Raw genomic sequence first — 54,957 nt, 5'->3', positions numbered from 1 at the left:
GAGGTCCGCGTGGCGGTGACCCGCAACGGCGGCAATATGGCCGACCCGGGCTCGGTGTCATACCTGTTCTCCCGCAAGGGCGTCGTGACCCTGGAGAAGAACGGCCTGTCCGAGGACGACGTCCTGATGGCCGTGCTCGACGCCGGCGCCGAAGAGGTCAACGACCTGGGCGAGGAGTTCGAGATCATCTCCGAGCCGGGCGACCTGGTGGCGGTCCGCACCGCCCTGCAGGGCGCGGGCATCGACTACAACTCGGCCGAATCCGGCTTCCAGCCCTCGGTGTCGGTCCCCGCCGACGCCGACCTGGCCAAGAAGGTGTTCAAACTCGTCGACGCCCTCGAGGACTGCGACGACGTGCAGAACGTGTACACCAATATCGACGTCTCGGACGAGGTGCTGGCGCAACTCGACGTCGAGTAGGGCGACAGTCGACGACCCCCGGCAGCCGTACTGCCGGGGGTCGTCGCTGTTCAGGGTGAATCTGCGTTGTTTCGTCAGGGTCGTGCCACGGTCTGGGTGGCCAGGCGGGGGAGCAGCAGGCCCAGGAGGACCATGCCGACGCCGAGGGCGAAGTGCAGCCAGTCGTCGGCGGTGTTGAGGGGGACGAAGTTGGCGTCGGAGGTTTTGTCGATCACCAGGCCGTAGATCCAGAGGGCCAGGTAGATCACGCCGCCGCCGATCAGGAAGCCGCGTGACATCGAGATGGTGCGCGCCGCCAGTACGCCCGCGACGCCGAAGAGCAGGTGGACGATATTGTGCAGGATCGACACCTGGAAGACGCCGAGCAGTTCGGCCCCGGACTCGTGGCCCGCGAACTTCATGGTGTCGAAGTCGGTGGTGACGCCCGGAATGAAGCCGAGCACGCCTACCAACAGGAATACCGCGCCGACGGCGGCGGAGGCGAGCTGTACCGGAGTCCATCGTCTGGTGCTGGTGTTGTAGGTCGCCATATCCTCATCGCCTTTCTACGATCCGGCACCCGGAACACCGCAGATCGCGCTGCCCGAAATGCCGGGCCTGTCGGCGACTTACCCTGGGGTGCGGACGACAAACAGCGGCGTGACGCGTCGGTACGTCGTTCACTCGCGCACGACAATGGGCGGGCGTGCCGTCGTGGTTGACTGGAAGGCACGGAACGGGCGGGGAGGAGATGGGATGGCGACCGACCCATATGCCGGGCTTCCGGCGGAGTTCGTGCGAGCGATGCGGGAATCCGAGGAAGCGGAAGCCTCGCCCGCACCTCAGGCGTCGACGACAGCGTCGGCCGAACCGCCGACGACCGAGCCCACCGAGACCACCATGAGTTACGAGGACTGGGAGGCCGAACGCATGCGCGGCAGCATCATCGATCCTCCATGGTGGTAGATCGCGTGCTGTCGTACGATCGGGCCTTGGAATCCGACTGAAGTCCGTGTGCTGCGAGGGGGGATGACCAATGTTGGTGCAGGCCGATATCGATCAGCTGAGGACCTTGGCCACAACGCTGGCGGGGGTGAAGGTCGCGATCGACGGCATCGATGTCCGATCGTTCGCGGAGTCCGTCGGTGCGGCGTTGCCGGGTACGGCGCTCGGTGACACCGCCGACCTGGCGACCGAGAACATCGAACGCGCCTGGTATCGGGTGGCCGAGCGGATCGGGCGGATCGGTTCCGCGATCGACCAGGCCACCGGTGTGTACAACGCCGCCGAGACGGTGTCCGAGGGCGAGTTCGTGGAGCTGATGGCCGGATTCGACTTCCAGGCGGCGGACAACGGCTGATGGCCCAGGAATGGAACCTGACCCGGGCGAACGTCACCGCATGGCGTACCAGCGCGCTGTCGGACCTGGCGGCGACGATCGAGGCGGCGGCGAAGACGTACGGCGAGTTGTCGGGATCGATGCCGACACACTTCGCGAACCTGAACGGCAGTTGGGCGGGTAACGCACATGATGCCGCCTACAACCGAGTCGGCGAGGAGCACCGGGAAAGCCTGAAGGTCGGTGATGAGGTCGACGACGTCGTCACCGCACTGCGGGCCGCCGACACCCGATTGCACAATGAACGCGAGAATCTGCTGAACAAGGTCGCCGACGCCGAAGACCCGGCGGGCGCGGTCGCGGGGGAAACCTATACGGTCAATGATTCCTGGCTGGTCGGAGCGACCAAGCCCGAGGGCGTGACCGATGAGCAGGCCAAGCAGATCCGCGACAACTGCAAGTTCCATCAGGACGCCATACGCACGGCGCTGCTGTCGCTGCGCGATGCCGCCATGGAGGAAGCGCAGAAGATCGTCGCCGCGTCCGGGGAGGCGCGTGATCGCGGCATCTACTTCGGTGACGGAATCAATTCCCCGCTGCCCGAAGGCGGATTGGTCAATGATTCCGAGCTGGGGTACGAGACCGGCCGGGAGGACGGTATCGCCATCGCGGACGGCACCGCGACCGATGCCCAGATGCAGCGCATCGCGGCGCGGCTCGCCGAGACGGGCCTGACCCCGGACCAGCTCGAAGCGCTCGCCAACGGTCAGGAAGTCACCGTCCCGTTGTCGTCCATGGCATATCTGACCGAGTTCTACGCCAGCGCCGGGCGTGACGGGTTGCTCGAGTTCGCAACGCAATTGGAGAGCAACGGCTCTCCGCAGGCGATACAGCTGCGCGAGAACCTCGCCAACGGTCTGATGACGCTGTCGAACGACAAGGTCGTCGTGCGCGACGGTGTGCGGCCCTCGGGAGTGGTGCGCGGTGGATACGATCGGCTGCCCCCTGAGATTCGTGAGCTGGTCGGCACCCGGCCGGGCCTGGACACACCGGACGGCAATACCCGCGAGGTGCCCGACGACTACCGGACCGGCGGGCTGTTCGGCAACAACAGCGGCGCGAGCCCGGACTATCAACGCGACCTGGGGCGGTTCGCCAGCCTGGTCAATGCGGCCGGGGAGGGCTACGAACCCGGGCAGCGGTTCGGCATGGAGCTGACCCGCCAGGGCGCGCACCTGGCAGGTCTGGCCGACGCCTGGTCCGGCGGTGGCAGCTACGACGGGGCCGGAGAGCAGACGATCCAGAACTTCGTCGGTGCCGGAACCCGCAGCGACGAAGCCAATTACGCGCTGCTCACCGGCAACGGCCCGGAGGAGTTGTTCGGCAAGGACACCCCCGGGCAGGCATACGACGGCTACCACCGCGACGATGTGATCGTGCCGCTGCTCCAGCACGAATGGCGTGACGACGGCGCGGCGCTGTCGGAGATGTTCACCTGGACCAACGAAGACGCGCGCATCACCGACCCCGGCAACCCGGCGCAGGTCGAACGCGCGGAGCGGGCCGGTGAGGCGGCGTACGGCCTGGCACAGCTGCTCTCCACCACCGAGTCGGGAGCGAACGGCACGAACCTGTACGAGAACTGGCTCGATATGCCCGGCCACGACGGGCAGTCGCTCGGGGAGGTGAACCCGGTCGCGACCAAGGCATTGGCCGCCGCGCTCGCCCCGTACACCCTCGATCTGGTCGACGCCAATGACGATCTGAAGAACACCGCCGGATTCGGCCCGCTCGGCGGGCCGGTCGAGGCGGCCCGGGTGTTCAGCATTCTGAATACCGACTCGGAGGCTGCCGCCATCATCAATAGCGCCGCCCTGGCCGAAGCCGAACGTATCGACGGCATCTACGCCGACCGCTACGCCAATGGCGAGGAAGAACACCTGCTCGGCACCCAATCCGGTGATCTGCGCTGGGCGGTGCACGCCGGTATCGACGCCGAGATCGCCGACCGGCAACTCAATGCCCAGGACGCCGACACCGCTAAACAGCAGAAGTACGCCGCCGCCTACACCGCAGGACAGATCATGCTCGGCGGATTCGGTCCCGCATACGCGGGAGCGGCGGCGGTTACGGAATTCTTCAAGAACGATATCGTCTCGGTGGATGGAAAATTCGTGAATCCGTTCCCGGAGCTCGAGATTAAGAGTGCTGATGGTGCGGAATTCAAGAACCACAATCCAAACGAGATCGGCGATGCCAATAACCGCATGTACGCGATGATGCAGGGGCTTGTCAACGGTGGGCACATCGACGTCGCGACGGTGCCGGAGGTATTCCGTAATGCTGACGGCACGCTCAAACCCTACGTGCAACTCAGCGCGGAAGCAGCAGACGATGACAAATACAGAATCGCCATTAACAAGGGGTACAACGACTTGCCGGCGATTTTGAAGAGTGGTGGGCTGGGGGATAAAACTGACTACACCGACGCGGTCACCGATTCAGGGAATATCAATGATCGTGAGGTGCTGTACCGAGGCAATAGTGACAGCAAAGTGGCCCTTGAGAGTGTTCTGAAGAACGACAGCGCGAATTCCGCAGGGTACAACCAATGGAGGCACCGGAATTGATGAGCGGTAGGTACTCCCGCGTGGTATCCGTGGTGTTCACCGGGTTGCTGGCGGCCGCGTGCACCGGGAGCGGACCCGACGCGCCGATCGAACCCGGCCCATCGGTGTATACGCCGCCTGCGGCAGTGCGGAACGCTACGGTGATCTGGTCCGCCGAATCCGGCATCGACCTATTCGACACATTTCCGACCCTCACTCGCGCCGCTATGGAAGCACTCGAAGTAGCAGAGCGAGTGGCGGGGCCGGAGCTGTCATATCCAGGTTTCGACGAGGCTGTGACGGACGAACGGCAGCGGGACCTCCACTTCCGGATTGTAACGGGTCGCGGTAGGCCGATCTTCGGGACGCTGTATCGGCATATCCTCGAGATAGTTCCGACGGACACGGGATTCACCGCCTACGTCTGCGCGGCATTCAAGGATTACGCGATCAAGGTTGACGGTGGGTACAATTCTTCCCGTAGCCGTACCGGTAGTCTGCGGGCTATCGCACTGATCAGCAATGACCCGGATTATCGTCCGCCGACTCCGGACCCGTCGAAGCCTGCCGTGACGACGGCTGTGGCCCCTCCGTCGCCTCCGCCAGGCCCTCCGGTGTGGCAGGCTCCGGAGGAGAACCTGTTTCGGGGGTGGACGGTAGATCTGAATCCGCCCGGTGAGTTACCCGATGAGCGGTGTGCTCCCTGGATGGCGACCATTGATCCCGACGCGCCCGCCGAACACACGCCGGTGCGGTCCGACGAACCGCCGGAAACGTTGCCCGCCTACCCCGGTTGGTCCCGATATCGGCATTGATCCGCTAGCGCGCGCGATCGAAGTCCCCGGCTCGGACCGAATCAGTGAAGGCGTCCCAGGCCGGTCCGTTGAACAGCAGCACGGGACTCGCGGTGCCCAGCGTGGAATCTCGCACGCCGACCATGCCGCGCGGCAGATGCGCGGCCTCGACGCATTCACCGCCGGATGTGCTGTGGCTGGACTTGAACCACTTCGCCTGTGCTGGATCGATCTTCACCCTGCGTGCTCCTTCGCTATCGACAGGATCAGCTGTCTGGTCGCATCCTCGTCCACTGCGGCTCGGCCGATCTCGGCGAACGCGTCGCGGTAGCGCCTCACTTCGGCCTCGCGTTCCAGGTAGAGGTCTCCCGCGTATTCTTCCACGAATACCACTGGCGGTCCCGTCAATCCGGACGCTGAGAGCTTCGGGAACTCCAGCAGCACAAAAGATCCCACGCAGGAGCCGAGGTGCCGTGGGGCGCTGAATGGGACTGCACGGACCGAAATGTTCGGCAGTTGCGAGACTTCCCAAAGCCTGCGCAGTTGATCCGCCATCACCTCTGGTCCGCCGATCTGGTCGCGGAGGACGGCTTCCCACAGTATGGCGTCGACCGCGAAGCTGCTCTCGTCGAGCCGATTCTGTCTTCTCATGGCTATCTCGATGCGCTTCTCGACCTGTTCGGACGGCATATCGGGGTGCTCCGTCCATTCGATCGAACGGCGGTATCCGGCGGTTTGGAGGAGACCCGGAATGACGGCTGTCTTCCAGATGCTCAGCTTTCGTGCCGATTCTTCCAAGCTCATGTAGTGGTCGAAGCCGACGCGCATTTCATCGACGTACGCCCGCCACCAGCCACCACCGGACTTGCGGGTGGTCCGAACCTCGTAGGCCAGCTCCAACAGCGTCGTCCGTTCGGTCGCGGTTGCCTCGTACGCGTCGCACAAGGCGTTCATGTACAGATCCGACACCTTCGTCGGTAGTCCGTCCTCCATACGCCCGATGGTCTGGGGCGACACTCCGATCACCCGCCCGGCGGCGGACTGGTTCATGCCGTGGGTCTCGCGCAGGCGCTTGAGTTCGCGCCCCAGCGCGCGGCGGGCGAGTGTGGATCCGGTCAGCATCTCGTTTGCCTCGCTATCGGATGAACCCAATTCTGGAAAGCTCTGCCGTGGAAGCGTGCTGGGTGGAAATGCCGCGCTTTGTCGGCCGAAACGCGTGTCGGGGGGTGCCGAGTCCCCGTACTTCGGAGTGTACTGACGGCATTCCCCGAGGTCAGGGGATTCTCAACCGCCATAACGCATTCGAGAGTTCGAGGAGGTGGCCGACCATGCAGGAACTTCCCCCGGTGGCGCACAGCGCGGTGCCGGAGTCCACGCTCACGCCGTCGCGTGCGCATCGAATCATGCAGGACCACAGAGCATGTCCGATATCGGTGTGTCCGGCGAAGGCGCAGGCGAAGCGGCTGCTGATCGAAGCGGGCAAGCTGGTGCCCGCCGACGCCCCGCATATGGGCGGGTGAGCGGACATGGGTGACAATCCGATCTTTCACCGGGTTCCGGATCATCCGATCCTGAATCTGGAGGTGGCGCGACGGGCGTTGCTGCGACACCGGGACTGCGGGGAGGATTGCGCCGCGCGGCGCTACTTCCTCGAACTGGTGCCGGTGCTGAGTCGTGGACACCGCCCGGAGGACGGCGACTCCGGCGATTCGAGGTGGGCGCGATGATCGGCGCGATCGCATATCTGCTGCTCGGCGCGGCAATGGGCGTTCTGGTCGGTTGGCGACTGGCCACCGCACATCGGCCGGTGCATGCCGCCGGACGCGGAGCCGGGCGCACCGTCGAGGAGATCCGCGCCCGGCTCGACCGGGAGGCGCGCGGACGGTCGCCGCATCGGTCGCGGCCCATGATCCTGGCCGCATAGCAGTGGGGTCACGCCGCGTATGCGATGGAGAGAATCACGGTGTAGTGGTCGAGATGTCCCTCGCCGCGTAAAGGTATGAGAATCTCCGCCGCGAGTAGATGGTGGCGGAACCCTGTCGCGTAGGAGTGTGGGTGTCTCCGTCGCATGGGGGAGGAAGCGCTCCGTGGCGTAGTGGTGTGGGGCTCGCCCCCGGCGTAGTGGTGCGGGAACTGTGGCGGCCAGCGGTGCGGGAATTCCGGCCGCGTAGCGGTGCGGCCGCGTGAAAGAATCGGCGGCATGGTCGATCTGCTGATCGTGCGCGGCGACATCACCGAGCAGGAAGTGGACGCCGTGGTGAACGCGGCCAATTCCTCGCTGCTGGGTGGGGGCGGGGTCGACGGGGCCATCCATCGCAAGGGCGGGCCGGAGATTCTGGCCGAGTGCCGGGCGTTGCGGGCGGCGAAGTACGGGCGGGGGCTGCCGCAGGGGCGGGCGGTGGCGACGACGGCGGGAAAGTTGCCCGCGCGGTGGGTGATTCACACCGTGGGGCCGGTGTGGTCGGCGAGTGAGGATCGGTCGGCGGTGCTGGCGTCCTGCTATCGCGAATCGCTGCGGGTCGCGGATGAGCTGGGCGCGGAGTCGGTGGCCTTTCCAGCGGTGTCGACCGGGATATTCCGGTGGCCCATGGACGACGGCGCGCGCATCGCGGTGGAGACCGTGCGCACGGCCGGAACGTCCGTGCGGGAAGTGCGGTTCGTGCTGTTCAGCGAGGATGCCTACCGGGTGTTCGAGGCGGCGCTGAGCGGCGCGACCTGAATTGCCGCAGCGGTGACGGGCGCGCGCGCCCGAGTTCCGCAACGCGCCCGCCGGGGCGGGTCCCTGAACAGCGGCCCCTGAACAGCAGCCCCTGAACAACAGAGTGCCCGGCGAATGCGCCTGCGGCCCGTGTCGGTCCGCGGTCGGCCCGCGCCGGTCCGTTAGACTCTCGAACAGTTGTTCGTGTGCGGTGAGCGGATGGGGGTGGCGCGTATTCTCGGGCTGGCCGCGCGGCGGCTGTACAGGACAGGCTGGACCGGCAACGGAAGGCGGTATCCGGGTGATCGCGTCGGTACGCGGTGAGGTGCTCGAGATCGGGCTCGACCATGTGGTGCTGGAGGCCGCGGGGGTCGGGTACCGGCTCAATGCCACGCCCGCCACGCTGGCCACGCTCACCCGTGGGGAGGAGGCGCGGCTCTACACGGCCATGATCGTGCGCGAGGACTCCATGACGCTGTTCGGCTTCGCCGATACCGAGGCGCGCGAACTGTTCGGCCTGTTGCAGACCGTGTCCGGCGTGGGTCCGAAACTCGCCATGGCGGTGCTGGCCGTGCTGGAACCCGAGGCGCTGCGCAAGGCCCTGGCCGAATCCAATGTCGCCGCGCTCACCCGGGTGCCCGGTATCGGCAAGCGTGGGGCCGAGCGCATGGTGGTGGAACTGCGTGACAAGGTGAATCTCGTTCCGGTGCAATCGGGTCCGCCCGGATCAGGTCCCGCGCCGGCGGTCACGCCGGTGCGCGAGCAGGTCGTCGAGGCACTCGTCGGGCTGGGTTTCGGCGTCAAACAGGCCGAACCCGCCGTGGACGCCATTCTGGCCGAGCAGCCCGATCTCGGCACCTCGCAGACGCTGCGCGCGGCGCTGAGCGTGCTGGGCAAGAACCGATAGGACGCCCGAATGTTCGACGACTCCGACGAATTCGACGACAGCGACTCCCCGGTCAGCGCGAGCTATCAGCAGACCGACGGTGAGGTCGAGGCCAGCCTGCGCCCGCAGTCCCTGGATGACTTCATCGGTCAGCCCCGGGTGCGCGAACAGCTGGCGCTGGTGCTGCGCGGCGCGAAAGGGCGCGGTGGTACCCCCGATCACGTATTGCTCTCCGGCCCACCGGGTCTGGGTAAGACCTCGATGGCGATGATCATCGCCGGGGAATTGGGTTCGGCACTGCGCATCACCTCCGGCCCGGCCCTGGAACGCGCGGGCGACCTGGCGGCCATGCTCAGCAATCTCGGCGAGGGCGATGTGCTGTTCATCGACGAGATCCACCGCATCGCCCGACCGGCCGAGGAGATGCTCTACCTCGCCATGGAGGACTTCCGGGTCGACGTGGTGGTCGGCAAAGGTCCGGGGGCGACGTCGATTCCGTTGGATATCGCCCCGTTCACCCTGGTCGGCGCGACCACGCGATCGGGTGCGCTCACCGGCCCGCTGCGCGACCGCTTCGGCTTCACCGGGCATATGGATTTCTACGAACCCGAAGAGCTGCAACGGATTCTGCTGCGCTCGGCGCAGATCCTCGGTGTGCGCATCGACACGGATGCCGCCGCCGAGATCGCGGGCCGCTCCCGGGGCACGCCCCGGATCGCCAACCGGCTGCTGCGCCGGGTCCGCGACTACGCCGAGGTCAAGGCCGACGGCCTGGTCACCCGCGAGATCGCCCATGCCGCCCTCGCGGTCTACGACGTGGACGTGCTCGGCCTGGACCGCCTCGACCGGGCGGTACTCGGCGCGCTGGTCCGCAGCTTCAACGGCGGGCCGGTCGGCGTCTCCACGCTCGCGGTCGCGGTGGGGGAGGAGGCCGCCACCGTGGAGGAGGTCTGCGAACCCTTCCTGGTGCGTGCCGGACTGGTGGCCCGCACCCCGCGCGGCCGCGTCGCCACCGCCGCGGCCTGGGAGCATCTCGGGTTGGTGCCGCCGCCCGATCTGGTCTTCGGTTCCATCGAGGTGCGCGCCCGCGAAGATCAGCCGACCCTGGACCTCTTCGACTAGTTCGCCACATGGTCGCGCGGACGACCAGCAGGTATGTCGTGGGGACTGTTCAGCCGTGGCGACACCTCATGCGATACTGCGGAGCGACCGGGGCGCTTAGGATGGGCGGTGAGTCCGACTGTGATGGGGGGCGCCGATCTTGAAGGACGGGAAGGTGATTCCCTACCTAGCCGCGCTGGCGGGGCTAGTGGGTGCCACCGCTGTCCTCTGGCCGTTGCGCGATCTGATCCGTGACAATCCGGGGACATCGGCACTCGTCTATGTGCTCGTCGTCCTGTTGGTCGCGCTGCGATGGGGGCGAACTCCCGCACTGGCGACCTCGGTCGCCGCGGTCCTCGTCTGGAATTCGGTATTTCTCTCACCGGATCTGGGGTGGTTCGAGGCCCCGACATATCTCGACGACTGGATTCTGTTGGCGGTCTTCGTCATTACGGCCGGTACGGTCGGTTCGCTCGCGGCCACCACCAAGCGGCGCGCCGAACAGACCGAGGCCGTGCGGGCCCAGGTGGAGCGGCTCTACATCGAATTGCGGCAGGAGAGCGGCGAACGGCGTCAGGCGGAGGAGGCGCTGCGGTCGAGTGAGTCGAGATTGCGCGGTCTGTTCGAATCCGCTCCCGACAGTGTCGTTGTCCTGGACGCCGCGGGCCGCATCGTCCAGGCCAACTCGCGCACCGAGCTCATGTTCGGCTATCCGACCGGGGAGCTGGTGGGCCGTTCGGTGGAATCACTGATCGCCGAGGGGCTGCGTGAGCGGCACCGCGCGCACCGGGACAACTTCACCGATCCCCCCGACGGCCGCTCACCCGACGCCGAGTTCCGCGCCCGCCGCCGGGACGGCTCCGAGTTCCCCATCGACGTCGTGCTGAACTCGATGGGAGCCGGTGCCGATGCCCTGACCATCGAGGTGTTCCGGGATATCACCGACCGCAAGCACTCCGACGATCGAATCAGGGCCGCACTCGAGGAGAAGGCGACTCTGCTCGACGAGATCCACCACCGCGTCAAGAACAATCTCCAGATCATCACCAGCCTGCTCAGCCTGCAAACCCGCCGCCTGACCGATCGCCGGGTGCGCGACGCGTTCACGGCGAGCCAGGACCGCATCCGCTCGATGTCGCTCATTCACGAAAAGCTGTACCAGTCCGAGGGTTCGGCGCAGATCGACGCCGGGGACTACATTCACACCCTGACCGGCAACCTCATTCGCTCCTACGGTCTCGACCAGCAGCGGATCCAGCTCCGAGCGAAGGTCGAGAACGTCCGGCTGGGCGTCGACATCGCGGTACCGTGCGGACTGCTGGTCAGCGAATTGGTCACCAACGCCCTCAAGCACGCCTTTCCCGGCGATCGCGCCGGAGAGATCCTGGTCGAGCTCTGCCCGCTCGACGGTGGCGTCCTGCGCCTGCTGGTCAGCGACGACGGCGCGGGCATGCCGCCCGAACTGGACTTTCGCACCACCAAATCCCTTGGGCTGCGCCTGGTTACGGCATTGGCGGCGCAATTGAACGGCGTCGTCCGACGTCTGGACGCCACCGGCACGGCGATCGAGGTCAGATTCGCCGTCGACCGCTGACCCCGACGCGTCTCACCGAACCCACGCCTTCAACGGTTCGGTCTCGAGGTGAACATCCACCGGGGGCGGCACATGTACCGATGCGCCGAAGGGGACGGACAGTACTCGCTCGTATCGCTCGCCATTCGGTTCGCTGTAGACGACCAGTTCACATGTCGCCCGGTCGATCAGCAGGTACACCGGGATACCGGTGTCGGCGTACGCCTTCGGCTTCTCCCGGCGATCGCGGCGTTCGGTGTCCTGGTCTCCGGACGTGACTTCGACTGCCATCAGCACCGGTTCGGGGTCTGCCCACTCGCCCTGGCCTACGAACGCATCGGCGGCGGCCAGGACGCCATCCGGTCGGGCACGGCCCTTGCGGTATCGATCGACCCGTAGACCCTGCTCGGGAGTGAGGAACAACTCGGGGCGAAGTGACACGAAGAGACGGATGAGCCATTGGATGATTCGACCGTGGTCCCCGTCCGGCATCGCCTTGGCCCCCAATTGCCCGTCTATGAATTCGAGTCGTACGCCTTCCGCGATGCGGTCCGCCGCCTCGGCGAGTTTCTCGAACTCCTCGGTCGTCATGATCGACTCGTGCACGGCGGTCATGTCCTAACGGTACGAGGTTGCCTGGTGGTGGGGGCACGGATGGCATCAGATTATCGCGAGTTCGGCGTGTTGGTCGGACGGCGCGTCGGGAGTGTGGCACCCCGACCTCCGGCGCTCGAACGAAGCGCGGGTGCTGCGATCGCGGGTCTGATTGATCGCACCACCAGCGGGTATCCGGTCGGCGAACACAGGAGGTACCCACCATGCTCGCCATCGCCGCCGCCGTGGCCTTCGGTCTCGCGCTCGTCTTCGATCTGGTCGACGCCACCCTCGGGGACACCGTCACCTCGGGCACGCTCGTCATCGTCGGGCTCCTGCTCGTCGCCCTGCACCTCGCCGGATACGGCAACGGCAGCCGTTCGGGTCTGGGCGGTCGGTCCTGGAGCTGGCGTCGGGTGCGCCGCTGACCGGAGCCGCCACGGCCGGGGCCGAGTCGGCGAGGAAGCCGGCATGGCCGAGGCTGTCCGGCAGCGCTTCTCGCTGTAGACCGCGAACGCCCGAATAGCCTTGTCCACCAAGGGCTTCGGGTCAGCGCTGTCGGTCGAGCCGGCGGACGACCAGGTCCAGGAAGGCATCCACCTCCTCGCGGTGGTAGGCGGGGTAGCCGTGGGCGACGGTGTGGAACTCGGTGTGGCGCACCTCGTCCGCGGTGAGTCGACTGGGGCCGTCGTGGGCCAGGGTGGCCGCGAGGCGGTCCAGGAACGCGCCCACCTCCGCGGCCGCGTAGCCGGGCAGGCCGTACGGGGGAGCGGAGAACTGGATGCGCAGCACGTCGTCGTGGGTGAGGGCCTGCGCGTCGTTCGCGGTGGGCACCCGGCGGCGGCCCCGGCGGAGGTATTCCAGCTCGATGCACACGTGGTCGAGGAAGTCGTCGACCTGTTCCTGATCGTAGCCGCGGTGCCCGAATGGCGGTGCGCCGAACTGGACCTGGCGGATATCGGCGGCCGTGAGGTGGTCGCGGCCGAGGATGGTATCGGCTATGCGCGCGCAGAAGGCATCCACCTCGGCCGGGTTGTAGCCGTGGTGGCGGGCTTTGCCGAATCGCTTGCGGCGGACTTCCTCGGGAGTCACGCGGGTCATTGTGCACGGCGGGCCGGAGCCGGTCGCGAGCGAGGTCCGGTCAGGTGGGATGGCCTGCCTCGCAGCGTGATTCCGCACGGTGGTGATCGGATCTATCGGTCTTTCGGGGCGGCGCGGTTCATTCCGGACGGCTAGGTCTTTTCGGACGGCTAGGTCTTTTCGGACGGCTCAGTCTTTTCGGACGCCGTCGATGAGCAGGCGGCGGATCGCCTGGGTCATCTCCGACATATCGGTCTCCTCGCCGTCACGGGTATCGCGCAGCCCGTGCAGGATGGCGGCCAGGATCATGCCGGTCACGGCGCGTGCGGTATTGCGGGTGTCCAGATCCTCGCGCAGATAGCCCAGCTCCACGCCGTGCTCCAGGTATCCGGCGGTGAGCATGTCGGCGGTGTCGAGCAACCCGTAGAGCCGCATGGTCAGTTCGGAGTCGATACCGGTGGCCTGGAACAGCAGCAGCTGCGCCACCCGGCGATCCTCCAGGAAGATGCGGTTCAGAGCCGCGCCGATGCGCTCGGTCTGCTCCCGGTACTCCTGCAGGCTGGTGGGCGCGTCCGGGGCGTTCTCGGTGCCCAGCGCCTCCACGATGCGGGTGGCCAGATCGTCGATGACGTGATCGATGATGTCGCGCTTGTTGGCGAAGTAGCGGTAGAAGGTGCCGTGGCCGATGCCCAGCTCGGTGGCGATATCGGCGATGCCGGTGGCGTGATAGCCCCGCTCGGCGAAACAGGCGAACGCGGTGTCGATGATCTCCTGCCGGAGCTCGGCCTTGCGGCGTTCGATTCTCGAGGATGGCTTCGTCACGCCCCCGATGATACGGTGTTCACAAACGGAATGAGATGTCATTCCGTGATACGTGAATCATTTTCAATGGGAGGTTCGGCGTGGCACCTCAGTACGACGCCATCGTGGTCGGCGCGGGATTCGGCGGAATGGGCGCGGGCATCGAATTGGATCGGCTCGGGCTGAGCGACTTCGTGATCCTGGAGCGCGAGAACGACCTCGGCGGCACCTGGCACGTCAACCGCTACCCGGGGCTGGCCGTGGATATCGCCTCGGTGACCTACTCGTATTCCTTCGAACCCAATCCGCACTGGTCGCGGCTGTTCGCGCCGGGCGCGGAACTGAAGAAGTACGCCGAGCACGTCGCCGACAAGTACGACCTGCGCCGCCGCATGCGCTTCGACACCGTGGTCGGGGGCGCGCGCTGGGACGGCGAACAGCAGCACTGGGTGGTGTCGATCGAGAACGGCGAAACCCTCACCGCGCGTTACCTGCTCGCCGCCACCGGATTCCTGTCCCAGCCCTACACCCCGCCGTTCCCCGGCATCGACGGCTTCGCGGGCAAGATCATCCACACCACGGCGTGGGAGGACGACTACGACCTCACCGGCCGCAGGGCCGCCATCATCGGCACCGGTGCGACCGCCGTGCAGCTCATTCCCGAACTGGCCAAACGGGTTTCGGCACTCACCGTCTTCCAGCGCACCCCGATCTGGGTGGTGCCCAAGGTCGACGCCCCCATTCCCGCGCCGGTACGGCAGCTGTTCGAGCGCTTCCCGGTGACCCAGCAGGGTGCGCGCCTGGTGAACACCACCATGCTGGAAGCGCTCATGGTGGTCGGGGTGCTGCACTTCAAGCAGGCCAAGCCGCTGAACAAGGCCGCCGCCGCCCTCGCCAAGGCGCATCTGCGAGCGCAGGTGCGCGACAAGGAAACCCGCGCGAAGCTGACCCCCGACTACGACTTCGGCTGCAAGCGGCCCACCTTCTCCAACCACTACTTCAAGACCTTCAACGAACCGCATGTGCGCCTGGAGACCAACTCCATCGACCACATCGAACCCGACGGCATCGTCACCGCGGACGGGCACAAGACCGAGATCGACACCCTGGTGCTGGCCACCGGATTCAATCTGTGGGATGTGAACTTCCCGGCCATCGAGATCATCGGCCGCGACGGGGTGAACCTCGGAAAGTATTGGCGCGACAACCGCTTCCAGGCTTACGAGGGCATCTCGATCCCGAAGTTCCCCAACTTCATCTCGCTCAACAGCCCGTACTCCTACAGCGGCCTGTCGTACTTCACCACCATCGAGGCGCAGATGAAGCATATGGGTCGCCTGTTCGGTGAGATGTTCCGCCGCGGCGCCCAGGTCTTCGAGGTCACCGAGGCGGCCAACGCCGCCTTCCTGGAGTCCGTCACCGACAAGCTGGGCTCCTCGGTGTTCTACGGCGGCCGGTGTTCGACCGCCCGCAGCTACTACTTCAACCAGCACGGCGAAGCGGCGCTGCTGCGCCCCAACAGCACGTTGACCACGCACCGCCACGCGGTGAGCTTCCCGCTGGACGACTACACCTATGAGCGGATCCCCGCCTAGCGCGGGGTGGGGGGATCGGGGCAGCGGAGCCCCCGAACCCCCGGCGGGGTGGGTTCGGGGGCATCCGGACCCGGACTTCGAGGGCCAGGCCCAGCGCACCTCCGGGTGCGGGCACGGCGGCGGTCGGGGCACAGCCGCTCGCCGGGCGAAGCCCGCGGAGGCCCGCGCGGTCGGCGGGTCGGCGCCGGCCGCGCGGCGCGCGCCGCCGGAAAAGGTGGTGCCGATGTGGCAGTGGCTCCGACAGCTGGCAGACTGTGGGGGATACGCACCCATCCGACCATGACTAGGGGCTGACTTCGAGAATGGACCTTCTGCTTCCGCTGCTGTTGGTTGCCTTGCTCGTCCCGATGTTCCTCGGCGTTCGTCGCCAGAAGCGTGAGATGGCCAAGGTCACCGAGATGCAGGACTCCCTGAAGGTCGGCGATCGGGTCACCACCACTTCGGGTCTGTACGGCACCGTCGTCGATCTGGACGACCTCACCGTCGATCTGGAGATCGCCGAGGACGTCGTCACGACCTGGCTACGGCAGTCGATTCGCGAGGTTCGCGCGGACGAGGTGGAGACCACCGAATCCACCGAGCTCACCGAGGCCGCGACCGCGACCGTCGAGGAGACCCCGGCGCAGACCGCCGAGCGCATCGAGTCGACGCCGTCCGACGAGACCACCCGCCTGACCAAGGACTGATCGCCCCGAGCCCCGCTGCCCGCCCGTCAGGGGTGGGCAGCGGGGCCGAGGTGTGTCCGCCCACCCCCGCAACTCTTCCCGCCTAGGAGATACGAACCGTGCCACCTTCCCAGGGATCGGCGCATCCATGGCGCCTGCTCGGCGTCTGGGCCGCGCTGGTGGCCGTGATCTACCTGCTGATCTTCTTCACCGGAGACAAGGCCGCCACCCCGAAACTGGGTATCGACCTGCAGGGTGGTACCCGGGTCACGCTGACCCCGCGCACCCCCGACGGCGGCAAGCCCAGCCAGGACAGCCTGCGCCAGGCACAGAGCATCATCGAGCAGCGCGTCAACGGTCTCGGTGTCTCCGGGTCCGAGGTCGTCATCGACGGTGACAATCTGGTCATCACGGTGCCGGGTGACAGCGGCTCCCAGGCGAAGACCCTCGCCACCACCGCCAAGCTGTATGTGCGCCCGGTGGTCGGCCAGCCGATTCCGGCGCAGCAGCCGGGCCAGCAGCCGCCGGGCGAGCAGGCCCCGCCGCAGGACACGCCCGCACCGGGTGAGACCCCGGCGACCGACGCTCCCGCCGACACCCCGGTGTCCCCGGACGCGCCCGTGACCACCGACGCTCCCGCGCCGGACGGCGCGGAGGCGCCCGCCCCGCAGAACCGGGTGTTCCCGGCGCAGGCCCCGACCGACGAGCCGACGCCGACGGAGGAGCCCGCGCCGACGCAGGAACCCGCGCCGACCACCGAGCCCGCCCCCACGCCGGAGCCGAGCGGCACCCCGCAGGACGTGCAGCAGGAGATCGCCGCCGCGAAGGCCCTGCGGCAGAGCACCGATCCGCAGACCCAGCAGCTGGCCATGCTGTCCATGGATTGCGGCAAGCCGGATCCGCTGGCCGGTAACGACGATCCGAACCTGCCGCTGGTCACGTGCAGCACCGACGGTCAGCTCGTCTACACGCTCGGCCCGAGCCGCCTGGACGGCCAGGAGATCAAGGACGCCTCCGCGGTGCTGGATCCGCAGCAGTCCCGCTGGGTGGTCAACGTCGACTTCAAGTCCGGCGGCTCCGACACCTGGGGCAAGCTGACCAACGAGTTCTACCAGCAGCAGCTGGCCTTCACCCTCGATACGCAGGTCGTGAGCGCCCCGGTGGTGCAGGCCGCCAACCAGTTCGGCGGCAACACCCAGATCTCCGGCAACTTCACCGGCGAGTCCGCCAAGGAGCTGGCCAACCAGCTGAAGTACGGTTCGCTGCCGCTGTCGTTCACCACCTCCGAGGCCGAATCCGTCTCGGCCACGCTGGGCCTGTACTCGCTCAAGGCAAGTCTGATCGCGGGTGCGATCGGCATGGTGCTGGTGCTGCTGTACTGCCTGCTCGTCTATCGACTGCTCGGTCTGCTGGCGGGGTTCTCGCTGCTCATGGCCGGTGCGGCCGTCTACGGCCTGATCGTGCTGCTGGGCCGGTGGATCGGCTTCACCCTCGATCTGGCCGGTATCGCCGGTCTGATCATCGGCATCGGTCTGACCGCCGACTCCTTCGTGGTGTTCTTCGAACGCATCAAGGACGAGATGCGCGAGGGCCGCACCTTCCGCTCGGCGGTGCCGCGCGGCTGGCAGCGCGCCCAGCGCACCAACCTCTCCGGTAAGACGGTCAGCCTCATCGCCTCCGTCGTGCTGTACATCCTGGCCGCCGGTCAGGTGAAGGGCTTCGCGTTCACCCTCGGTGTCACCACCGTGCTGGACGTGATCGTGCTGTACCTGGTGACCGCGCCGCTGATGATGATGGCGTCCAGGTCACCGTTCTGGGCCAAGCCCTCGGTCAACGGTCTCGGCGTGGTGTCGCAGATCGCCCGTGAGCGCAAGGCCGCCGCTGCCGCCGTCGCGGCCAGGGAGGCGTGAGGATGAGCAACTCGGTGATGGACTCCGACATCGACTACGTGGAACCGACCGACGCGCCGCGTCACGGATTCTTCGAACGGCTCTACACCGGCACCGGCGGATTCGAGATCGTCGGCCGCCGGAAGTTCTTCTACGCGCTGAGCGCTGCCTTCGTGCTCATCTCGCTGCTGAGCATCGCGGTGCGCGGCTTCACCCTCGGCATCGACTTCGCCGGTGGTTCGCGCATCCAGCTGCCCGCCGAGGGGACCAGCGTGGAGCAGGTGGAGCAGGTGTACCGCGACACCCTCGGCCACGATCCGGTGGTCGTGCAGCAGGTGGGCTCCGGGGCGACCTCCACCATCCAGCTGCGGTCCGACACGCTGGACGCCGCCGACTCCGCGCGGCTGCAGAACGCGCTGTTCGAGGCGTTCCAGCCGAAGGACACCTCGGGCAATCCCAGTCCGGCGGCCATCAGCATCGCCGAGATCAGTGAGACCTGGGGTGGTCAGGTCACCCGGCAGGCGGTGATCGCGCTGCTGGTGTTCGTGGCCCTGACCATGATCTATATCGCGATCCGCTTCGAACGCGATATGTCCGTCGCGGCCATCACCTCACTGTTCTTCAACCTCATCGTGACCGCGGGCATCTACTCGCTGGTCGGTTTCGAGGTGACCCCGGCGGCGGTGATCGGTCTGCTCACCATTCTGGGCTTCGTGCTCTACGACAATGTCGTCGTCTTCGACAAGGTCGAGGAGAACACCCGCGGCGTTCTGCATCTGACCCGGCGCACCTATGCCGAACAGGCCAACCTGGCGGCCAACCAGACGCTGATGCGCTCGATCTCCACCACCGTCATCGGCATTCTGCCGATCATCGGCCTGCTGGTGATCGCGGTGTGGATGCTCGGCGTCGGCACCCTCAAGGATCTCGCGCTGGTGCAGCTGGTCGGCATGATCGTCGGCACCTACTCGTCGATCTTCTTCGCGGTGCCGCTGCTGGTGAGCATCAAGGAACGCTTCGGGCCGGTGGCCGCGCACACCAGGAAGGTGCTCGCCAAGCGCTCCGGCGCGACGACCACCCGGGTGGGTTCCGCCGCCGCCCAGCGCGCGGGAGTGGCGAGCCGCCCCGTCGCCGCGCGCGAAGCATCGGCCCCGCGCTCGCGGACGTCGGAGGGACCGCGCCCCGGCGCCCGGCCGAGCGGAAAACGACACAAGCGACGGCACTGAGCGCAGGGGGTAACAGGAGTGGGACGGCGCGAAACCCGAGCGGCGGAACACGAGAGGGACAAGGGCGCGCACCGGCTTCCCAGACCGGTGCCCCCCCGGGCGGATACCGCCGCCCGCGCGACCGAGTCCGAAACGCACGCTGAGGAATCCGCCCCGCGCGGCACCGCTGGTGGGGCACCGGAACATGCGGAGTGTGCGGCCGATACCGCCGTGTGCGGCACTGCTGCCTGGGTGGTGCCTCCCGCGCCAGATAACGCCACTAGTGCAGCTGAGCCTGGCGCGACCGAGTCTGGTGCGTGTGCGTCCGGGTCTGGTGCGCGGGCGTCCGGGTCTGGTGCGTGCGCGTCCGGGTCTGGTGCGCGGGCAACCGAGATCGGCGCGTGGGCAACCGAGCCGGGCGCGCGGGCATCCGAGTCCGCAGCGTGCGAGACGGAATCCGCCGGGCGCACCGCGGCCGGAGGCGTGGAACAGGCGGTGCACCCGACCGACACCGGGGCAGCTCTGACCGGCGGGCGCGCGTGGCGGGTCGGACGTCCGGCGCGGGCGCGTCGGTCGGTGCGCGGTGCGGCCGTGGTGGCCGCGGGTGCGGTGGCGGCCGGGGCGCTGGTGGGCTGCGCCGGGAAGAATCAGGTGCCGTCCATCGGCTACGGCGTCGACGCGGTGGTGGCCTCCTACAACGGTGGCACCACCCTCGGGGCCAACAGCGGTACGGCGGCGGTGTTCTCGCGCGTGCTGACCGGCTTCTTCTACACCGGTCCGGACGGGCAGCCGGTCGCCGACACCGATACCGGCACCGCCAAGGAGGTGCCGGGGGAGACGCAGACCATCCAGTACCGGCTCAATCCGGATGGTGTCTGGTCCGACGGCACCCCGACGTCCTGCGACGATCTGGTGCTGGCCTGGTCGGCGCGGGGCGGCCGCTTCACGAAACCCGGTCCGGGCGGGCCGGTTCCGCTCTTCGACGCCGCCAGCACGCTCGGCTACTCCGATATCGAGCGGGTGGAATGCCAGCCCGGCTCCAAGGACGCCACCGTGACCTTCCGGCCGGGCCGCACCTACGCCGACTGGAAGACGCTGTTCAGCGCCGGTGAACTCATGCCCGCCCACGTGGCGGCGCAGGCGGCGAACGTGCCGAACGCGGCCACCGCGCTGCTCTCCGGGGACACCGCGGCGGCCGAGCGGATCGCCGAGTTCTGGAATACCGGCTGGACCCTCACCGCCGGGAAGATCGACGCCACCCTGCTCCCGTCGTCGGGACCGTATCGGATCGAATCGTTCACCGCCGACGACGGCCTGGTGCTGGTGAAGAACGAGAAGTGGTGGGGCAATGCCGCCAAGACGCCGCGGATCGTGGTGTGGCCCAAGAACTTCGACCTGAAGTCCAAGGTCGCCGACAAGGAGGTCGGCGTACTCGACATCGGTGCCGGCTCGCTGGGTGACGCGGACCTGAGCGGCTTCACGGTGGGGAACATGCCCAGTCGCGGCGCCGAACAGCTGGTGCTGTCGACCGGCGGCGTCCTCACCTCGCCGGAGGCGCGGCGCGCGCTGGCGCTGTGCACCCCGCGTCAGGAGCTCTACAACCAGCTCGGCCATCCGGATTTCGAGGTGGATTCGGGGCTGGGTGCCGGACCGCTGGATTCGCGCACCCTGCAACAGGATTCGCTGTACTACTCGGCGGTGACCGGCGCGGCGGACCGGTACGAGAATCCCGATGTCGCCGCGGCGAAGAAGGCCCTGGGCGCGGCGAACCTCCAGAATCCGACCATTCGCGTCGGTTACTCGGCGCCCGACGAGCGGCGCGCGCGGACCATCCAGCTCATCGCCGAGTCGTGCAAGGCCGCCGGCATCACGGTGGTGGACGCCTCGACGCCGGACTTCACGGCGGCCCGGCTACGCGAGGGCGCGGTGGACGCCGTACTGGCCGGGACCGCGGCCGCACCGGGCCCGGCCGGGTCGCTGCCGGGCGTGGCCGCCGTCGCGGCGCTGCACAGCGGCCAGGGCCTCGATTTCGGCGGTTTCGTCAACCCCCGCTACGATGCCATCGCGGATCAGCTTGCGGCGGAGCGAAACTCGACGGTAGTGCTGAATCTGTTGACCGAGCAGGAGAACCTGCTGTGGAACGAGATGCCGTCGATCCCGCTGTTCGCCACACCGCGCACCATCGCCTTCGGTGACGGTATGGAGAACGGAATCGCCAACCCCACCCGGGCCGGTGCGGGCTGGAACATGGACCGCTGGGTACTGAAGCGGTGAGGCTGCGGCGTGGTGACGAGGAGTGGGTGTAGATGAGCAAGCACGAACTGGTGGAGACGCCCGAGCGGGTCGGTGAGCGGGCTGCGCGGGCCGAGGCGGCGGTGCAGCGGCTGACCCGCTGGCACGACGACTTCCCGACCCCGGGTGTGCGGTTCGCGGATCTGACGCCGGTATTCGCCGATGCCGAGGGCTACCGGGCGGTCCTGGACTGTCTGGCCGCGTGCGCGCCGGACGCCGATCTGGTGGCGGGCGTGGACGCGCGTGGCTTCCTGCTGGGTGCGGGTGTGGCGGCGCTGCTGGGTACCGGCGTGATCGCGGTGCGCAAGGCGGGCAAGCTGCCGCCGCCGGTGTTCTCCCGCGAGTACTCGCTCGAATACGGTTCCGCCGCCCTCGAGATTCCCGCCGACGGCGTGGAACTGCGGGGGCGCAAGGTGCTGCTGCTCGATGACGTGCTGGCCACCGGTGGCACGCTCGCGGCCGCCGCGGACATCTTCACCGAGGCCGGGGCGCAGGTCGTCGCCGCCGCGGTGGTCCTCGAACTGGGCTTCCTCGGCGGGCGGGATCGTCAGGGCGACTATCCGCTGACCTCCGTGGTCAAGCTCTGACGGTCGGAATCGGCGTCACCTGGTGCCGGAGACCAGCCGGGCCAGGATGCCGGTGACGACGAGCCAGAAGACGGCGGCCAGTCCGTAGTCCAGCACGATGTCGAGATTGGCGTTCCCGGTCTCGAACAGCCCCGGGAAGAACAGCGCCAGCGGTTCGGCCAGGTTCTCGATGAATCGATAGAACGGATTGGTCTCGTCGGCATCGAACACCCGCAGCAGGATGTAGATGCCCTCGATCAGTGCGAAGACCGCACCGACCGTACTGATGATCCGAGCGGCGGTGCTCTCGCGGTAGTACGTGTACGGCATACGTTCGAAATTCCCCGCTCGCGCCGGTCGAAACAGCCCCTGACGGGCATCGAGACCGAAACGTTCTGATCAGTCCGCCGAGCTGGGCGCGATGATCCACACCTCCCAGCCGTAGCGGTCGACGCCGACGGCCGCCGGTGCCGCCGCCAAGGCGAGGGTGGCCACCACGGTGACCAGGACGGTGACCCGGCGGGCGCGCGGCGACAGGTGTACCGGGCGCCGGGGCGGGGGATGGTCGTGCGCACGCCCGCTCATGGCCGGACCCTCGATGCGGTCCGGCGGGCGCGGATCCGGCGGCGTACGTCGGGCACCCGCACCAGATACGACGGCCGAACAGCACCGCCACGAGCACGGCCGGACCGATTCCGAGGAAGGCGACGTGCACGGCCGCGCACAGCACCACGCCGTGCGTGAGCCGGTGCAGCATCGTCCACTGGCGGCCGAGTAGGCGTTGCGACCACCGCTGGGAGGTGAGCGCCAGCGGAATGGTGAGTATCGCGGCGGCGGTGCCGGCGGCCAGGAACGCGCTGCCCGCCACCCCGTCCAGGATGCTTCCGGAGGTGGCGGCCACGACCAGTTCGAGGAGTGCGAAACCGCAGGTCCACAGCCCCAGATCGCGGCGAAGGGGGACGTGCCAGCGCCAGCCGGTCACGGTGGCCACCGGCGTCACCGCCATGGTGGCGGTGAGGGCGAACAGCGCGGACGATCCGACGATATCGGGGGCCTCGGCGGCCAGCGCCGCACGCCACCGCCCGGGATCGGTGAGCACCTGCTGCGCCGCCCGCCAGGCCCGTTGCCTGCGATATTGGTGGCGGGCGACCTGGTCCTCGATCCGGCTCGGCACCGCTGCCGCCGGGGAGATCGGGAGGTGGTGCTGACCGCGCGGCAGTTCGCATTGCTGGAATGCCTCATGCGGCGGGCGGGAGAGGTGGTGTCGAAAACCGAGATCCTGGACCAGGTGTGGGACAGCAACTACCGCGGCGACGACAATATCGTGGAGGTGTACGCCCGCCGCCTGCGTCGCAAGGTGGATCTTCCGTTCGGGCGCAGCGCGATCGAAACCCTCCGCCGGGTGGGGTACCGGTGCCATCCGTACGGCGGTTGAGGTTGCCGCGCCCGAGCATACGGGCCAGGATCACCGCAATCGCCTGTGCGGCCATCGCGCTCGTGCTGATCACCGCTCTGACGGCGGCGCTGTTCGCGGTGGGGCAGCTGCTGGACGGCCACGTGCGCGCCCGTGCGGCCGGGATGGCCGACCTGCTCGCCGGGGCGCGGTCGTCCGAGATGCGGGAGCGGATCGCGGCCGGTGCGGCGAACTCGAGCTTGCCCGCGCGCATCCCGGTGCCACCGATTGGTCGCGCGTCACCGCCGAGCTGCTCGCGGACAACCGGCGCATGGAGCGCATCGTGCGGGATCTCCTGCTGCTGGCCGGAATCGAGGCGGTGCGCGAACCCGGCACGGCGGTGGATCTGGACGAGGTGGTGGCGAACGAGATGGCACGTGCGCGCGCACTCGCGCCCGGAGTCGAGTGGTCGGCGGTGTTGCTGCCGGTCGAAATCGAGGGCAGGCCTGGGGAACTGAGTCGCCTGGCGGCGAATCTGCTGGAGAAGGCCGTGCGCTACGCGGTGGAGCGGGTCACCGTGGAGCTCACCGTGCGCGGCGATGCGGCGCGGTTGGTCGTCGCCGACGACGGCCCCGGTATCGCGCCGTCGGATCGGGAGCGGGTGTTCGAGAGCTTCACCCGGGTCGACGGCGCGCGCCGCCGATCACACGGCGGGGCCGGTCTGGGCCTGGCCATCGTCCGGGAGATCGCCGCGGCGCACGGCGGGGTCGTCGCAGTCGATGACGGGCCGAACGGTGGTACCCGCTTCACGGTCGAGTTGCCGGGTGTTGTCGATGCCGGGCAGTTCAGAGCCGGGCCACCAGCCGGGCCAGGAAACTGGTGACGACCAGCCAGAAGATGGCGGCCAGGCCATAGTTCAACACCACGTCGAGCTTGGCGCTGTCGGTGCGGAAGAGACCGGGGAAGAACAACGCCAGGGGGTCCGCCCAGGACTTGACGAAGGTGTAGAGCTTGTTGGCCGGATCGGCCTCGAGGACGAACAGCAGGATGTAGACGGCCTCGACGACCGCGAAGAGTGTTCCGACGCCGCCGATGATGCGGGCGGTGCCCTCATTGGTGCGATATGAAGCGGCCATAGCGCAGGGTATTCCCGCCACGCCGAGCCGCAGAACCGGCCGCGCGCGTGTCGCTATCGATTCGCCGCCACGTCGTGAGCTGGGTCTCGAAATAATCCCTTGCGCGGTCGGATCGGTCTGGATAGCTTGGGAGCGTCTCATTGCCGCACGATCGGAGTTGTGCACGTTGATCTTCTGAGGTAGCGCCCCGGTGGCCCGCACTCGCGCGCCGCGTTCGCTGTCGCCTACCTCCAGGAGTGTGCATGTCCAGTACGTTTGTCGTTTCCATTTCCGATCTCGCCTTCACCTGGCCCGACGGCACACCCGTCTTCGACGGTCTCGACGCGGGCCTCGGACCGGGGCACATCGGTCTGGTCGGGAGCAACGGTGCGGGTAAATCCACGCTGTTGCGCCTGATAACCGGTGAGTTGCTCCCGCAGCGTGGCTCGATCACCACACCCGAGCACCTGGGGTATCTGCGGCAGGATCTCGGACTGTCCGCCGGACAGCGCGTCGACGCGGTGCTCGGTATCGCCCCGGTGCGGAAAGCGCTGCACCGCATCGAATCCGGTACGGGCACCGAGGCCGACTTCGAGCTGATCGGCACCCGCTGGGATGTCGAGGAGCAGGCCGTTGCCCTGTTGGGCAAGCTCGGATTGCCTTATGTCGCCGGGGATGTCACACAGTTGGACCGGCGTCTCGACACCCTCTCCGGCGGAGAGACCGTCCTGCTCGGCCTGATCGCCGAACTGCTGCGCGAACCCGAGGTGCTGGTGCTCGACGAGCCCACCAACAACCTGGACCGGGTGGCCCGGCAACGGCTCTACGAGGTGATCGGGCAGTTCTCGGGCACGGTGCTCACGGTCAGCCACGACCGCGAACTGCTGGAGCGCGTGGACGGCATCGCCGAACTGCGTCAGGGCGAGATCCGCTGCTTCGGCGGAAATTTCAGCGAGTACGAGCGCATCGTGGCGGCCGAGCAGGCGGCGGCCCGGGCGGCCGTCCGCGACGCCCGCGGCGATGTGCGCAAGCAGGCGCGGGAACTGGTCGAGGCGCGGATCAAACTCGACCGCCGCCTGCGCTACGGCCAGAAGATGTGGGATACCAAGCGGGAACCCAAAGTCGTGATGGCCGAACGCAAACGCCAGGCCCAGGTGTCGGCGGGCAAGTTGCGCAACAACCACATCGGCAAGCTCGAGGAGGCCAAGGATCAGCTCACCCAGGCGCAGGAACTGCTGCGCGACGACCGGGAGATTCGTGTCGATCTGCCCGCCACCCTGCTCTACCCCGGACAGGATGTCATCGACCTGGAGGAGGTGACCCTCGCCAACGGCCCGGTGGTGACCCTGAAGGTCTCCGGACCGGAGCGGATCGCCCTCACCGGCCGCAACGGCTCCGGCAAAACCACGCTCCTGCACCGCATCCGGGACGAATCGCCGAAGGTGCCCTGGCGCATGCTGCCGCAGCGCCTCGATATCTTCGACGAGTCGAAGACGGTGTTCGAGAATGTGGCCGCCGCCGCGCCGCACGCGTCCGCGGAACGGATTCGAGCCCAACTGGCCCGCTTCCTGTTCCGGGGCACGGACGCCGATGTGGCCGCCGAGGCACTGTCGGGTGGGGAGCGGCTGCGGGCGGCGCTGGCCATGCTGCTGCTGGCCGAACCCGCGCCGAAGCTGCTGCTGCTCGACGAGCCCACCAACAACCTGGACCTGCCCAGCCTGCGGCATCTCACCGAGGCCCTCGCCGCGTTCCAGGGTGCGCTCATCGTGGTCAGCCACGATCCGCGCTTTCTCGACGAGATCGGGGTCACCCGCCGCATGGAGCTGTCGGCACACGGATTGGCCGAAATCCCGTCCGAGTAGCGAGGTTTGGCCGGGTGCTGCGGCTCCGAGGAGAGGGGCGGCGTCGGGTGCGGAGCAATCCGTACGCAACGCCGCCCCGAACACGGTAGAAAGGGGGGGTGATCACGTCGGTATGGGCACGTCCGGACGGGCGGTAGTCACCGTCGGCGACCCCGAGACGAAACCCGGACTAAAGTTGGTGGTCCGGGTGGTTGCACGGTCCGATATGGTGTTCCGATCGCGGCCGGGAGAGGTGGTGTGGCATGACTCAGCATTTGGAACAGGCGAATGCCGGGCAATCGAACAATGACGCATCGGCCACCCCGCCCACCCCTAATTCCATGCCCCAGCGCCAGGGCGATCCGACATCACAGCGGCAGGGCGATCCGGCGGCTCAGCGGCAGGGCGATCCGGCCGCTCAGCGCCAGGCCGGTGCGACGGCACAGCGCCCGGGCGTCCCCGTGGCGCAACGCCAGGGCGGCGCGCCCGCCGCGGTGCCGACCTCCGCCTCCCGGCGCGTGCGCGCCCGCCTGGCCCGCCGCATGACCGGCCAGCGCGGAATCGCCGCCGTCAAGCCGGTGCTCGAACCCCTCGCGACCGTCCATCGCGAGCTGTATCCGAAGGCCAACCTGCAGCTGTTGCAGCGGGCCTTCGACGTGGCCGACGAGAAGCACGCGCATCAGTTCCGCAAATCCGGCGATCCGTACATCACCCATCCGCTGGCGGTGGCCAATATCCTGGCCGAGCTGGGCATGGACACCACCACGCTGGTGGCCGCGCTGTTGCACGACACCGTCGAGGACACCGGCTACTCGCTCGACGAGCTGACCGGTGAATTCGGTCAGGAGGTCGCGCACCTGGTCGACGGCGTCACCAAGCTGGACAAGGTGAACCTGGGCGCGGCCGCCGAGGCCGAGACCATTCGCAAGATGATCATCGCTATGGCCCGCGACCCGCGCGTGCTGGTGATCAAGGTGGCCGACCGGCTGCACAATATGCGCACCATGCGGTTCCTGCCGCCGGAGAAGCAGGCCAAGAAGGCCCGCGAAACCCTCGAGGTGATCGCGCCGCTGGCGCACCGGCTCGGTATGGCGACCGTCAAATGGGAGCTGGAGGATCTCGCCTTCGCGATCCTGCACCCCAAGAAGTACGACGAGATCGTGCGCCTGGTCGCCGACCGCGCGCCCTCCCGCGACACCTACCTGGCCAAGGTGCGCGCCGAGATCGTCAACACCCTCGCCGCCAGCCGGATCAATGCCATCGTCGAGGGCCGCCCCAAGCACTACTGGTCGATCTACCAGAAGATGATCGTCAAGGGTAAGGACTTCGACGACATCCACGACCTGGTCGGCATCCGCATCCTCTGCGACGAGGTGCGCGACTGCTATGCCGCGGTGGGCGTGGTGCACTCGCTGTGGCAGCCCATGGCGGGCCGGTTCAAGGACTACATCGCCCAGCCGCGCTACGGCGTCTACCAGTCGCTGCACACCACCGTGGTGGGTCCGGACGGCAAACCCCTGGAGGTGCAGATCCGCACCCAGGACATGCACCGGACCGCCGAGTTCGGCATCGCCGCGCACTGGCGGTACAAGGAGACCAAGGGCAAGCACTCCAACGATTCGACCGAGGTCGACGACATGGCGTGGATGCGGCAGCTGCTGGACTGGCAGCGGGAGGCCGCCGACCCGGCCGAGTTCCTGGAGTCGCTGCGCTTCGATCTGAAATCGCCCGAGATCTTCGTGTTCACCCCCAAGGGCGATGTGATCACGCTGCCGCAGAAATCCACCCCGGTGGATTTCGCCTACGCCGTGCACACCGAGGTCGGCCACCGCTGTATCGGCGCGCGCGTGAACGGCCGCCTGGTCGCGCTGGAACGGCAGCTGGAGAACGGCGAGGTCGTCGAGATCTTCACCTCCAAGGCGCAGAACGCCGGACCCAGCCGCGACTGGCAGAACTTCGTGGTCTCCCCGCGCGCCAAGGCCAAGATCCGGCAGTGGTTCGCCAAGGAGCGCCGCGAGGAGGCCCTCGAAGCGGGCAAGGAGGCCATCAGCAAGGAGGTCCGCCGCTCGGGCCTGCCGTTGCAGCGCCTGATGAGCGCCGACGCCATGTCGGCGCTGGCCCACGAACTGCACTACGCCGATATCTCGGCGCTGTACGCCGCGGTCGGCGAGAGCCAGGTGTCGGCGCACCACGTGGTGCAGCGGCTCATGGCGCAGCTCGGCGGCGTCGGCGATGTGGAGAACGAACTCGCCGAACGGTCCACGCCCTCAACGGTTCCCGCGCGCCAGCGCGGCACCGGCGATGCGGGCGTGGAAATTCCGGGCGCGTCCGGCACGGTGGCCAAGCTGGCCAAATGCTGCACGCCGGTGCCGGGCGACGAGATCATGGGCTTCGTGACCCGCGGCGGCGCGGTCTCGGTGCACCGCACCGACTGCACCAACGCCGACTCGCTGCGCAGTGAGCCAGAACGCATCATCGAGGTGAAGTGGGCCCCGTCCCCGTCCTCGGTCTTCCTGGTCGCGATTCAGATCGAGGCCCTGGACCGCACCCGCCTGCTCTCCGACGTCACCAAGGTGCTCGCCGACGAGAAGGTCAATATCCTCTCCGCCTCGGTCATGACCTCCGGCGACCGGGTGGCCATCTCCAAGTTCACCTTCGAGATGGGCGACCCGAAGCACCTGGGCCACCTGCTCAATGTGGTCCGCAATGTGGAGGGCGTCTACGACGTCTACCGCGTCACCTCCGCGGCCTGACCTCCCCGTCCGATCCGGGGACGACGCCAGCTAGGCTGGCTCGTCCCCGGAACGAGGAGAGTTCATGACGACGTTCGAGAATGTCACCGTCACCAAGAAGGCCAATGTCTACTTCGACGGCAAGTGCCTCAGCCACGATATCGAGCTGGCCGACGGCACCCGCAAATCCGTGGGGACGATTCTCCCGGCCACGCTGACATTCGACACCGGCGCGCCCGAGGTCATGGAACTGCTCGACGGTGAGTGCCGGATCACCCTCGCCGGGGCGAGCGAGGCCGTCACCTACCGGGGCGGGCAGTCCTTCGACGTGCCCGCGAACAGCTCTTTCCAGATCGAGGTGCTCTCGCCGGTGCACTACGTCTGCCACTACGGCTGAGTGTCCGTGCCGCGCGGCCACTGCGGGACGGGACACAGTATCCGTCCCGGGTGGCCGCGATGAGCTATAGTGCTGGAGTCGAGTACTGATCTTGTGCTCATTCCGTCGTGGATGTCTTTCTTTCGTGCACCGCTGCGGTCACCCCAGATGCTCGAAAGGCACCCCCAATACCCATGACGACTCGTTCATCGAGCCCTGCCACCACCTTCGCCGCTCTCGGCCTGCGCACCGACCTGATCGACGCGCTGTCCGCGAACGGGATCACCGCGCCCTTCCCGATTCAGGCGGCCACGCTGCCCGACACCCTGGTGGGTCGCGACGTGCTGGCGCGCGGCAAGACCGGCAGCGGCAAAACCCTCGCCTTCTCCATTCCGATGGTGCACCGGCTCGCCGGCGTGGCTGTCACGCCCGCCCGTCCGGCCGGGCTGATCCTGGCCCCCACACGTGAGCTGGCGACCCAGATCGCCGCCACCCTCGAACCCATGGCCACCGCGTGCGGACTGCGGGTGACGACCATCTTCGGTGGCGTCCCGCAGAATCGGCAGGCGCGCGCGCTGAAGACCGCGCAGATCGTGGTGGCCTGCCCCGGCCGCCTCGAGGACCTCATGAAGCAGGGCCTGGTCTCGCTGGACGCGGTGCGCATCACCGTGCTCGACGAGGCCGACCATATGGCCGATCTCGGCTTCCTACCCGGCGTGACCCGTATTCTCGCGGCCACTCCGGATACCGGCCAGCGGCTGCTGTTCTCCGCCACCCTGGACAACGGCGTGAACAAACTGGTCAAACGCTTCCTGCGAAACCCGCTGTCGCACAGCGTGGATGAAGCGCATTCGCCGGTTCCGGCCATGACCCACCACATCTTCGAGGTCACCGACGCCGGCGCCAAACGCGATCTGGTGCAGGTGCTGGCCTCCGGCACCGGCCGCCGCATCCTGTTCATGCGCACCAAACACCACGCCCGCCGCCTGGCCAAACAGCTGACGGCCGTTGGCATTCCCGCCACCGACCTGCACGGCAACCTCTCCCAGGCGGTGCGCGACCGCAACCTCGCCGCCTTCGCCGCGGGTACCGCGCGCGTACTGGTCGCCACCGATATCGCCGCCCGCGGTGTGCACGTGGACGACGTGGAACTGGTCGTCCACGTGGACCCGCCCGCCGAACACAAGGCGTACCTGCACCGTTCCGGTCGCACCGCCCGCGCGGGCAGCTCCGGCGATGTGGTGACCGTGGTCCTGCCCGAGCAGCGCCGGGACGTCGCCGCCCTGCTTCGCAAGGCGGCCATCACCGCCACCCCGCAACGGGTGACCGGGAATTCGGCCGAGGTGACCACCCTGGTCGGCCCCATCGCCCCGCTGGTGACCGCCCGCCCCGAGCCCGCCGCGACATCGCCGGAACGCGATCGGCGTCCCGCCGCCCGCAAGGCCGCGGCGTCCGATGCCCGCCGTGCCCACTCCGGTCGCACCCGCGGCACGGGCGAATCCTCCGGCCGCGGCCGCCACACCGGTACCGGAACCGCCACCCGCACGGCCGATTCGCGCGGCAGTGGCCCCCAGGCTCCGGCCCGTCCACCGCGCACGCGTCACGCCGACCGGTCGGCTACGCGCGCTGCCGAGTCGGCCCGTACCGGCTCGGAGACACCGGCTCGCGGTGGCCGACCGCGTCATGCCGACCGGGCCACCGCCGATTCGAGCGGTACTCGGTCGCAAGCTCCGAGGCGCGCCGTCCGGCCGCAGGGGTCGCCACACGCCGACCGCGCCGCTGAGCCGGGTCGTACGCGGTCACAGTCTGCGGCCCGCCCGCAGCGTGCGCGCACCGGTGGCCAGGCCGCCGCCCGCCAAACCGGCCGCCGCTGATTCGAGAGGCGCTCGCTGGCTCGGGCCGCCCGCAGCGCGCGCGCCATGCCGACCGGTCCGCCACGCGTGCTGTCGAAGTCGTTCCGCGCTCGCTCGGAAGCCTTGGCTCGTGCGGACCGCTCGCAGCGCATGCGCTGCGCGGGGTCAGCGTAGAGCCCAGCAGACCGGGCACCGCTGACTCGAGCGGCAGGTCGCCCGCAGGCACCAGTGTGTGCAGCGGACGTGCCGTCACTCGCGTAGCCGAGTACAGGCACCGGCCGCGGATTGCGGGGCGCACGGGCAGGGGAAGGTCGACGTCCTCCCCCGTGCTGAAGGGCGGGATTCGGACCAGCGCTGTGGCGCGCCCTCGGTGCGTTCGTGGTTCATCGGGCCGTGCGTTCGGCGTGCGCCATACGGCCGAACGGCGTATCCATGACCGGCGCGGCGGAACCCACCGCCCCTCCACAACCGTGTGAGCTGTCCGCCCGCGCTGCGGCCAAGACGTGCTGCGCGCTGCATGCGGGTGAGCATCGACCGGCCGCATCGTGCACCGGAGGTCGGTTCGCGGTTCGCCGGACCGGCCGCCGGTGCACGGATCGCTTCGCCGTCCGAGGACGGTGGCCGGGCGGCGCACGGCCGGCTGTCGCCGATCCGGTTGGCCGGTCCGGAGTGGGCCGTCAGTACAGAATGCCCTGGGGCTGAACGCCGTTCGGGCAGGCGAAGGCGCCGACCGCGCCCGCGCCGTGCGGGGGGATGAGGCCTGATACGGCGTATTGGGGGCCGTTCGGGCATACCTCGGTGCCGGTGACGGTCTGCGGTTGGTCGGTGGTGTTGTAGCAGAACGCTCCGGCGCAGTAGACGCCGGCGGGGATGCCCGCGTTGGCGGTCGCGGTGGACAGTGCTACCGCCGACACGGTGGCCGCGGCGGCGAGCAGGCCGTATCCGAGTCGTTTCATGACCCGGACCGCTGCTGCATCTCGGCCTCGGTGGCGGGGCGGGAGACCGATACCTGGGTCGGCATCTGGATGGGGCCGTGCAGGGTGATGCGCATCCAGCCGTCGGGCATCGACCCCGCGATGGCGGCGTCGGAACTGATCGTATTGCCGACCTCGTTCTTTCCGGCCGGAGACCAGCCCGGGAGGGCGACCTGAGCGAGGGCGGGGCCCAGGTTCATGGACGCGACGGCGGCGGCTTCGCCCTGGTTCAGGGTCACCGATGCCGCGCCGGGCTGCGGATCCACCGTCAGTGCCGAGGCCGTTCCGCCGCCGATGGCGGTCGCGATGCCCGCCGTGCCGAGTAGGACGAGTACTGCGGATTTCTTGTGCATTCGAACTCCCCTGTGCGAGTCGATGAGATCGCCGCCCCGAACGAGCGGTAGCTAGATATTTGCTGACGCTCGTTGTTCGGGCTAGATGTTGCCCCCGTTTCATGAGCCTTCTCACAGGCGTTAGCGGCGCCGCATTTGATGGTATGTGCGTACCAAATACGTGGTACGTTGATACCATCAACGAGGATGAAGGGGTGGTCATGGCCAAGATCGGGCGATTCGCCAATGACGCGGCACGGGCGGAGTATCTGGCGATGTACGAGGCGGCGGAGGGGTTGTGGCCGCTGCCGGTGACGCAGGCCGAAATCGCGACGTCATTCGGTTCGACGCATGTGCGGTGGTCGGGGGAGGGGGACGGGATTCCGATCGTGCTGCTGCACGGTGTCGGATCCAACGGCCTGGCCTGGCATTACGTCATCGAGGATCTGGCTCGCGATCGGGTGGTCTACGCGCTGGACACCATCGGCACCGCGGGTCGGAGCGTGCAGAGGGCACCACTGACCCGGGAAGCTGACTTCGCGGTGTGGGTGAACGAGGTGCTGGCGGGGCTGGGGCTGGAACGCGTGCACCTGGTGGGCTATTCGCACGGAGCCTGGCACGCGAGTCTGGTGGCGCTGCACGACGCGGGGCGGCTGGCCAGCGTGACGCTCGTCGAGCCGGGTGGGATGTTCACCAAGCCGCCGTGGCGGGTGCTGCTGAAGATGATCCGCTTCGGAATGGGCGGACGCTCGGACGCGAATATGCGAAAGATGATGGCGTGGCTCAGCCCCGGGGTCGAGGTGACCGAGCAGGAGTTCGCGGTCGCCAAGGCGGCGCTGCGCTACCGGATGGGAATCGGGTGGGCGCGGGTGCTGAAAGACGCCGATTTGCGGGCGATCACGGTGCCGACCCTGGTCGTCTTCGGCGGCGACTCCCTGGTCACCGATGCCGAGGTGGCCAGCCGCAGGATCGTCGAGAACATTCCGAACGGTGAGACCCAGGTGTATCCCGGCCGGGGACACGGGGTGTTCTACGAGATTCCGCAGCGGGTCGCGGCGCGGATACTCGCCTTCGCCGCCCGCCATGAAGCGTCGAACAGCGCTGTCCCGGAATAGTTCTCCGTCGCGCGGTGCGCTCGTCGGACGCGGGGCGCGCTCGTGGCTAACCGCAACGGCGGCTCACTTCGACGGCAGCTCACTTCAACGGCAGCTCACTTCAACGGCAGCGCGCCCTCCATGCCGCCCACATCGGTGACCTTCCAGTCGGCATTGCGGTCGACGGTGACGTTGTAGGTCACCGTCGTCTGCGCCCCGTCGGGGTTCTGGGCATTGGTGGAGCTGACATTGACGAAGACGTTGACCTTGTAGATGCCACCGGATTCCGACACCACCTTGGCCGTGATGGGCATGGCGGTGGAGGTCCACCGCAGCGGCGCGATGATCTCCTGCAGGGCCGGGGCGCTGGCGTCGAACTTGTTGGCCAGCGCGGGTGCCGTGTTGTGCTTGAGCCGCACCACCCAGGCATCGAAGTCGGCGAAGTTCACCGTGGACGCCCCCACGGCGTAGTCGGTGGCCACCTGTTCGGCGCGGTCGGTGGCGGCGGCGACCGCGTCGCGCTCGGCGATGTCGTTGCGCGCCACCAGGAGCAGCACCCCGAACGCGGCGGCCACCACCGTGACCACCGCGACCGCCGCGGCCCAGCGCAGCGTGGTCAGCGGAATGGCCACCGTGCGCGGAACCGGTCGCGCCCCGGCGGATTCACGTCGGCGTCGCGGGGTGGTGCGCTTGGTCAGATCGACGGTCATGACGGACTCCTGTCGGTCAGTTGACGGTGATTCGCAGGCGCAGCGTGCCGTCGGGTGTGGTGGCGTGCAGCGCCTGGGCGATGAGGCTGCCGAGATCGAGTTGGCTCACCAGCGGCGGAACCAGCGCCAGCACCGGTTCCAGCAGCGGGATCAGCGGTGCCAGTTCGGGTCCCATCCGGTCGACGCGGACGGTGAGCTCCCGCAGGAAGGGAGCGAGACCGATGGTGTCGGGAGTGTGCACCAGGAAGGATTCGGGCAGATTGCCCGCGCGGATGACGCGGGCGATGGAGTCGGCCACATCGATGACCCGGGGCCCGAATTCGGCCCACGGCTCCGATGCCTGGATGAGCGCCGGACCCGACCATGCCATATCGCTCGCATTGGCCTGCAGCGCGATGAGCAACTGCCGGATCACGTCGGTGCGGGCCAGCAGCGTCGCCGCCAGCAGATCGGTGGCCCGGGACAGCTGCGGAATCACCGCCTCGGTGTTCTCGGTCGCCGCGGTGAGGGTCTCGACAATGGAGGCGAGCGCCGTCGGATCCAGCTGCCGCAGCAGTTCGGTGGTGGTGCGGGCGATATCCGGAATCGACACCGGCGCACTGATCTTCGTCGCCCGCACCACCTGTCCGTCGCTCAGGTACGGCCCCTCGGCCGAGGGCGGGTCGAACAGCAGATAGGACTCCCCGAGTCCGGACAGCCCCTCGATCCGCACGGCGCTGGCGGTGGGAATCGGGTAGTCCGCGTCGACGCGGAAGCGCACCTCAACCGCCCCCGGCACATGCTCGACCGCGGTGATCCGGCCGACCTCCACCCCCGACAGCAGCACCTTCGAACGCGGCAGCAGCCCACCGGATTCCGGCACGTACATGGTGGCGTGCACCTGCTCGGAGAACCAGGTCACCCGCACCACGCCGAACGCCAGGTAGGCGCTGCCCACCACCAGGATGGTGAGGATACTGGCCAGTGAGAGCGGGGTTTTCGCCTTCATCGAACCATTCCGATCATGCGCAGCGCCCGGACGATCCCGTCGATCCGTTCCTCGGCGGGCAGGGTCGCGCCCTCCACCCGTACCCCGGTGACATTCACCTTCGGTCCGCGCTCCACGAAGGGAATGATCTTCTCGCGCAGCAGCGCCACCAGGCGGTTCAGATTGGACGGTGCGCTGAGGTCGAGCGGATTGCCGCCCAGCAGCAGCGGCACGAAAGCCTTGGCGGCGGCATCTCCCGCGCGCAGCAGCGGCGCGGTCCACTGCAACGACTGCCCGATCACCCCGAGCGAGCTGAGGATGCCGAGGGTGTACACCAGCGACCGCACATCCGCGGGCAGCTCCCGGGAGCCCCGTTCGCTCAGCAGCGTCCCGAGTTCGCGCGGATTGGCCAGCACCGCTTCGAGATTGCGTTCGAAGCCGTCCAGGAACCGGTCGACGGCATCCAGATTGTCGGCGATATCGCGCACGTCGGTGCCCAGCCGGTCGGCGATGCGCGCCGTCTCCTCGGGCGCGGCGGGCAGCACCGCATTGGCCTGGTCGATGATGTCCTGAATCCGCTGCGGCGCACCGCCGCCCACGAAGGCGGACAGTGCCGCGAGCAGATCCTCCACCTGCAGGGCGGGTTGGGTCCGCTCCAGCGGGATGGTGCCGCCGGGCGGAATGGTCGCGCCGGTCTCCCCGGATGGCGTGGTCAGTCCGATGTACACATCACCGAGCAGCGTGTTCTGTCGCAGCTGCGCGGTGGTGCGCACCGGTAGCCGTACCGCACTGGAGATCTCGACCACGGCGTCGATCCGCCCCGGTCCCGCCCCCGACGGATCGACGACGGCGACCGACCGCAGACTGCCGACCTTCGCGCCATTGGCTATCACCTTGGCCTGGGCGGGCAGATTCAGCGCGTTGGCGAATTCGATGTGGATCTCGTAGGTCGGCCCGGCCACGGACGCGCCGGGCACGGGCACGGCGGCCGGGTCGACACCGCACGCGCCCGACAGGCCGGCGACCGCCGCGCAGGCCATGGCGGCGACCGCGCGTCGCCGACGGGGAGGTGGTGTGTTCACCGCGCACCTGCCAATCCGAGGACGAGTGGCACCAGGTCCGCCGTCGCCATGCCGTGCTCGGCGTCGCGGCAGCGTCCGGGTGCGACCGCGTTGACGGCCCCGCACACCTGGTCGGCCAGCTGCTGTGGGAGCGCGACGCGCGGTGGGGCATAGGTGATCCGGACCTGTCCGGTCTCCGGGTCGAGGGTGTCGCGGAAGGCGCCGACCAGGGCCGGGATCAGCTCCAGCAGCTGGCGCAGCGATCCGATGTGCGCCGAGAGCAGTCGCAGTTTCGGCACCAGTGCGTCGAGGCCGCGCAGCACGGGCTGCCCGTACTCGAGAGTCATGCGGTTGAGCCACGGCAGGATCACCAGCAGGGAATCGACGATCTGCACCGTGCGGTCCCACATCTGGTTGACGAAGTCGAAGCCCTCCCCGGCCTGGGTGAGCGCCAGTTTGATGTCACCCCAGTTGAGCGCGATGCTGCGGGCGATGGAGCTGAAGGCGTCGATCAGATCGCCGATATGTCCGATGGCGGCGGCGGGTTGCCGCAGTGCGGTGGCGAGTTCCCGAATGACCCGGTTGAGCCGTTCCCCCGTGCCGTCGGTGGCCCGGTCGAAGGCGATCACGCTGTCGCGCAGTCGTTCCCGTTCGGCGGGGTCGCCGTGCCCGGTCAGCTCATCGGCGAGGGTGGAGAACGCCTCCAGGGTGCGGCTGATGCTCTTGGGCGTGAAGGTCTCGGTAACGCAGGTCCCGGCGTCCCAGAGCTGCTCGGAGGTGTTGTCGCCCAACACTTCCAGCTCCCGGTCGGCGAGCACGGTATCGGAGACGGTGGTGGCGGTGACCGCGCCGCGCAGCGGATGCTCGGCGTCCACCCGGAAGCCCACCCGCACCGAATCGCCTTGGGGACGCACGGTGTCGACGACACCGACCGGCAGCCCCCGCATGGTCACGTCATTGCCCGGGTACAGGCCGATGGCGTCGGGCATGAGGGCGCAGTAGGTGAGCATCCGTTTCCCGGGTTGGAAGGCGACGAGGTAGCCGACCACGGCGACCAGCACCACCAGGGCGACGCCGACCACGGTCGTGAAACCCGGTGAGCCGAGGAAGCGTTTCATTCAGCACCGCCTTCCCGGCACCGGGACACATACCGGCGGGGCCTCGACGGTGATGGCGGACTGGTCGACGCTCAGTCCGTGCTCGGGGGTGATCGCCGCCCGCAGCCGGGTGCGCAGCAGTCCGAGGCCGTGCAGCGACGCGTCGATGCGCCGTCCCAGCTCCTCCAATTGCGGTACGGCCCGCACGAGTTGGTCTGCGAGGGGTTCCAGGACCTCGCGCCAGGCGGGTTCGACGGCCGCGATGCGCGAGAGCAGCTGGCTGGTCACCAGCAGCGCCTCCGCGATCTCGGCCTTCTTCGCCAGCCCACGGGTTTCGATGTCCCCGAGCTTGCGGACGAAGGTGCCCAGCAGGGCGGTGTTGGCGTCGATGACGGTGAGGTACTCGTCCATCACGGTCAGCGCCCGCGAGATCTCCGCGTTCTGCCGATCGAGCACGCCCACGATGCTCTCCACGGCGATACCCATGCGCCGCAGCGCGTCCGGGCTCTCCTCCAGGGCCTGTTCCAGCGCGGCGAAGTTGGCCCGCAGCGTATCGCCGTCCACCTCGGCGACCGGTGCGGCGGCGTCCTGGAGAACGCGGATCAGACTGTAGGGCAGGCGCACCCGCTCCGGCGGAATGACCTGGTCGCCGAGCGGTTCGTCACCCGCGGGGAAGGCGGCGATGTAGTGTCCGCCCACCACGGTCAGCATGCGCACCTCGAGGGCGGTGCGGTCGCCGAGCCGGACGTTGTCGTCCACGGTGAAGGTCATGCGGACCCGATCCGGCAGCAGTTCCAGGGATTTCACCGCGCCGACCCCGATTCCGGCGATCCGCACCTCGTCACCCACATCCACCGACCGGGCCTCGGTGAGTTCGGCGGTGTAGACGCGCTTGCCGATCGGCAGCACGTAGACGATGCCGGTGGCGATGAGCAGCACGACCAGCGCCACGGCCCCGTACAGGCCGAGCCGCAGCTCCCGCGCGGGCGTCAGTTCCGACATATCGCGATCCTCTGTCCGGCGATCAGCACGGCGAACGGCGCGGGCACCGGGGCCGGTCCGCGCGAGCAGGTGAGGTCGGCCCGGCCGGGTGTGCCGTCGGCCGGTGGCAGCAGGTCGGCCAGGGTCTGCAACAGGCCGGGCAGGCGGCCGAGCACGTCGAGGGCCTGGTCCGGATCCGGGAACAGCAGCCGCAGGTCCCGCACCAGCAGCGGATTGCTGCGCTCGGTGAATCCCAGCGTCGCCATGAGACTGTTCAGCGGGCCCAGGGCCGAGGGCGCGGTGTCGGCGAACAGCAGCAGCCCGTCGAGTTCGATGTTCAGGGCGGTGAACACGTCGGCGATCCCGCGCAGCAGGGTGACCAGGTGCGGGGACTTGCCGCCGATCTGGTCGGAGATGTCCTGCAGATTGGACACGATGAGCGACAGCACGGCCTGCCGGTCGCTCACATAGCGGCTGAGTCGTTCGAAGGCGTCCAGGGCGGGCCCGATACCGGACCCGTCGCCCTGGATCACCGCCAGCACGCTCTCCGCGAAGTGGTTGAGCGCGCCGGGGGAGAACTCCTCCAGCACCGGCCGCAGGCCGTTGAACAGCTGGGTGATATCGAACGACGGGATGGTCTTGTCGAGCCCGATGGTGGCACCGGCCCCGAGCCGCGCGCCGGGCCGATCCGGTTGCCGCACATCCACATACCGCTGCCCGGTGAGCGTCTGATACCGGATGGCCAGCCCGCTGCTCTCGTAGACGGGCCGGTCGGTGCGCACCGTGAACCGGACGACTGCCGTCGCGCCGCTGAGTTCGATCGCGGTCACCTCGCCGACCTGCACCCCGTACATGCGCACGTCGTCACCGCGCTTCAGACCGCTCACATCGGTGAATTCCGCGCGGTATCCGACGGTGTCGCCGGATACCGGCCGCAGGATGGCGGTGATCACCACCAACAGCAGCGCCAGCATGGCGGCGGTGAACACGCCGAGCCGCACCAGCACCCCGACCGTGGCGGATCTCGTCGTCGCCCCTCTCGTCATCGCACCCCCTCCGGCTGTGTGAGAGCCGTGAACGCCTGCTGCCCGAGCAGGGGTACGCCCACCGCCGGGACGCCGCGCAGGGTCACCTCGAGCGACACCACGGGACCGTCGGGCGTGTCGGCGAAGACGCGGTCCAGGCGCTCGATGAGTTCGGTGAGTTGCGCCCGCGAGGTCGCCGGATCGGGCACCGTGCCCGCCAGCGCCTCGACGGTGGGCGTGAGCGCGCCGATCAGTCCGCCGAGGTGGGTGCGCAGGGTGTGCAGCGTATCGGCCAGACCGAGCAGCACCCCGTCGCGGATGACGGTGATGGACGTGTCGTAGCGCTCCCGTTCGGTCCGGAAGATCTCGATATCCATCAGGGCCGCCGCCAGCCGGAAGGTGGCGGAGGTGAACGCGCCGAACCCGTTCAGGAACGACCCGTACTGGTCGATCAGGAACGACGACGGGTACACCTGGGTGTCGGCGACGATCCGGCCCAGCTCGACGACCGCCTCGATGATCGGCGTGAAGGCCCGCAGATCGGTGTCGATGCGGGTGAGCAGTTCGGTGAGTTCGGGAGTGAGCACCTCGGTGACGGTTCCGGTGAGGGTGCGCAGCAGCGCGCCCATGGTCACGTCCTCGACGCGTCCGCCCACATCGATCAGCTGCCCGTCGCGCAGCGGCGCGCCGCCCGCTTCGGCGCGCAGCGCCAGCGTGCTGATGCCGAAGAGATTCTCCGGCGCGTAGTCGACGCCGAAAGTATCGGTGAGGCCGGCGGTCTGGGACCGGTCCAGTTCCAGGGTGAGCAGTTGCCGCCCCCGCTCGACGGGCCGCACCGCCGCGATCCGGCCGACCGCCACCCCGTCCAACCGCACCGCCGTGCCGACGCCGATGCCCGCCCCGATCTGCTCGGTGCGCAACTGGATTCGCAGCGTGTCCGCGGGTGCTCGCCGCTGGTAGGCGTTCCAGGCCAGCACCGCCGCCACCGTGCACATCACCAGCAGCACGCCGAGCCCGCGGGCCATGGGCCGTGTGGTCCGCACCCCGGGAATCGCGTAGTTCGGCATGGCTACCCCGGGAACTCGATGGCCGAGTCGACGCCCCACAGCAGCAGCGTCAGCACCATGTCCAGGCCGACGATGGCGACGAAGCTGGCGCGCACCGCTCGCCCCGAGGCGATGCCGACGCCCTCCGGTCCGCCGGAGGCGAAGAAGCCGTAGTAGCAGTGGATGAGAATGACCGCGACGCCGAACACCAGGATCTTCACCACCGCCGCGACGATGTCGTAGCCGCTGGTGAACTGGAAGAAGTAGTGGTCGTAGACGCCGCCCGCCTGGCCGTGCAGCAGCACGATCACGGTATCGCAGGCCAGATACGACAGGATGAGCGCGATCAGGAAGGTCGGCACGATCGCCACCGCCCCCGCGATCACCCGGGTGGTGACCACGAACGGGACCGAGCGCAGGCCGAAGGATTCGATGGCGTCGATCTCCTCGGAGATGCGCATGGAGCCGATCTCGGCGGTCATCCGGCAGCCCGCCTGCGCGGCGAACCCGACGGCCGCGGCGATGGGAGCGAGTTCGCGCGTATTCGCGAAGGCCGACACCACGCCGGTGACCGAGCCCAGCCCGAGCAGGTCCAGGGCGGCGAAGGACTGGATGCCGACCCCCGCGCCGATGGCGATGCCGAGCACCACCAGCATCGGCACCGTGCCGCCGCCGACGATGAACGAGCCGCGGCCCCAGGTCATATCGGTGATGGTGCGCATGGTCTGGGCGCGATACCGCGCCAGCGTCACCGGGATCCCGGCGAGTGCCTGCCATACGAAGCCGACCGCGAATCCGGCGTTCTCCAGTGGGCGCATCATGCCACCCGCATCGGCAGGAACATGGTGACCACCTGCGTGATGGCGAGATTCACCACGATGATGGCCGCCACCGACAGCACCACGGCGGCGTTGACGCCGTCGGCGACGCCGCGCGGCCCACCCCGGGCCTCCAGCCCGCGCTGACAGGCCACGATCACCACGATGAATCCGAAAAGCATTGCCTTGCCGAGGGAAATCCAGACATCCGCGAGAACGGTGAACGCGCCGAATGTCGCCCAGTAACTTCCGGGCGTCACATTCTGCGCGCCGATCGCCACCCCGTATCCGGCCAGAATGCCCACGAATACGATCAGGATATTGAGCAGCGGTGCCACGAAAAGCATGGCCGCCACCCGTGGTGCGACGAGTCGGTGCACCGGGTCGATACCCATGACGCGCAGGGCGTCGATTTCCTCGCGCACCGTGCGCGCCCCCAGATCGGAGGCGATGGCCGAGGCCCCCGCACCACCGAGCAGCAGTCCGGTGGCAATCGGCGCGCCCTGCTGGATGACGCCCAGACCGCCCGCCGCGCCGAGCAGTGAATCCGCGCCGAGCTGGTGGATCAGATTGCCCACCTGCACCGACACCACCACGCCGAAGGGAATCGCCATGAGGATGGCGGGCAGTGCCGTGACGGTGATGAGATACCAAGCCTGGTGCAGCATTTCGCGCCAGGGGAAGGTGCGCGCCACCATGTCGGTGACCGCGCCGCGCACCGATTCGACGGCCAGGTCCACCGTGCGGCCGAAGGTGCGCAGACTCGATATCGCGGTGGCGGAGAGGTTCTTTCGGATGATGTGCGGGGCCGAGGCGGTCTCGCCGCGCGGGGATGCGGACTCGGGCTGCACGGCCGCTCCCTCCCTCGGTTCCCGTGTCGAGGCGGTGTAGCTTCCTCGACACCCGCTCGCTGGGCAGGCGTCGGCGAGGAGGCAGGATGGCGACACGGCCGACGCAGGCGCGGACCCGTCATGCGCCGGTGCTCCGGCGGGCCGCGCGGGGTATCCGCTTTCGAGGCTAACGGAGAGGTTCGGAGCTTATTGCCGTAATGCGCGGCGCAATTCGACACTGTTACCGGAATGGCGGTTTCTGTCGGCGTGCCGTCGCGCCGGGCGCGGCGCGGCATGGATTAATAGCGCGCATGATCGTTCGCTGGCTATTCGCCTTCGTGGCGGTACTGATCGCGGCGGTAATGGGAATGAGCACCTATATCATCGCCCGCTACCCGATATCCGATCCGCTGGTGCGGCTGTCGGCGGTGGTCAGCAATTACGGGCTGTTCCTGATTCCGCTCGGCATCGCGGGCGCGGGGCTGGCGCTGCTGGCCCGGCTGCGCGGGCACGCCGTGGTTCGCTGGCTGGGTGCGCTCACCGCGCTGGTGTGCGTGGTCGGTGCGGCGGCGGCCGTCGTGCCGCTGGTGGCGTCCTGGCGGGAGGCGCAGCGGCAGGGGGCGAGCCTGTCGTTCGGTGAGTACATCACGGCGGGATCGAATACCGGATCGCTGGATCCGCGCTTCGGGGTCGGCTACAACGTCGTCGACGGCCGGGAGTTGCTGCTCGATGTGAAACTGCCGTCGGGAACCTCGGATTCGCCGCGTCCGGCCGTGGTGTGGGTGCACGGCGGCGGCTGGGCCGAGGGTGATCGCGCGCAGTCACCGCGCTGGCACGAGTGGCTCAACGAGCGCGGCTACGCCGTCTTCGCCATCGACTACCGGCTGAGTCCGCCGCCGCGCTGGGATCAGGCGCCCGCCGACGTGAAGTGCGCGATCGGCTGGGTGAAACAGCACGCCGAACGCTACGGTCTCGATCCGGAGCGGGTGGTGGTGGCGGGCGCTTCGGCGGGTGGGAATCTGGCTCTGGTGGCGGCGTATTCCGACGACCGCGTCCAGCCCAGCTGCGCGGTCACCGATACCGCGGTGCGGGCGGTCGCCGCCCTCTACCCGGCCACCGACCTGCGGGCGGGCTGGCACGATCCGGATCTGGTCGCGGGAACGCGGGAACTGTTGCGCGACTACACCGGTGGCACCCCGGAGCAGGTGCCCGAGCGTTACGCGGCGGCCGCGCCGGTGAGCTATGTGCGGCCCGGGCTGCCGCCGACCCTGCTCATGCACGGCACCCGCGATCACGTGGTGCCGCACGCCCAGTCGGCCCAGCTGGCCCGGCTGCTCGCGGCGGCCGGTGTGGCACACGAACTGCTGTCGATTCCGTACGGCGAGCACGCCTACGACATCAACTGGGGTGACTGGGGCACGCAGTTGTCCCGGCACGCGTTCGACCGGTTCCTGGAGCGGCACGTGCGGTCGAATTGAGTCCGGGCCGGGTCAGCGCTTCAGGCCGTAGGCGGTGGCGATGGCCTTCTCCATGACCGTGCGCGGCAGCAGCCGCCGCACCGCGAACAACAGCGGGGCGTTGCTGCCCACGGCGTACAGCGGTTTCGGGCGATCGGCCGCGACGGCCCGGACGATGGTCTCCGCGACCCGCTCGGGCGTGATGCCCTCGGACTGCTTGCGATCCAGCGCGGTCATGAAGCGCGTGAAATCCGCGGTGTGCGCGGAACCTTCGTCGAGGTATCTGGTGCGGCGCTCGCGCAGGCCGGTATCGATCTGCCCCGGTTCGACCGTGGTGATCCAGACGTCGAAGGGTGACTCCTCGAATCGCGCGGCGGTCGCGAAGCCGCGCAGCGCCGCCTTGGTCGCCACGTACGAGGAGCGGTACGGCATCGGGAAACTCGCGAGCATGGAGCCGACCATGATCACCCGGCCACGGCGTCGCTCGCGCATTCCGGGCAGCACGGCCTGGGTGAGGGCGACGGGGCCGAGCACATTGAGCCGGAACAACCGCGCCACCGCGTCGCCGGGGAGTTCGGCCAGCGGCCCGGCCTGGCTCTCCCCGGCATTGTTGATCAGCACGTCGACCGGGCCGAGTCCGCGCGCGAACTCCGCGATGGACGCGTCGTCGGTGAGGTCGAGGGCGCGGTACTCCACGCTCGGCACCCGATCGGCGTCCGGAATGCCCTCCGGACTGCGGCTGGTGCCGATCACTCGGTAGCCGCGGGCCGCCAGCGCCGCCGCGGTTGCCTTCCCGATTCCGGACGATGCGCCGGTGACGACGGCGGTTTCCTGCACCGCGACCTCCTCGTGCTCTGATGTTCGCCCCACCCTACTGGGCGCGGCGACGCATCTCTCCCGCGAACGGTGGTGACTGAGACAGTAGTGTCGGTGTGCCGTGCCGTATCCCCTGTTCGGGGGGATTCCATCGGTTCTGTCCGGTATCACTGGCGGTGTAGCGGTCTGGGTCAGTTGGCGTTCGGTCTTGTGTACACCACCGTTCATTTTGTAGGTTTCGTCACAGGGAACGGTTGGTGTTGATATCTGTCGCCAACCCGCTGGGACAGTTCGACGGCGATGAGGGTACGGGTACATGTGTGACTGGGATCTGCTGCGGAATACCTCCGGGGTACGCGTTCTGACACGACTGGCGGAGGAACGGGGGATGCCCGCGGCGGACTGCCTGGCGGGCACCGGGCTGCCGACGACGGCGCTGGTCGATCCGAGCGCCGAGGTCACGGCGGGTCAGGAACTCGCGGTCATGCGCGCCCTGCTCGCGCGCTTCGGTCGGGAACCGGGACTGGGGGTGGCGGCGGGCGCCCTCGACCACGTCGGCCTGCACGGCCCGTGGGGCCTGAGCCTGATCGGCAGTCGCACCCCGCGCGATGCGGTGGACGTGGCGCTGCGCTATGTGGACCAGTCCTTCGTGGGCGGCGGGCTGTCCTTCGAGGAGTCCGAGGGTGAGGCGCGGCTGCGGTTCGACGGTGACGAGGTGCCCGCCGACGTGCGATCCTTTCTCGTCGAACGGGTCATGACGGGTGTGCTGCTGCTCGGTCGCGAACTGTTCACCACGGGGGTCCCCGTCCGCCGCATCGGATTCCGGCACCGCCGCCCCGCCGACACCACCCGCTACCGCGACATCCTGGGCACCGAACCGACCTTCGACCATCCGGTCGACGAGATCGCCTTCGACAGCGCGTGTCTGGACAGCGCGCCGCCGCGGGCCAACGAATGGGCGCGCAGCACCTGCGAGCAGCTGTGTCGTGAACTGCTGTCCCGCCGCCAGGCCCGCACCGGGGTCGCGGGCGCGGTGCGGGATCTGCTGGTGCGCGACCCGGCCGAGATCCCGGACCAGACCGCCGTGGCCGCCCAGCTGTACATGAGCCAGCGCACGCTGTCGAGGCGGCTGCACGAGGAGGGCACCTCCTTCCGGGCGCTGCTCGACGAGGTCCGCCAGACGCTGTCGGAGGAACTGCTCGACCACACCGATATGACCACCGAACAGGTCGCCGCCCGCCTCGGTTACGCGGAGGCCGCCTCGTTCATCCGCGCCTTCCGGCGCTGGAAGGGCTGTCCGCCACAGGAATACCGCGCTCGCGGCCCGCGCGCCGCCGCCCGGACACCGGCCCTGGTGTAGCGCGTTCAGGCGAGGCCGTGGATGCGGTCGTTCCATGCGTCGGCGAGGGTCGCCAGGCGATGCCACGCGGTGTGGACCCGTTCGTCGGAGGCGCTGGCGGCGGTGCGCAGCACGGTACTGGCGTGCACCTGCGCCGCCGCCATGCGATCGACGGCGGTGCCGAAGGACTCCCGGCGCTGCGCGGCGCGCGGGACATTGCGCCGCACCCACTCGTCGATATCGGCGATGAGTTCGGCACGGACACCGTCGATCTCACCGGAGTGCTGGGGATGACCCTGCGATACCAGGTGCAGCTGCGCCAGTGCGAAGGCGCAGCGGGTGACGGGGTGGGTGCCGGGCTGCTCACCGATCTGGCCGCAGAAGGCCGCCAGTAGCTCATGCCAATCCGGAATGACGGTGCGGCGCAGCGTGATTCTGGCGAGCATGGCGAACTCCTGTCCGGTACCGCGGCCCCTGCGGGGGGAGTAAGTGATCCAAGCCATCCGGAGTGAATTCGCGGTATATCCCTGGTGCACCCGACACGGCGGCCGGCCGAATCTCGCGCCGCCCCAGCATAATGCGGGCGGTCAGCGCTCGGTGCGGGCAGCGGGGAAGGACAGCCGGAACTCCGCGCCGTGGCCGAGTTCGGAGGCGACGGTGAGCTCGGCGTCGTGTGCCGCGGCGACCTGGGCCACGATGGCCAGGCCGAGACCGTGGCCGGGTGTCGAGCGGGCGGTGGAGGAGCGGTAGAAGCGGTCGAAGACATGCGGCAGGTCCGGTGCTGCGATACCGGGGCCGCTGTCGCGCACCGACAGGCACCGGCCGGTCAGTTCCACCCGGACCGTGCCGTGCGGCGGACTGAATTTGGCGGCATTGTCGAGCAGATTGGTGACGGCGCGGGTGAGCCGCTCGGGGTTGCCGTACACGGTGGTCGGTTCCAGCTCGGTGTGGAAAGCGATGGCGGGCCAATGCCTTCGAGCCCGGTCCAGGCAGTCGCGCACCAGCGTGTCCGCGCGCAGGTCCTCGAACGGCACCCGGGGTGCGGTCGGATCGTCGTTCCGGGCGAGGTCGATGAGGTCGGTGACCAGGCCGGACAGTTCCTCCGCCCGCACGCGCAGCGCGGCCGCCGTCTCGTCGAGGTGTTCAGGGGACAGCCGCCGGGCGCGGCGCAGCAGATCGATATCGGTGCGCAGCGCGGTGAGCGGGGTGCGCAGTTCGTGGGAGGCGTCGGCGACCAGACGCCGTTGTGCCGCACGGGCATCCCGTTCCGCGGTCAGGGCCGCGTCGAGTTCGTCGAGCATGGTGTTGACACTGGCGGCCAACCGGGCCAGTTCATCGGATCCGGTGATCACGATGTGCCGGTCGGGGTTTCGGGTGCGCGCCACCTCCTCGGCGGCCCGGGTGAGCGTTTCCACGGGGGCGAGCGCGCGGCGCGCCAGCATGGTCCCGATTCCGGCGGCCAGCAGCGTGCCCGCCCCCGCCGCCGCGAGCAGAGCGAGACCGACCCGGCGCTGTCCCGTGGGGACGGTATCGGCGCGCTGCGCCACCTGGACGGCACTGCCCGGCCGCAGCGGCGCGGTGTACATGCGCATGGGGAGGCCGTCGATCGTGAAATCGCTGAAGTACGCCGCCGCGGAACCCTTCGCGACCGCGCGGGTGCGGTCGTCCACCGGCAGCGTGTCCTCGGGCCGGGTATCCGATTCGACGGTGCCGTCGGCCGTCACCACCTGAACACAACTCGGGGCGGCGAGGTAGCGGCAGGGTCCGGAGAGGGCGGCCACCGCGGGCTCGGTCGCGAACTGCCGCGTGATCCGGGTGGCCTCCCGGCGCAGACCGGTATCCAGGGCGCTGTGCAACTGGTGGCCCACCACCAGATAGGCCGCCGCCGCCATGCCCGCCAGCGCCCCGGCCATGGCGAGCACGAAGAACGCGGCGATCCGGCCGCGCAGCCCGAGCCGCCTCACATCCGCCCCAGGCGGTAGCCGATACCGCGCACGGTGTGCACGAGCGGCGGCAGCTCGTCGATATCGAGTTTGCGCCGCAGATACCGGATGTAGACCTCGAGCGAATTCGAGGTGGCCACCCGCCCCCACACCCGCTCGACCAGCATTTCGCGGGGCAGCGCCTGCTCGGCATTGCGCAGCAGGACCTCCAGCAACGCGAATTCGGTTCGGCTGAGTTCGATGACGTGTCCGCCGCGGCGCACCGTATGGGCGGTGGTGTCCATGACCAGATCGGCGCAGCACAGCACCGCACCGTCCGCGGGCTGGGTGCGCCGCACCAGCGCCCGCACCCGCGCCAGCAACTCCTCCAGATCGAAGGGTTTGACCAGGTAGTCGTCGGCGCCGGCATCCAATCCGGCAATGCGGTCGGCGACGGCGTCGCGGGCGGTGAGCATGAGGATCGGGGTGCGGTCGCCACGCGCCCGTAGCGTGCGGCAGGCGGTCAGGCCGTCCAGGAACGGCATGACCATGTCCAGCACCACCACTCCCGGCTGCCAGTCGGCAATCGCAGTGAGAGCGGTCGCGCCATCGCCCACCCCGCGCGTGTCGTAGCCCTCCGCGGCCAGGGCCCGCGCCAGTGCGTCGCGCACCGCGGCCTCGTCGTCCACCACCAGCACCCGCATGCCACGGCATCATACGGACGGCCCCGAACTGGGCGTTCTCATCCAACTCTCATCGGAGACCGTGAACGTGGCGGGTATGAGATGGCGGAAACCTCGACGCATATGGGTGCTGCTGATGCTGTCCGGACTGGTCGTGACCGGATCCGCGGCCTGCTCGCGCGTCCCGGAGACGAACGCGCCGCGTGTAGACGGCAATCGGGTGGCTATCACGGTGGCCGGCGGAACGGCCGAGATCGATACGGCCTCGCTGGCCGTCAGCGCCCGGACGGGCGGGCAGCGTGTGGAGCTGTCCGGTCCCGTCACCGGGCTGGGGACGGCCGGCGGCGTGCGGACGGACGGCGAGAGCGCGCAGTGGACCTACCCCGACCGAGGCTGGACGGTCACCGCCGGCGGACAGGACGGCCGCCTGCGCGTCACCGTGCACAGCGCGCGCCCGGGCCGCCTGATCTGGCCGGTCACCGGCGGTGACCCCGCCGCGCGGTCCTTGCAGATCCCGCGGGGCGAGGGCCTGTCGCTGCCGGTGCGGGATCCGTTCTGGAACGGGCCGGACGCGGGGCTGGTGGACAGCTCGCTCACGCTCACCTCCGGGCTCACCATGCCGTTCTGGGGTTATCGGCTGGACGGGCGCGGTGTCAGCTACCTGGTGCCCACCGATATCGGCAGCACGCTCACGGTGCGGTCGGTGGACGGCCGCCTGACAGCCGCTGCCGCACACGATTTCGACGATCGCGGCGACACCGGCGATTACACGGTCACCTTCGCGCTCACCGACGATTCCCCCGTGGTAGCCGCGCGGGACTATCGCGACTGGCTGCTGCGGCACGGCGAATTCCGCTCGCTGCGTGCGAAGATCGCGCGCAATCCGGAGGTGGCCCGGCTGCTCGGTGCGTTCCACGCCTACGTGTGGGGTGAGGCGCGCACGCCCGAGGCCGTCGAGCGCTTGCGGCAGCTGGGCATCACCCGGATGTGGCTCGGTTACGACTCCGATGAGTCGCCCATGAGCGCGGCGGCCGTCGCGGCCGCGAAGAACGCCGGATACCTTGCCGGGCCCTATGATTCGTGGGCCAACGCGCAGGATCCGGCGACCGCCGACAATCCCGGCTCGCGCTGGCCGGGCTCCACCTGGCCGGACGGCTGCGTCCGCGCGGCCGACGGCACCCCCGAGACGGGCTTCGGCGGCCGGGGCTGCTACCTGAGTTCCCAAGCGTTGTACCAGGATCCGGACCTGTACCGGGACCGCTACGCGCAGGTCACCGGCAATGGCGCGAACACCTACTTCCTCGATGTGGACGCGGCCGGAGAATTCTTCGACGACCACAGCGTCGATCACCCGATGACCGCGCGCCGGGACCGGGACAATCGGCTCGCCCGCCTGCGCTGGCTCGCCGAGGACCGCGGCCAGGTGCTCGGCTCGGAATCCGCGGGTGCGTGGGCGGCGCCGGTGCTCGACTTCGACCATGGCGCGCAGACCCCGGTCTCGGACCGGCTGTGGGCATTCCAGCGCGATCGCACGGTCTGGGGCGGCTACGCGCCCGCGAACGCGCCGCGGACCTACTTCCAGCCGGTCGTGCTGCCCGACCAGCTGGCGCGGGCCATGTTCGATCCGGTCTACCGGGTGCCCCTGTACGAAACCGTGCTGCACGATTCGATCGTCAACACCGACCGCTGGGAGTTGTCCTACGACAAACTGCCGCAACAGCAGACGATGCGGGCCCTGACCGCCATCCTGAACAACACCCCGCTGAACTTCGTACTCGACGGCGACACCCTGGCCGAACGCGGCCCCGACATCGCCCGCCTGCAACGCTTCTTCGCACCCCTGCACGAGGCCGCGGGCACCCTCCCCATGACGGACTTCCGCTGGCTCACCGACGACCACCTGGTGCAGCGCACCGTCTTCGGCGACGGCACCCTCACCGTCACGGCCAATTTCGGCACCGCCGAGCACGACGGGCTGCCGGGTGGTTGCGTGGACGCCGCGCTGACGGGCGACACCACCGCGCGTCGCCTGTGTCCGGCCGCATGAGCGACGACGATCGGGAACGCCACCGCGGCCCGTCGGGACGACCGGGGCTCCGACACCCCTTTTTGGACTGGTCAATACAAAACGTGCTAGCGTCGGTCGCATGGCGCGACCCAAGCAGTTCGATGAGGAGCGGGCGGTGGATGCCGCCATGCGGGCCTTCTGGCGTGCGGGCTACGACGGCACGTCCACCCAGGAACTCTGTGCCGCTACCGGATTGGGGCGCAGCAGTATCTACAACACCTTCAGCAGTAAGCATGATCTGTTCCAGCGGGCGCTGCGGCGGTACATGGCCGACAAGAACGCCGATACGTTCGCGGTGCTCGACGGGCCGGGGCCGGTGCGGGACCGGATCGCGCGGCTGTTGGAGTTCATCATCGATGCCCCGGAGGGGGATCCGCTGGGGTGTCTGGTGGTGAACGCGACCGTCGAACTGGGGGAGCGTGATCCGGAGATCGCGCGGTTGCTGCGCTCCGACGAGGAGCGTCGGCTGCGTGCCCTCGCTGCCGCCATCGCCGAGGGGCAACGCGCGGGGGAGATCAGCGGCGACCGGGACCCCCGCGATCTGGCCCGGTTCGTCGTCGCCACCATCGGCGGTATGCGGGTGGCCGCCCGGGGCGGTGCGGATCGGTCGGCCTTGGCCGCCATTGCCGAGGTGGCGTTGGGTTGCCTGTGAACCGGCGCTCGGCGCTGAGCGCCGGTGAAGCCGTGTTACCCGTGAAGCTGGGTGTCTGGTGAAGCCGAGTTGCCGGTGAAGCCGAGTCGCTGGTGGCGCGGGCTGGTGAACCAGCTCTGATTCTCGCTCCGTTCCGGGGCGACAGGGCGGCTCATCGGCCCGATTCGACGGAGATGTCACTCGATCCGACGTAGCGCCCGGCGCGGTTAGCCCCGTGGCGACCCGCGCGGATCGTGCCGCCCTCATTTTGAACCAATTGATCCAAAACTTGCTGTCCGACAACCGAAGGGAATTCCGATGCCAGTGGCCGTCTACATCCTGGGCCTGTCCATATTCGCCCAGGGCACATCCGAACTCATGATCGCCGGGCTGCTCACCGAAATGGCAAGTGACCTCGGTGTTTCCATGCCTCAGGTCGGATTGCTCATCTCCGCCTTCGCGGTGGGCATGCTGCTCGGCGCGCCGATCCTGGCCGTCGCCACCCTGCGCTGGCCGCGCCGCACCGCACTGCTGGCCTTCCTCGCCGTCTTCGCCGCCGCACACGTTCTGGGCGCGCTCACCTCGGACTACGGGGTGCTGTTCGCGACGCGCGTGGTCGCCGCCTTCGTCTACGCCGGGTTCTGGTCGGTGGCCGTGGCGACCGCGGTCGGTCTGGTGGCGGACAACGCGCGCGGGCGCGCGCTGAGCGTGGTGGCCGGCGGTCTCACCGTGGCGACCGTCGTCGGCCTGCCCGCGGGCACGGTCATCGGACAGCATCTCGGGTGGCGGGCCGCGTTCTGGGCGGTGGCGGTGCTGTCGATCGCGGCCATGGCGGGTGTCATCGCCAAGGTTCCGGACGTGCGTCCGGCCGTCGCGCCGCGCGTGCGCACCGAGGTGCGTGCGCTGGCCACCCTGCCGGTCTGGCTGCTCTACCTCACCACCGCGCTGGCCATCTCCGCGCTGATGGTCACCTTCGGCTACCTCGCCGCCTTCCTCACCGAGACCACCGGGATGGCCGAGAGGTGGGTGCCCGTCGTCCTGGCCGTCTACGGGATCGGCAGCTGCCTGGGAATCATGGTGGGCGGTCGCACCGCCGACGCCCACCCGCTGCGCAGTCTCACGGTCGGGATCGCCGGTCTGACCGTCACCTCGGCGCTGCTGGCGCTCACCGCACACCACGTCGTGCCGGTCGTGCTGCTGGTATTCCTGTTGGGCGCGTTCGGTTTCGGCGTCAATCCGGTGCTCAACAGCCGCGTCTTCACCCTCGCCCCGGGCGCGTCCACCCTGGGTGCCGCCGGGAACGTGGGGGCGTTCAATGTCGGCATCACCGTCGGCCCGTGGCTGGGCGGCCTGGCGCTGGGCGCGCACTGGGACTATCCGGCACTCGCCTGGATCGGCGTGGCCCTGGGTGCCGCCGCACTGGCCGTGGTCGGTTGGTCGAGCGCGCTCGCCGCGCGCGCCGTGCCCGCCGAGGGCGGTGCCGTGCTCGATGCGGAGCCGATATCGGTGCGCGCGTAGCGGGATCGCGGTCGCGCCGGCTCGGGTCGAGTCCGACCGACGAGGGGTCGAGTCGGACCGTGCTCTCGGCGTCGCGACGTCTTCCAGGAAATCTCGGTTCGACGCACCATCCACGCCAGCGCCGAAGGACCGCCGCGCCGAGTTGGTCCCGGCGGCGGCTCCTTGACCACCGTGCGTCGGTCGGACTCGTCCGGATTGGCGTCGGTCCGACTCGACCTGTGTCGCGAGAGTCGTCGGCCCAGGACCCGCCGGCTCCCGGACTCGTTGGCTCCCGGACTCGTTGGCTCCCGGACTCGTTGGCTCCCGGACTCGTTGGCTCCCGGACTCGTTGGCTCCCGGACTCGTTGGCTCCCGGACTCGTCGGCTCCGGACTCGTCGGCTCCTGGACTCGTCGGCTCCGGACTCGTCGGCTCCGGACCTAGCGTCCGGAGCCGACGGGTGTCGGATCAGCGCGGCGCCATCCGAATGGCGCCGTCGAGGCGAATGGTCTCGCCGTTGAGCATGGGGTTCTCCACGATGTGGCGCACCAGGGCGGCGAATTCGGTGGGGTTGCCCAGCCGCGAGGGGTGCGGCACCTGTGCCTCCAGCGAGGCGATGGCCTCATCGGAGAGCGTCGCGAACAGCGGCGTGCGGAACAGGCCGGGCGCGATGGTGTTCACGCGGATCTTGTAGCCCGACAGGTCGCGCGCGATCGGCAGGGTCATGCCGACGATTCCACCCTTGGAGGCCGAGTAGGCGGCTTGACCGATCTGGCCGTCGTAGGCGGCCACCGAGGCGGTGTTGACGATGACGCCCCGTTCGCCCTCGGCCTCCTCGGTGGCGGCCATGCGCTCGGCCGCCAGGCGGATCACATTGAACGACCCGATCAGGTTGACGTTGACCACCTTGGTGAAGGCGTCGAGCGGGAACGCGCCCTTCTTGCTCACCGTGCGGATGGCATTGCCGATTCCCGCGCAGTTCACCGCGATTCGCAGCGTGCCGAGTCCGGCGGCGGCATCCAGCGCGGCGGTGACGTCCGCTTCGCTGGTCACATCGCCCGGTGCGAAGGTCGCGCGCTCGCCGAGTTCCTCGGCCACGGCCTTGCCGTCGGACGACGGAAGATCGAGGATGACGACCGAGGCTCCGGCGCCGTGCAGCTCACGCACGGTGGCCAGGCCGAGTCCGGAAGCGCCGCCGGTCACCACCGCGACGGTATCTGCTGTCTTCACAAAACCTCCTGTTACTAGGTCTTGTTAATGTAGATTCTCGGCTTCTGGTGTGGAAGGGGGGTACCCCACAACCCCTTTCACGGCGGTGGTTACCGGTGAGTATCAAACCGAGGGTGAAGCATGGTACCGGTCGGTTCACGAGATCCGTCGAATTTCTGGGGGTGATTTCCGGCGCGTCGGGAGGTGGGAATCCGCCTGATACGAGAGAATTTCCAGTCGGGACCGTGCCCGAGGACGGTGCGCCCCGCCGCGACCACACCGAAGCTTCACCGACCGCCGAGAGGGTACGACGATGCCGCACGACGCGCCTCGCTCCGCGGAAATGTTGAAGTCGTACAAAAAGATGTCGCGCTGGTATCCGGCACTGCCCCCCGAGGACGGGGCCGGCGCTGAGGACGCGCACGTCGCACCGGTATTCGGCGACGACGGCGGAACGGGCGGATTCCCGCACTACATCCGCGACGACGATGTGGAGGTCGTACCCCCCGTCGACGAGTCACTGTTCCGGCGCAGCCACTACACCGGGCGCTGGTCGGACTGGGTGACCGATCGCGCTCCGGCCTTCCGGCCACGCGAACGTCCGGCCGATCTACTGCCCTTCCCGGCCGACCTGGACGGCGGGCGCGGCGACAGCGGGGACGGGGAATTGGACGACGCGGCGCTATCGCGGGCGGCGTCGGACCCCGCCGCCGCGCGTGGCGCGAAAGCCGCTGCCGCGTCGGCGAAGTTCCGGCGTCGCCGCCTCGTCGCCCTGGCCGCCGTCCTGATAGCCGTTCTGTTGCTGACCCTCGCGGGCGGCGTTGCGCTCTATGTGCTCCATTCCCGTGGCGCCACAGCGCAATCCGTGGGCACCATGGTTGTCGGCGGTCGCACCACCACGCCGGTGATCCCGGCGGGATAAGAGGGAGCACGGACATGGATCAGGACTGGAGCCGCTGGCTCGACGAGACCCCCGAGGAGGGTGAGCCGTCGGGTCGGCCCGCG

At 68.8% G+C, this 54,957-nt stretch carries 58 protein-coding genes (2 of these 58 running past the window's edge); 33 read left to right on the top strand and 25 right to left on the bottom strand.

Features of this window, described 5'->3' with window-relative positions; all coding sequences use genetic code 11:
* A protein-coding gene (locus QJS31_RS11285) for a YebC/PmpR family DNA-binding transcriptional regulator (protein ID WP_306356624.1) crosses the window boundary here: on the top strand, positions 1–420 show its 3' portion. Its footprint begins 336 nt before the window's first position; 420 of the gene's 756 nt are visible here — the last part of the coding sequence; its start codon lies off the left edge, out of view; the stop codon is at positions 418–420.
* 74 nt (positions 421–494) lie between these two features.
* On the opposite strand, the gene QJS31_RS11280 is transcribed toward QJS31_RS11285, so the two are convergent.
* Positions 495–950: a DUF4383 domain-containing protein gene (locus QJS31_RS11280; RefSeq protein WP_306356623.1), complete on the bottom strand. Its 456-nt coding sequence runs from the start codon at positions 948–950 to the stop codon at positions 495–497.
* 205 nt (positions 951–1,155) lie between these two features.
* Here QJS31_RS11280 and QJS31_RS11275 point away from each other — a divergent pair, with 205 nt between their 5' ends.
* From QJS31_RS11275 to QJS31_RS11260, 4 genes are all read left to right on the top strand, one after another.
* Positions 1,156–1,365: a hypothetical protein gene (locus QJS31_RS11275; protein ID WP_043599009.1), complete on the top strand. Its 210-nt coding sequence runs from the start codon at positions 1,156–1,158 to the stop codon at positions 1,363–1,365.
* A gap of 70 nt (positions 1,366–1,435) precedes the next feature.
* On the top strand, positions 1,436–1,759 hold the full coding sequence (locus tag QJS31_RS11270) for a hypothetical protein (RefSeq protein WP_282781293.1): 324 nt from the start codon (positions 1,436–1,438) through the stop codon (positions 1,757–1,759).
* Between the two features lie 398 nt (positions 1,760–2,157).
* Positions 2,158–4,368: a hypothetical protein gene (locus QJS31_RS11265; RefSeq protein WP_306356622.1), complete on the top strand. Its 2,211-nt coding sequence runs from the start codon at positions 2,158–2,160 to the stop codon at positions 4,366–4,368.
* Positions 4,350–5,162, top strand: coding sequence for a hypothetical protein (locus tag QJS31_RS11260; protein WP_306356621.1), 813 nt, complete (start codon positions 4,350–4,352; stop codon positions 5,160–5,162). Before QJS31_RS11265 ends, QJS31_RS11260 begins: the two co-directional genes overlap by 19 nt.
* 4 nt (positions 5,163–5,166) lie before the next feature.
* Here the strand turns inward: QJS31_RS11260 and QJS31_RS11255 are convergent, their stop codons facing one another.
* Together QJS31_RS11255 and QJS31_RS11250 are read right to left on the bottom strand one after the other, a co-directional pair.
* On the bottom strand, positions 5,167–5,379 hold the full coding sequence (locus tag QJS31_RS11255; RefSeq protein WP_306356620.1) for a DUF397 domain-containing protein: 213 nt from the start codon (positions 5,377–5,379) through the stop codon (positions 5,167–5,169).
* Positions 5,376–6,263 carry a helix-turn-helix transcriptional regulator gene (locus QJS31_RS11250; RefSeq protein ID WP_306356619.1) on the bottom strand — a complete coding sequence of 296 codons (888 nt, stop codon included), beginning with the start codon at positions 6,261–6,263 and terminating at the stop codon, positions 5,376–5,378. Before QJS31_RS11250 ends, QJS31_RS11255 begins: the two co-directional genes overlap by 4 nt.
* Positions 6,264–6,469: 206 nt before the next feature.
* Here QJS31_RS11250 and QJS31_RS11245 point away from each other — a divergent pair, with 206 nt between their 5' ends.
* The 7 genes from QJS31_RS11245 to QJS31_RS11215 all read left to right on the top strand — a co-directional run bounded on the left by QJS31_RS11245 (position 6,470) and on the right by QJS31_RS11215 (position 11,420).
* The gene (locus QJS31_RS11245) at positions 6,470–6,661 is read left to right on the top strand and encodes a hypothetical protein (RefSeq protein ID WP_306356618.1); all 192 of its coding nucleotides are present in this window, start codon (positions 6,470–6,472) and stop codon (positions 6,659–6,661) included.
* A 6-nt stretch (positions 6,662–6,667) separates the two neighbouring features.
* Positions 6,668–6,868: a hypothetical protein gene (locus QJS31_RS11240; RefSeq protein WP_306356617.1), complete on the top strand. Its 201-nt coding sequence runs from the start codon at positions 6,668–6,670 to the stop codon at positions 6,866–6,868.
* On the top strand, positions 6,865–7,065 hold the full coding sequence (locus QJS31_RS11235) for a hypothetical protein (protein WP_306356616.1): 201 nt from the start codon (positions 6,865–6,867) through the stop codon (positions 7,063–7,065). Before QJS31_RS11240 ends, QJS31_RS11235 begins: the two co-directional genes overlap by 4 nt.
* Positions 7,066–7,341: 276 nt before the next feature.
* Entirely contained in the window at positions 7,342–7,860 is a 519-nt protein-coding gene (locus QJS31_RS11230) for an O-acetyl-ADP-ribose deacetylase (RefSeq protein WP_306356615.1), read from the top strand.
* Between the two features lie 280 nt (positions 7,861–8,140).
* Positions 8,141–8,746: a Holliday junction branch migration protein RuvA gene (gene ruvA / locus QJS31_RS11225; protein ID WP_306356614.1), complete on the top strand. Its 606-nt coding sequence runs from the start codon at positions 8,141–8,143 to the stop codon at positions 8,744–8,746.
* A gap of 9 nt (positions 8,747–8,755) precedes the next feature.
* A complete protein-coding gene (gene ruvB / locus QJS31_RS11220) occupies positions 8,756–9,847 on the top strand; it encodes a Holliday junction branch migration DNA helicase RuvB (RefSeq protein ID WP_282781273.1) in 1,092 nt (363 codons plus the stop codon).
* Positions 9,848–10,001: 154 nt separating this feature from the next.
* Positions 10,002–11,420: a sensor histidine kinase gene (locus QJS31_RS11215; protein ID WP_282781271.1), complete on the top strand. Its 1,419-nt coding sequence runs from the start codon at positions 10,002–10,004 to the stop codon at positions 11,418–11,420.
* Between the two features lie 12 nt (positions 11,421–11,432).
* Here QJS31_RS11215 and QJS31_RS11210 read toward each other — a convergent pair whose 3' ends face one another.
* Positions 11,433–12,014 (bottom strand): Uma2 family endonuclease, encoded by a 582-nt coding sequence (locus QJS31_RS11210; RefSeq protein ID WP_282781269.1) that lies wholly within the window; start codon positions 12,012–12,014, stop codon positions 11,433–11,435.
* 203 nt (positions 12,015–12,217) lie between these two features.
* On the opposite strand from QJS31_RS11210, the gene QJS31_RS11205 reads away from it, so the two are divergent.
* The gene (locus tag QJS31_RS11205; protein ID WP_306356613.1) at positions 12,218–12,421 is read left to right on the top strand and encodes a hypothetical protein; all 204 of its coding nucleotides are present in this window, start codon (positions 12,218–12,220) and stop codon (positions 12,419–12,421) included.
* A 121-nt stretch (positions 12,422–12,542) separates the two neighbouring features.
* Here the strand turns inward: QJS31_RS11205 and QJS31_RS11200 are convergent, their stop codons facing one another.
* Positions 12,543–13,094, bottom strand: coding sequence for a DivIVA domain-containing protein (locus tag QJS31_RS11200; RefSeq protein ID WP_282781265.1), 552 nt, complete (start codon positions 13,092–13,094; stop codon positions 12,543–12,545).
* Between the two features lie 168 nt (positions 13,095–13,262).
* Positions 13,263–13,937 (bottom strand): TetR/AcrR family transcriptional regulator, encoded by a 675-nt coding sequence (locus QJS31_RS11195; protein ID WP_306356612.1) that lies wholly within the window; start codon positions 13,935–13,937, stop codon positions 13,263–13,265.
* A 38-nt stretch (positions 13,938–13,975) separates the two neighbouring features.
* Here QJS31_RS11195 and QJS31_RS11190 point away from each other — a divergent pair, with 38 nt between their 5' ends.
* The 6 genes from QJS31_RS11190 to QJS31_RS11165 all read left to right on the top strand — a co-directional run bounded on the left by QJS31_RS11190 (position 13,976) and on the right by QJS31_RS11165 (position 22,107).
* The gene (locus QJS31_RS11190; protein WP_306356611.1) at positions 13,976–15,469 is read left to right on the top strand and encodes an NAD(P)/FAD-dependent oxidoreductase; all 1,494 of its coding nucleotides are present in this window, start codon (positions 13,976–13,978) and stop codon (positions 15,467–15,469) included.
* Between the two features lie 302 nt (positions 15,470–15,771).
* Positions 15,772–16,155, top strand: a complete 384-nt coding sequence (gene yajC / locus QJS31_RS11185) for a preprotein translocase subunit YajC (protein WP_306356610.1) — start codon at positions 15,772–15,774, stop codon at positions 16,153–16,155.
* Positions 16,156–16,253: 98 nt separating this feature from the next.
* Complete coding sequence (gene secD / locus QJS31_RS11180; protein ID WP_306356609.1) at positions 16,254–18,044, top strand: protein translocase subunit SecD; 1,791 nt, start codon at positions 16,254–16,256, stop codon at positions 18,042–18,044.
* Positions 18,045–18,046: 2 nt separating this feature from the next.
* A complete protein-coding gene (gene secF / locus QJS31_RS11175; RefSeq protein ID WP_372341542.1) occupies positions 18,047–19,249 on the top strand; it encodes a protein translocase subunit SecF in 1,203 nt (400 codons plus the stop codon).
* 555 nt (positions 19,250–19,804) lie between these two features.
* Positions 19,805–21,502: an ABC transporter substrate-binding protein gene (locus QJS31_RS11170; RefSeq protein WP_306356782.1), complete on the top strand. Its 1,698-nt coding sequence runs from the start codon at positions 19,805–19,807 to the stop codon at positions 21,500–21,502.
* Positions 21,503–21,534: 32 nt separating this feature from the next.
* Positions 21,535–22,107, top strand: a complete 573-nt coding sequence (locus QJS31_RS11165; protein WP_029924278.1) for an adenine phosphoribosyltransferase — start codon at positions 21,535–21,537, stop codon at positions 22,105–22,107.
* Between the two features lie 15 nt (positions 22,108–22,122).
* Here QJS31_RS11165 and QJS31_RS11160 read toward each other — a convergent pair whose 3' ends face one another.
* Both QJS31_RS11160 and QJS31_RS11155 read right to left on the bottom strand, forming a co-directional pair.
* Positions 22,123–22,416: a hypothetical protein gene (locus QJS31_RS11160; RefSeq protein WP_306356608.1), complete on the bottom strand. Its 294-nt coding sequence runs from the start codon at positions 22,414–22,416 to the stop codon at positions 22,123–22,125.
* A gap of 69 nt (positions 22,417–22,485) precedes the next feature.
* Positions 22,486–22,671, bottom strand: a complete 186-nt coding sequence (locus QJS31_RS11155) for a hypothetical protein (RefSeq protein WP_306356607.1) — start codon at positions 22,669–22,671, stop codon at positions 22,486–22,488.
* A gap of 376 nt (positions 22,672–23,047) precedes the next feature.
* On the opposite strand from QJS31_RS11155, the gene QJS31_RS11150 reads away from it, so the two are divergent.
* Both QJS31_RS11150 and QJS31_RS11145 read left to right on the top strand, forming a co-directional pair.
* Positions 23,048–23,521 carry a winged helix-turn-helix domain-containing protein gene (locus QJS31_RS11150; protein WP_372341540.1) on the top strand — a complete coding sequence of 158 codons (474 nt, stop codon included), beginning with the start codon at positions 23,048–23,050 and terminating at the stop codon, positions 23,519–23,521.
* 289 nt (positions 23,522–23,810) lie between these two features.
* Positions 23,811–24,362, top strand: a complete 552-nt coding sequence (locus tag QJS31_RS11145) for a cell wall metabolism sensor histidine kinase WalK (protein ID WP_306356606.1) — start codon at positions 23,811–23,813, stop codon at positions 24,360–24,362.
* Here the strand turns inward: QJS31_RS11145 and QJS31_RS11140 are convergent.
* A complete protein-coding gene (locus tag QJS31_RS11140; protein WP_306356605.1) occupies positions 24,325–24,615 on the bottom strand; it encodes a hypothetical protein in 291 nt (96 codons plus the stop codon). The genes QJS31_RS11145 and QJS31_RS11140 overlap by 38 nt on opposite strands.
* Positions 24,616–24,857: 242 nt before the next feature.
* On the opposite strand from QJS31_RS11140, the gene QJS31_RS11135 reads away from it, so the two are divergent.
* The 4 genes from QJS31_RS11135 to QJS31_RS11120 all read left to right on the top strand — a co-directional run bounded on the left by QJS31_RS11135 (position 24,858) and on the right by QJS31_RS11120 (position 31,417).
* Positions 24,858–26,456: an ATP-binding cassette domain-containing protein gene (locus QJS31_RS11135; protein WP_306356604.1), complete on the top strand. Its 1,599-nt coding sequence runs from the start codon at positions 24,858–24,860 to the stop codon at positions 26,454–26,456.
* Positions 26,457–26,698: 242 nt separating this feature from the next.
* Positions 26,699–29,188, top strand: coding sequence for a bifunctional (p)ppGpp synthetase/guanosine-3',5'-bis(diphosphate) 3'-pyrophosphohydrolase (locus QJS31_RS11130; protein WP_306356603.1), 2,490 nt, complete (start codon positions 26,699–26,701; stop codon positions 29,186–29,188).
* Positions 29,189–29,252: 64 nt separating this feature from the next.
* A complete protein-coding gene (locus QJS31_RS11125) occupies positions 29,253–29,564 on the top strand; it encodes a pyrimidine/purine nucleoside phosphorylase (protein ID WP_143981584.1) in 312 nt (103 codons plus the stop codon).
* Between the two features lie 173 nt (positions 29,565–29,737).
* Complete coding sequence (locus QJS31_RS11120; RefSeq protein WP_306356602.1) at positions 29,738–31,417, top strand: DEAD/DEAH box helicase; 1,680 nt, start codon at positions 29,738–29,740, stop codon at positions 31,415–31,417.
* Between the two features lie 656 nt (positions 31,418–32,073).
* On the opposite strand, the gene QJS31_RS11115 is transcribed toward QJS31_RS11120, so the two are convergent.
* Both QJS31_RS11115 and QJS31_RS11110 read right to left on the bottom strand, forming a co-directional pair.
* The gene (locus QJS31_RS11115; RefSeq protein ID WP_306356601.1) at positions 32,074–32,352 is read right to left on the bottom strand and encodes a hypothetical protein; all 279 of its coding nucleotides are present in this window, start codon (positions 32,350–32,352) and stop codon (positions 32,074–32,076) included.
* A complete protein-coding gene (locus QJS31_RS11110) occupies positions 32,349–32,723 on the bottom strand; it encodes a hypothetical protein (protein WP_306356600.1) in 375 nt (124 codons plus the stop codon). The genes QJS31_RS11115 and QJS31_RS11110 overlap by 4 nt, the downstream gene beginning before the upstream one ends.
* A 200-nt stretch (positions 32,724–32,923) precedes the next feature.
* Here QJS31_RS11110 and QJS31_RS11105 point away from each other — a divergent pair, with 200 nt between their 5' ends.
* Positions 32,924–33,817 carry an alpha/beta fold hydrolase gene (locus QJS31_RS11105; protein WP_306356599.1) on the top strand — a complete coding sequence of 298 codons (894 nt, stop codon included), beginning with the start codon at positions 32,924–32,926 and terminating at the stop codon, positions 33,815–33,817.
* Positions 33,818–33,912: 95 nt separating this feature from the next.
* Here the strand turns inward: QJS31_RS11105 and QJS31_RS11100 are convergent, their stop codons facing one another.
* Genes QJS31_RS11100 through QJS31_RS11060 form a run of 9 tightly spaced genes read right to left on the bottom strand, consistent with a single transcriptional unit; the run spans position 33,913 to position 42,352 of the window.
* Complete coding sequence (locus QJS31_RS11100; protein WP_306356598.1) at positions 33,913–34,506, bottom strand: hypothetical protein; 594 nt, start codon at positions 34,504–34,506, stop codon at positions 33,913–33,915.
* Between the two features lie 16 nt (positions 34,507–34,522).
* Positions 34,523–35,494 carry an MlaD family protein gene (locus QJS31_RS11095; RefSeq protein ID WP_306356597.1) on the bottom strand — a complete coding sequence of 324 codons (972 nt, stop codon included), beginning with the start codon at positions 35,492–35,494 and terminating at the stop codon, positions 34,523–34,525.
* Positions 35,491–36,555 carry an MlaD family protein gene (locus QJS31_RS11090; protein ID WP_306356596.1) on the bottom strand — a complete coding sequence of 355 codons (1,065 nt, stop codon included), beginning with the start codon at positions 36,553–36,555 and terminating at the stop codon, positions 35,491–35,493. The genes QJS31_RS11095 and QJS31_RS11090 overlap by 4 nt, the downstream gene beginning before the upstream one ends.
* Positions 36,552–37,652, bottom strand: a complete 1,101-nt coding sequence (locus QJS31_RS11085) for an MlaD family protein (protein ID WP_306356595.1) — start codon at positions 37,650–37,652, stop codon at positions 36,552–36,554. Before QJS31_RS11085 ends, QJS31_RS11090 begins: the two co-directional genes overlap by 4 nt.
* The gene (locus QJS31_RS11080; protein WP_306356594.1) at positions 37,653–38,633 is read right to left on the bottom strand and encodes an MlaD family protein; all 981 of its coding nucleotides are present in this window, start codon (positions 38,631–38,633) and stop codon (positions 37,653–37,655) included.
* Complete coding sequence (locus QJS31_RS11075; RefSeq protein ID WP_282782337.1) at positions 38,621–39,658, bottom strand: MlaD family protein; 1,038 nt, start codon at positions 39,656–39,658, stop codon at positions 38,621–38,623. Before QJS31_RS11075 ends, QJS31_RS11080 begins: the two co-directional genes overlap by 13 nt.
* Positions 39,655–40,704 carry a mammalian cell entry protein gene (locus QJS31_RS11070; RefSeq protein ID WP_282782335.1) on the bottom strand — a complete coding sequence of 350 codons (1,050 nt, stop codon included), beginning with the start codon at positions 40,702–40,704 and terminating at the stop codon, positions 39,655–39,657. Before QJS31_RS11070 ends, QJS31_RS11075 begins: the two co-directional genes overlap by 4 nt.
* Positions 40,705–40,706: 2 nt before the next feature.
* Entirely contained in the window at positions 40,707–41,504 is a 798-nt protein-coding gene (locus tag QJS31_RS11065; RefSeq protein ID WP_143981574.1) for an ABC transporter permease, read from the bottom strand.
* Positions 41,501–42,352, bottom strand: coding sequence for an ABC transporter permease (locus QJS31_RS11060; RefSeq protein ID WP_282782331.1), 852 nt, complete (start codon positions 42,350–42,352; stop codon positions 41,501–41,503). Before QJS31_RS11060 ends, QJS31_RS11065 begins: the two co-directional genes overlap by 4 nt.
* Before the next feature lie 290 nt (positions 42,353–42,642).
* Between QJS31_RS11060 and QJS31_RS11055 the strand changes: the two genes are divergently transcribed.
* A complete protein-coding gene (locus QJS31_RS11055) occupies positions 42,643–43,809 on the top strand; it encodes an alpha/beta hydrolase (RefSeq protein ID WP_306356593.1) in 1,167 nt (388 codons plus the stop codon).
* Between the two features lie 12 nt (positions 43,810–43,821).
* On the opposite strand, the gene QJS31_RS11050 is transcribed toward QJS31_RS11055, so the two are convergent.
* A complete protein-coding gene (locus QJS31_RS11050) occupies positions 43,822–44,625 on the bottom strand; it encodes an SDR family oxidoreductase (protein WP_282782327.1) in 804 nt (267 codons plus the stop codon).
* A gap of 295 nt (positions 44,626–44,920) precedes the next feature.
* Here QJS31_RS11050 and QJS31_RS11045 point away from each other — a divergent pair, with 295 nt between their 5' ends.
* Positions 44,921–45,964 (top strand): AraC family transcriptional regulator, encoded by a 1,044-nt coding sequence (locus QJS31_RS11045; protein WP_282782325.1) that lies wholly within the window; start codon positions 44,921–44,923, stop codon positions 45,962–45,964.
* A gap of 5 nt (positions 45,965–45,969) precedes the next feature.
* Here the strand turns inward: QJS31_RS11045 and QJS31_RS11040 are convergent, their stop codons facing one another.
* The 3 genes from QJS31_RS11040 to QJS31_RS11030 all read right to left on the bottom strand — a co-directional run bounded on the left by QJS31_RS11040 (position 45,970) and on the right by QJS31_RS11030 (position 48,569).
* Positions 45,970–46,389, bottom strand: a complete 420-nt coding sequence (locus QJS31_RS11040) for a DUF4254 domain-containing protein (protein ID WP_282782323.1) — start codon at positions 46,387–46,389, stop codon at positions 45,970–45,972.
* A 141-nt stretch (positions 46,390–46,530) separates the two neighbouring features.
* Positions 46,531–47,907 carry a HAMP domain-containing sensor histidine kinase gene (locus tag QJS31_RS11035; RefSeq protein WP_282782321.1) on the bottom strand — a complete coding sequence of 459 codons (1,377 nt, stop codon included), beginning with the start codon at positions 47,905–47,907 and terminating at the stop codon, positions 46,531–46,533.
* Positions 47,904–48,569: a response regulator transcription factor gene (locus QJS31_RS11030; RefSeq protein ID WP_306356592.1), complete on the bottom strand. Its 666-nt coding sequence runs from the start codon at positions 48,567–48,569 to the stop codon at positions 47,904–47,906. The genes QJS31_RS11035 and QJS31_RS11030 overlap by 4 nt, the downstream gene beginning before the upstream one ends.
* A gap of 76 nt (positions 48,570–48,645) precedes the next feature.
* On the opposite strand from QJS31_RS11030, the gene QJS31_RS11025 reads away from it, so the two are divergent.
* The 3 genes from QJS31_RS11025 (at position 48,646) to QJS31_RS11015 (ending at position 52,765) form a co-directional block, all read left to right on the top strand.
* Complete coding sequence (locus tag QJS31_RS11025; protein ID WP_306356591.1) at positions 48,646–50,595, top strand: glycoside hydrolase; 1,950 nt, start codon at positions 48,646–48,648, stop codon at positions 50,593–50,595.
* A gap of 100 nt (positions 50,596–50,695) precedes the next feature.
* Positions 50,696–51,268 carry a TetR/AcrR family transcriptional regulator gene (locus QJS31_RS11020; RefSeq protein WP_306356590.1) on the top strand — a complete coding sequence of 191 codons (573 nt, stop codon included), beginning with the start codon at positions 50,696–50,698 and terminating at the stop codon, positions 51,266–51,268.
* Between the two features lie 297 nt (positions 51,269–51,565).
* Positions 51,566–52,765, top strand: a complete 1,200-nt coding sequence (locus QJS31_RS11015; protein WP_306356589.1) for a Cmx/CmrA family chloramphenicol efflux MFS transporter — start codon at positions 51,566–51,568, stop codon at positions 52,763–52,765.
* A 446-nt stretch (positions 52,766–53,211) separates the two neighbouring features.
* Here the strand turns inward: QJS31_RS11015 and QJS31_RS11010 are convergent, their stop codons facing one another.
* A complete protein-coding gene (locus tag QJS31_RS11010) occupies positions 53,212–53,973 on the bottom strand; it encodes a 3-hydroxyacyl-CoA dehydrogenase (RefSeq protein ID WP_143981565.1) in 762 nt (253 codons plus the stop codon).
* Positions 53,974–54,295: 322 nt separating this feature from the next.
* Between QJS31_RS11010 and QJS31_RS11005 the strand changes: the two genes are divergently transcribed.
* A complete protein-coding gene (locus tag QJS31_RS11005; protein WP_282785573.1) occupies positions 54,296–54,874 on the top strand; it encodes a hypothetical protein in 579 nt (192 codons plus the stop codon).
* A 14-nt stretch (positions 54,875–54,888) separates the two neighbouring features.
* Positions 54,889–54,957 carry the 5' end (the start) of a hypothetical protein gene (locus QJS31_RS11000; protein ID WP_029924304.1) on the top strand. Its footprint extends 801 nt past the window's final position, so the window shows 69 of its 870 coding nt (coding positions 1–69); the start codon lies at positions 54,889–54,891; its stop codon lies beyond the right edge, outside the window.

The sequence above is a fragment of the Nocardia sp. CC213A genome, from assembly GCF_030766805.1.
Lineage (GTDB): Bacteria > Actinomycetota > Actinomycetes > Mycobacteriales > Mycobacteriaceae > Nocardia > Nocardia otitidiscaviarum.
Note: the sequence above shows the minus strand (reverse complement) of the source record. Positions and strands in the feature narration are given on the sequence as shown.

Excerpts from the sequence above, each read along its gene's own strand:
- yajC (WP_306356610.1), top strand. The coding sequence starts at position 15,772 with ATGGACCTTCTGCTTCCGCTGCTGTTGGTTGCCTTGCTCGTCCCGATG.
- QJS31_RS11200 (WP_282781265.1), bottom strand. The coding sequence starts at position 13,094 with ATGACCCGCGTGACTCCCGAGGAAGTCCGCCGCAAGCGATTCGGCAAA.
- QJS31_RS11280 (WP_306356623.1), bottom strand. The coding sequence starts at position 950 with ATGGCGACCTACAACACCAGCACCAGACGATGGACTCCGGTACAGCTC.
- QJS31_RS11275 (WP_043599009.1), top strand. The coding sequence starts at position 1,156 with ATGGCGACCGACCCATATGCCGGGCTTCCGGCGGAGTTCGTGCGAGCG.
- QJS31_RS11195 (WP_306356612.1), bottom strand. The coding sequence starts at position 13,937 with ATGACATCTCATTCCGTTTGTGAACACCGTATCATCGGGGGCGTGACG.
- QJS31_RS11075 (WP_282782337.1), bottom strand. The coding sequence starts at position 39,658 with ATGACGAGAGGGGCGACGACGAGATCCGCCACGGTCGGGGTGCTGGTG.
- QJS31_RS11240 (WP_306356617.1), top strand. The coding sequence starts at position 6,668 with ATGGGTGACAATCCGATCTTTCACCGGGTTCCGGATCATCCGATCCTG.
- QJS31_RS11080 (WP_306356594.1), bottom strand. The coding sequence starts at position 38,633 with ATGTCGGAACTGACGCCCGCGCGGGAGCTGCGGCTCGGCCTGTACGGG.
- QJS31_RS11020 (WP_306356590.1), top strand. The coding sequence starts at position 50,696 with ATGGCGCGACCCAAGCAGTTCGATGAGGAGCGGGCGGTGGATGCCGCC.
- QJS31_RS11165 (WP_029924278.1), top strand. The coding sequence starts at position 21,535 with ATGAGCAAGCACGAACTGGTGGAGACGCCCGAGCGGGTCGGTGAGCGG.
- QJS31_RS11125 (WP_143981584.1), top strand. The coding sequence starts at position 29,253 with ATGACGACGTTCGAGAATGTCACCGTCACCAAGAAGGCCAATGTCTAC.
- QJS31_RS11040 (WP_282782323.1), bottom strand. The coding sequence starts at position 46,389 with ATGCTCGCCAGAATCACGCTGCGCCGCACCGTCATTCCGGATTGGCAT.
- QJS31_RS11015 (WP_306356589.1), top strand. The coding sequence starts at position 51,566 with ATGCCAGTGGCCGTCTACATCCTGGGCCTGTCCATATTCGCCCAGGGC.
- QJS31_RS11230 (WP_306356615.1), top strand. The coding sequence starts at position 7,342 with ATGGTCGATCTGCTGATCGTGCGCGGCGACATCACCGAGCAGGAAGTG.
- QJS31_RS11115 (WP_306356601.1), bottom strand. The coding sequence starts at position 32,352 with ATGAAACGACTCGGATACGGCCTGCTCGCCGCCGCGGCCACCGTGTCG.
- QJS31_RS11145 (WP_306356606.1), top strand. The coding sequence starts at position 23,811 with ATGGAGCGCATCGTGCGGGATCTCCTGCTGCTGGCCGGAATCGAGGCG.
- QJS31_RS11055 (WP_306356593.1), top strand. The coding sequence starts at position 42,643 with ATGATCGTTCGCTGGCTATTCGCCTTCGTGGCGGTACTGATCGCGGCG.
- QJS31_RS11205 (WP_306356613.1), top strand. The coding sequence starts at position 12,218 with ATGCTCGCCATCGCCGCCGCCGTGGCCTTCGGTCTCGCGCTCGTCTTC.
- QJS31_RS11045 (WP_282782325.1), top strand. The coding sequence starts at position 44,921 with ATGTGTGACTGGGATCTGCTGCGGAATACCTCCGGGGTACGCGTTCTG.
- secF (WP_372341542.1), top strand. The coding sequence starts at position 18,047 with ATGAGCAACTCGGTGATGGACTCCGACATCGACTACGTGGAACCGACC.
- QJS31_RS11210 (WP_282781269.1), bottom strand. The coding sequence starts at position 12,014 with ATGACCGCCGTGCACGAGTCGATCATGACGACCGAGGAGTTCGAGAAA.
- QJS31_RS11100 (WP_306356598.1), bottom strand. The coding sequence starts at position 34,506 with ATGACCGTCGATCTGACCAAGCGCACCACCCCGCGACGCCGACGTGAA.
- QJS31_RS11260 (WP_306356621.1), top strand. The coding sequence starts at position 4,350 with ATGGAGGCACCGGAATTGATGAGCGGTAGGTACTCCCGCGTGGTATCC.
- QJS31_RS11085 (WP_306356595.1), bottom strand. The coding sequence starts at position 37,652 with ATGAAACGCTTCCTCGGCTCACCGGGTTTCACGACCGTGGTCGGCGTC.
- QJS31_RS11030 (WP_306356592.1), bottom strand. The coding sequence starts at position 48,569 with ATGCGGGTGCTGGTGGTGGACGACGAGGCCGCGGTGCGCGACGCACTG.
- QJS31_RS11005 (WP_282785573.1), top strand. The coding sequence starts at position 54,296 with ATGTTGAAGTCGTACAAAAAGATGTCGCGCTGGTATCCGGCACTGCCC.
- QJS31_RS11025 (WP_306356591.1), top strand. The coding sequence starts at position 48,646 with ATGAGATGGCGGAAACCTCGACGCATATGGGTGCTGCTGATGCTGTCC.
- ruvB (WP_282781273.1), top strand. The coding sequence starts at position 8,756 with ATGTTCGACGACTCCGACGAATTCGACGACAGCGACTCCCCGGTCAGC.
- QJS31_RS11135 (WP_306356604.1), top strand. The coding sequence starts at position 24,858 with ATGTCCAGTACGTTTGTCGTTTCCATTTCCGATCTCGCCTTCACCTGG.
- QJS31_RS11160 (WP_306356608.1), bottom strand. The coding sequence starts at position 22,416 with ATGCCGTACACGTACTACCGCGAGAGCACCGCCGCTCGGATCATCAGT.
- QJS31_RS11245 (WP_306356618.1), top strand. The coding sequence starts at position 6,470 with ATGCAGGAACTTCCCCCGGTGGCGCACAGCGCGGTGCCGGAGTCCACG.
- QJS31_RS11105 (WP_306356599.1), top strand. The coding sequence starts at position 32,924 with ATGGCCAAGATCGGGCGATTCGCCAATGACGCGGCACGGGCGGAGTAT.
- QJS31_RS11095 (WP_306356597.1), bottom strand. The coding sequence starts at position 35,494 with ATGAAGGCGAAAACCCCGCTCTCACTGGCCAGTATCCTCACCATCCTG.
- QJS31_RS11065 (WP_143981574.1), bottom strand. The coding sequence starts at position 41,504 with ATGATGCGCCCACTGGAGAACGCCGGATTCGCGGTCGGCTTCGTATGG.
- QJS31_RS11110 (WP_306356600.1), bottom strand. The coding sequence starts at position 32,723 with ATGCACAAGAAATCCGCAGTACTCGTCCTACTCGGCACGGCGGGCATC.
- QJS31_RS11155 (WP_306356607.1), bottom strand. The coding sequence starts at position 22,671 with ATGAGCGGGCGTGCGCACGACCATCCCCCGCCCCGGCGCCCGGTACAC.
- QJS31_RS11140 (WP_306356605.1), bottom strand. The coding sequence starts at position 24,615 with ATGGCCGCTTCATATCGCACCAATGAGGGCACCGCCCGCATCATCGGC.
- QJS31_RS11250 (WP_306356619.1), bottom strand. The coding sequence starts at position 6,263 with ATGCTGACCGGATCCACACTCGCCCGCCGCGCGCTGGGGCGCGAACTC.
- QJS31_RS11120 (WP_306356602.1), top strand. The coding sequence starts at position 29,738 with ATGACGACTCGTTCATCGAGCCCTGCCACCACCTTCGCCGCTCTCGGC.
- QJS31_RS11130 (WP_306356603.1), top strand. The coding sequence starts at position 26,699 with ATGACTCAGCATTTGGAACAGGCGAATGCCGGGCAATCGAACAATGAC.
- QJS31_RS11235 (WP_306356616.1), top strand. The coding sequence starts at position 6,865 with ATGATCGGCGCGATCGCATATCTGCTGCTCGGCGCGGCAATGGGCGTT.
- QJS31_RS11270 (WP_282781293.1), top strand. The coding sequence starts at position 1,436 with ATGTTGGTGCAGGCCGATATCGATCAGCTGAGGACCTTGGCCACAACG.
- QJS31_RS11070 (WP_282782335.1), bottom strand. The coding sequence starts at position 40,704 with ATGCCGAACTACGCGATTCCCGGGGTGCGGACCACACGGCCCATGGCC.